Source organism: Acinetobacter sp. YH12046 (assembly GCF_013419905.1).
Lineage (GTDB): Bacteria > Pseudomonadota > Gammaproteobacteria > Pseudomonadales > Moraxellaceae > Acinetobacter.
Genome location: NZ_VOZF01000009.1, coordinates 57,672 through 102,885 on the forward strand (window position 1 = coordinate 57,672; position 45,214 = coordinate 102,885).

Annotated in this window: 39 protein-coding genes (1 of these 39 running past the window's edge); 15 read left to right on the top strand and 24 right to left on the bottom strand. The window is 41.5% G+C overall.

Annotation, left to right across the window (positions count from 1 at the left end):
- The 5 genes from FTU03_RS07525 to pilG all read right to left on the bottom strand — a co-directional run.
- Positions 1 to 3,192 carry the 5' portion of an Hpt domain-containing protein gene (locus FTU03_RS07525; protein WP_159123373.1) on the bottom strand. It extends 1,326 nt beyond the left edge of the window, so the window shows 3,192 of its 4,518 coding nt (coding positions 1-3,192); its start codon is at positions 3,190 to 3,192; its stop codon lies beyond the left edge, outside the window.
- A 168-nt stretch (positions 3,193 to 3,360) separates the two neighbouring features.
- Positions 3,361 to 5,430, bottom strand: a complete 2,070-nt coding sequence (locus FTU03_RS07530) for a methyl-accepting chemotaxis protein (protein ID WP_159123372.1) — start codon at positions 5,428 to 5,430, stop codon at positions 3,361 to 3,363.
- A gap of 46 nt (positions 5,431 to 5,476) precedes the next feature.
- Entirely contained in the window at positions 5,477 to 6,013 is a 537-nt protein-coding gene (locus FTU03_RS07535) for a chemotaxis protein CheW (RefSeq protein ID WP_159123371.1), read from the bottom strand.
- Positions 6,014 to 6,018: 5 nt separating this feature from the next.
- On the bottom strand, positions 6,019 to 6,387 hold the full coding sequence (locus tag FTU03_RS07540; protein WP_004784985.1) for a response regulator: 369 nt from the start codon (positions 6,385 to 6,387) through the stop codon (positions 6,019 to 6,021).
- Positions 6,388 to 6,412: 25 nt separating this feature from the next.
- Positions 6,413 to 6,796, bottom strand: a complete 384-nt coding sequence (gene pilG, locus FTU03_RS07545) for a twitching motility response regulator PilG (protein ID WP_004784987.1) — start codon at positions 6,794 to 6,796, stop codon at positions 6,413 to 6,415.
- A gap of 283 nt (positions 6,797 to 7,079) precedes the next feature.
- Between pilG and FTU03_RS07550 the strand changes: the two genes are divergently transcribed.
- From FTU03_RS07550 to FTU03_RS07565, 4 genes are all read left to right on the top strand, one after another.
- Positions 7,080 to 7,724 (top strand): hypothetical protein, encoded by a 645-nt coding sequence (locus FTU03_RS07550; protein WP_159123370.1) that lies wholly within the window; start codon positions 7,080 to 7,082, stop codon positions 7,722 to 7,724.
- Positions 7,725 to 7,775: 51 nt separating this feature from the next.
- Positions 7,776 to 8,903 carry an efflux RND transporter periplasmic adaptor subunit gene (locus tag FTU03_RS07555; protein ID WP_166139290.1) on the top strand — a complete coding sequence of 376 codons (1,128 nt, stop codon included), beginning with the start codon at positions 7,776 to 7,778 and terminating at the stop codon, positions 8,901 to 8,903.
- A gap of 18 nt (positions 8,904 to 8,921) precedes the next feature.
- Positions 8,922 to 12,029, top strand: coding sequence for an efflux RND transporter permease subunit (locus tag FTU03_RS07560; protein ID WP_159123368.1), 3,108 nt, complete (start codon positions 8,922 to 8,924; stop codon positions 12,027 to 12,029).
- 97 nt (positions 12,030 to 12,126) lie between these two features.
- Positions 12,127 to 13,845 carry a proline--tRNA ligase gene (locus FTU03_RS07565; protein WP_179992636.1) on the top strand — a complete coding sequence of 573 codons (1,719 nt, stop codon included), beginning with the start codon at positions 12,127 to 12,129 and terminating at the stop codon, positions 13,843 to 13,845.
- Positions 13,846 to 13,898: 53 nt separating this feature from the next.
- Here FTU03_RS07565 and FTU03_RS07570 read toward each other — a convergent pair whose 3' ends face one another.
- From FTU03_RS07570 to FTU03_RS07595, 6 genes are all read right to left on the bottom strand, one after another.
- Positions 13,899 to 15,194, bottom strand: coding sequence for a hypothetical protein (locus FTU03_RS07570; RefSeq protein ID WP_179992637.1), 1,296 nt, complete (start codon positions 15,192 to 15,194; stop codon positions 13,899 to 13,901).
- A 16-nt stretch (positions 15,195 to 15,210) separates the two neighbouring features.
- Positions 15,211 to 17,385, bottom strand: a complete 2,175-nt coding sequence (locus FTU03_RS07575) for a DUF6160 family protein (protein ID WP_179992638.1) — start codon at positions 17,383 to 17,385, stop codon at positions 15,211 to 15,213.
- A gap of 29 nt (positions 17,386 to 17,414) precedes the next feature.
- Positions 17,415 to 18,131, bottom strand: a complete 717-nt coding sequence (locus tag FTU03_RS07580) for a hypothetical protein (protein ID WP_179992639.1) — start codon at positions 18,129 to 18,131, stop codon at positions 17,415 to 17,417.
- A gap of 12 nt (positions 18,132 to 18,143) precedes the next feature.
- The gene (locus FTU03_RS07585; RefSeq protein WP_179992640.1) at positions 18,144 to 20,234 is read right to left on the bottom strand and encodes a hypothetical protein; all 2,091 of its coding nucleotides are present in this window, start codon (positions 20,232 to 20,234) and stop codon (positions 18,144 to 18,146) included.
- A 233-nt stretch (positions 20,235 to 20,467) separates the two neighbouring features.
- Complete coding sequence (dcd, locus tag FTU03_RS07590) at positions 20,468 to 21,037, bottom strand: dCTP deaminase (RefSeq protein ID WP_004785008.1); 570 nt, start codon at positions 21,035 to 21,037, stop codon at positions 20,468 to 20,470.
- Between the two features lie 121 nt (positions 21,038 to 21,158).
- The gene (locus tag FTU03_RS07595; protein WP_179992641.1) at positions 21,159 to 21,752 is read right to left on the bottom strand and encodes a LysE family translocator; all 594 of its coding nucleotides are present in this window, start codon (positions 21,750 to 21,752) and stop codon (positions 21,159 to 21,161) included.
- 649 nt (positions 21,753 to 22,401) lie between these two features.
- Here FTU03_RS07595 and FTU03_RS07600 point away from each other — a divergent pair.
- Genes FTU03_RS07600 through FTU03_RS07610 form a run of 3 tightly spaced genes read left to right on the top strand, consistent with a single transcriptional unit; the run spans position 22,402 to position 25,903 of the window.
- Entirely contained in the window at positions 22,402 to 23,406 is a 1,005-nt protein-coding gene (locus FTU03_RS07600) for a TAXI family TRAP transporter solute-binding subunit (RefSeq protein ID WP_159124389.1), read from the top strand.
- Positions 23,406 to 23,891 (top strand): DUF1850 domain-containing protein, encoded by a 486-nt coding sequence (locus tag FTU03_RS07605; protein WP_179992642.1) that lies wholly within the window; start codon positions 23,406 to 23,408, stop codon positions 23,889 to 23,891. Before FTU03_RS07600 ends, FTU03_RS07605 begins: the two co-directional genes overlap by 1 nt.
- On the top strand, positions 23,888 to 25,903 hold the full coding sequence (locus FTU03_RS07610; protein ID WP_166139308.1) for a TRAP transporter permease: 2,016 nt from the start codon (positions 23,888 to 23,890) through the stop codon (positions 25,901 to 25,903). Before FTU03_RS07605 ends, FTU03_RS07610 begins: the two co-directional genes overlap by 4 nt.
- 40 nt (positions 25,904 to 25,943) lie before the next feature.
- Here the strand turns inward: FTU03_RS07610 and apbC are convergent, their stop codons facing one another.
- Both apbC and FTU03_RS07620 read right to left on the bottom strand, forming a co-directional pair.
- Positions 25,944 to 27,203 carry an iron-sulfur cluster carrier protein ApbC gene (gene apbC / locus FTU03_RS07615; protein ID WP_179992643.1) on the bottom strand — a complete coding sequence of 420 codons (1,260 nt, stop codon included), beginning with the start codon at positions 27,201 to 27,203 and terminating at the stop codon, positions 25,944 to 25,946.
- Positions 27,204 to 27,492: 289 nt separating this feature from the next.
- Positions 27,493 to 28,296 carry a hypothetical protein gene (locus tag FTU03_RS07620; RefSeq protein ID WP_159124393.1) on the bottom strand — a complete coding sequence of 268 codons (804 nt, stop codon included), beginning with the start codon at positions 28,294 to 28,296 and terminating at the stop codon, positions 27,493 to 27,495.
- 314 nt (positions 28,297 to 28,610) lie between these two features.
- Between FTU03_RS07620 and metG the strand changes: the two genes are divergently transcribed.
- Both metG and FTU03_RS07630 read left to right on the top strand, forming a co-directional pair.
- Positions 28,611 to 30,671: a methionine--tRNA ligase gene (gene metG / locus FTU03_RS07625; protein WP_179992644.1), complete on the top strand. Its 2,061-nt coding sequence runs from the start codon at positions 28,611 to 28,613 to the stop codon at positions 30,669 to 30,671.
- A gap of 194 nt (positions 30,672 to 30,865) precedes the next feature.
- Positions 30,866 to 31,222 (top strand): hypothetical protein, encoded by a 357-nt coding sequence (locus tag FTU03_RS07630; RefSeq protein ID WP_034581100.1) that lies wholly within the window; start codon positions 30,866 to 30,868, stop codon positions 31,220 to 31,222.
- 65 nt (positions 31,223 to 31,287) lie between these two features.
- On the opposite strand, the gene FTU03_RS16350 is transcribed toward FTU03_RS07630, so the two are convergent.
- Complete coding sequence (locus FTU03_RS16350) at positions 31,288 to 31,404, bottom strand: hypothetical protein (RefSeq protein ID WP_373683639.1); 117 nt, start codon at positions 31,402 to 31,404, stop codon at positions 31,288 to 31,290.
- Between the two features lie 265 nt (positions 31,405 to 31,669).
- Between FTU03_RS16350 and FTU03_RS07635 the strand changes: the two genes are divergently transcribed.
- Both FTU03_RS07635 and FTU03_RS07640 read left to right on the top strand, forming a co-directional pair.
- Positions 31,670 to 32,650 (top strand): MBL fold metallo-hydrolase, encoded by a 981-nt coding sequence (locus tag FTU03_RS07635; RefSeq protein ID WP_179992645.1) that lies wholly within the window; start codon positions 31,670 to 31,672, stop codon positions 32,648 to 32,650.
- 450 nt (positions 32,651 to 33,100) lie between these two features.
- The gene (locus FTU03_RS07640; RefSeq protein ID WP_034702004.1) at positions 33,101 to 34,288 is read left to right on the top strand and encodes an ammonium transporter; all 1,188 of its coding nucleotides are present in this window, start codon (positions 33,101 to 33,103) and stop codon (positions 34,286 to 34,288) included.
- 63 nt (positions 34,289 to 34,351) lie between these two features.
- On the opposite strand, the gene FTU03_RS07645 is transcribed toward FTU03_RS07640, so the two are convergent.
- On the bottom strand, positions 34,352 to 34,975 hold the full coding sequence (locus FTU03_RS07645; protein WP_004785033.1) for a LysE family translocator: 624 nt from the start codon (positions 34,973 to 34,975) through the stop codon (positions 34,352 to 34,354).
- Positions 34,976 to 35,077: 102 nt separating this feature from the next.
- Positions 35,078 to 35,263: an NF038215 family lipoprotein gene (locus FTU03_RS07650; protein ID WP_034702009.1), complete on the bottom strand. Its 186-nt coding sequence runs from the start codon at positions 35,261 to 35,263 to the stop codon at positions 35,078 to 35,080.
- 178 nt (positions 35,264 to 35,441) lie between these two features.
- On the opposite strand from FTU03_RS07650, the gene FTU03_RS07655 reads away from it, so the two are divergent.
- Positions 35,442 to 36,302, top strand: coding sequence for a 1-aminocyclopropane-1-carboxylate deaminase/D-cysteine desulfhydrase (locus tag FTU03_RS07655; RefSeq protein ID WP_179992646.1), 861 nt, complete (start codon positions 35,442 to 35,444; stop codon positions 36,300 to 36,302).
- A 24-nt stretch (positions 36,303 to 36,326) separates the two neighbouring features.
- Here the strand turns inward: FTU03_RS07655 and FTU03_RS07660 are convergent, their stop codons facing one another.
- Entirely contained in the window at positions 36,327 to 36,650 is a 324-nt protein-coding gene (locus tag FTU03_RS07660) for a hypothetical protein (protein WP_179992647.1), read from the bottom strand.
- 188 nt (positions 36,651 to 36,838) lie between these two features.
- On the opposite strand from FTU03_RS07660, the gene FTU03_RS07665 reads away from it, so the two are divergent.
- On the top strand, positions 36,839 to 38,038 hold the full coding sequence (locus FTU03_RS07665) for an NAD(P)/FAD-dependent oxidoreductase (RefSeq protein WP_179992648.1): 1,200 nt from the start codon (positions 36,839 to 36,841) through the stop codon (positions 38,036 to 38,038).
- A gap of 34 nt (positions 38,039 to 38,072) precedes the next feature.
- Here the strand turns inward: FTU03_RS07665 and FTU03_RS07670 are convergent, their stop codons facing one another.
- The 4 genes from FTU03_RS07670 to FTU03_RS07685 form a co-directional block, all read right to left on the bottom strand.
- Positions 38,073 to 38,225: a hypothetical protein gene (locus tag FTU03_RS07670; RefSeq protein ID WP_179992649.1), complete on the bottom strand. Its 153-nt coding sequence runs from the start codon at positions 38,223 to 38,225 to the stop codon at positions 38,073 to 38,075.
- A gap of 129 nt (positions 38,226 to 38,354) precedes the next feature.
- Complete coding sequence (locus FTU03_RS07675) at positions 38,355 to 38,522, bottom strand: hypothetical protein (protein WP_179992650.1); 168 nt, start codon at positions 38,520 to 38,522, stop codon at positions 38,355 to 38,357.
- Between the two features lie 67 nt (positions 38,523 to 38,589).
- Entirely contained in the window at positions 38,590 to 40,425 is a 1,836-nt protein-coding gene (locus FTU03_RS07680; protein ID WP_159124398.1) for a mechanosensitive ion channel, read from the bottom strand.
- A gap of 198 nt (positions 40,426 to 40,623) precedes the next feature.
- Entirely contained in the window at positions 40,624 to 40,977 is a 354-nt protein-coding gene (locus FTU03_RS07685) for a hypothetical protein (RefSeq protein WP_034702043.1), read from the bottom strand.
- Between the two features lie 407 nt (positions 40,978 to 41,384).
- Here FTU03_RS07685 and FTU03_RS07690 point away from each other — a divergent pair, with 407 nt between their 5' ends.
- On the top strand, positions 41,385 to 41,807 hold the full coding sequence (locus FTU03_RS07690; RefSeq protein ID WP_005237048.1) for a hypothetical protein: 423 nt from the start codon (positions 41,385 to 41,387) through the stop codon (positions 41,805 to 41,807).
- 248 nt (positions 41,808 to 42,055) lie between these two features.
- Here FTU03_RS07690 and FTU03_RS07695 read toward each other — a convergent pair whose 3' ends face one another.
- The gene (locus tag FTU03_RS07695) at positions 42,056 to 42,817 is read right to left on the bottom strand and encodes a ferredoxin--NADP reductase (protein WP_159124399.1); all 762 of its coding nucleotides are present in this window, start codon (positions 42,815 to 42,817) and stop codon (positions 42,056 to 42,058) included.
- A gap of 85 nt (positions 42,818 to 42,902) precedes the next feature.
- Here FTU03_RS07695 and gigC point away from each other — a divergent pair, with 85 nt between their 5' ends.
- Positions 42,903 to 43,781, top strand: a complete 879-nt coding sequence (gene gigC / locus FTU03_RS07700) for a LysR family transcriptional regulator GigC (protein WP_159124400.1) — start codon at positions 42,903 to 42,905, stop codon at positions 43,779 to 43,781.
- Positions 43,782 to 43,827: 46 nt separating this feature from the next.
- On the opposite strand, the gene FTU03_RS07705 is transcribed toward gigC, so the two are convergent.
- Together FTU03_RS07705 and FTU03_RS07710 are read right to left on the bottom strand one after the other, a co-directional pair.
- The gene (locus tag FTU03_RS07705; RefSeq protein ID WP_159124401.1) at positions 43,828 to 44,409 is read right to left on the bottom strand and encodes a cold shock domain-containing protein; all 582 of its coding nucleotides are present in this window, start codon (positions 44,407 to 44,409) and stop codon (positions 43,828 to 43,830) included.
- Positions 44,410 to 44,543: 134 nt separating this feature from the next.
- Entirely contained in the window at positions 44,544 to 44,909 is a 366-nt protein-coding gene (locus FTU03_RS07710; protein ID WP_004785062.1) for a hypothetical protein, read from the bottom strand.
- Positions 44,910 to 45,214 lie beyond the last annotated feature (305 nt).

Consider the following 45,214-nt stretch of genomic DNA (forward strand, 5'->3'; position numbering starts at 1 on the left):
CTGAACAATCAATTCAGCTGGACGGTTCAAAGTCGTAGAAGTCTGACGTACGATACGTTGTAAACGTGGCAACATCCGGTCAAACGGTACCAGACGAGTACGCATCAGGCTTTCCTGAATCTCGGCCTGAATCCGTGATTGTTGCAATAACAAACCTTCAGTTTCACGAATCTTGTCAGATAGAGTGCTCTTGAAGTCAACCAAGTCCGAAGCAGATTCCGCAAGCGACTTGGACAACTGGTTCAGGGACGAATATTGGTCCATTTCCAGCGGGTCAAAGTCTGCATAACGCGAGTTTTCTGAACCATGTTTGGCAATAATTTGAGATTCTAGCTCGCCTTCCATTCGGCGCAACTGATCCGCCAGACGCTTGATCGCCAGTTCCATCTCGTTCAGAGTATTGCCGAGCTGACCCAAATCCATCTCGATACGCGAACGGTTAATTGCATTCTCGCCTGACAGGTCGATCATCTTCTCAACCAGATCAGCAGAGATACGGATCATCTCATGGCTGGTATCGGTATTACCGGTATCGACCCACTCACCCATCATACGTGGTGGCTCAGTACCATCACCTTCAACAAACTCGAAGCTATTTTCAGTGACCAACGTTTCTGTTTTAGCCAGACGTTCAGGCAGCTGCGCAGTAACATCCACATAAGCAATCTTTTTCAGGCTGCTTTGGATCTGTTCAAAATTGCTATAGTCATGCTGGAAGATCGCTTGTCTTAACCAAGCCAGTGTTTTTTGCAGCAGGCCATCATAAGCATTCGAGTTAAAGTGATATACCGCAAACTGTTCGAATGTGGTTTCCAGTTCATACGCAATGCTGGCCACCTTTTCGTTTTCAACCATGCGCGCACCACCCTTGATACTGTGGGCAGCACGTTGTAATTGAAGCAATAAGCTACGGTCACTACGCTGATCAAACCATTGGTTCAGCAGTTTTTCGGTATTGTCGAGAATCTCTTCTGATTCTTCCAGGAAGGTTTCTTCAACAATCGACTTCAGTTCATCTTCTTCAGAGCGTTCTTCTGCTACAACTTCAACTGCTTCAGTTAAGGTTTCTGTTTCAGTCAGCTCAACTTGTTCATCTTCTAAGTTTAGAGCTGGTTCTAGATCTGAACTTGTATCTTCTAATGCAATCTCTTCCGATGCATCATCTACTGTCTCTACAGATTCAGTAGTAGCTTCTGCATATTCAAATTCGACAACAGGAATTGATGCTTCTACTGGAGCTGCAACAGCTTGACCAGCCACCAATGCCTGAATATTTTGCAGAATCGAAATTGCTTCAACAGCCGGATAATCGATACCTTCATCACGGATCGACTGGATACGGTCAGAAACGTTATCTTGCACCAGACGAATGATTTGAATCAGCGCTGGAGTAACAGCGATCTGCTGACGGATGATTCGCTCATAAATACTTTCTAGTTCGTGCGAAATCGAACCGATATGAGAAGCGGTAATCATGTTTGCACCACCTTTTAAGGTGTGCAAGTGACGCATCAGGTTATTCAGTGAAGTCGTATCATCCTGCTTTTTACTCCAGGTATTCAGATCTTCATCAATACCTACCAGTAATTCATCCGCTTCTTCCAGGAAGATATTCAGTAGATCCTCATCGAAATCACGCTGAGTTTCTGCGCTGTCGATGTACTGGCGGTCAGAGGCAATACGCTGGCTTAAAGCAGAAAAGTCAATGCTGGCTGTGGTTGCAGCTTCAGGAATAGAAATTTCTTCTGATACTTGTTCAGCAGGGACATTGTCTTCGGCAAAGATTTCCAGGTCCTGCTGTACAAATGCAGCCAGTTCACTCAAGGTTTTTTGCGTATCATCATTCAGAATGACACGCTGGCCTGCTGCTAGGGTATCGAATAAATGAATGAATTCCTGATGTGCCTGGGCAAACAGCTCATAAGCATAATCACTATTCAGCAGTACCGGTTTTTCCAGCAAGGCATCATAAGCAGATTTTAAATCTGTCGTAAACTCATGAATACCCAGTGCGGCACGGTTATCTGTATGTGCAAGCAGCTCGGCAGCCTGCTCGCTTAAAGCCTGAATATATTCTGGATAATCGACTTTAGCGCGTTTATCGAATTCAAACTCGGCATCCAGTAACAGGTCAATCTCCAGTTCAACCAGCTTGGTCACCAGACCTTGGGTTTCAACTGTTTCCGTTTCAGTGGCTGCGAAGCCATAATCATTCCAGACACGCTCAAAAGTCGCATACACTGCTGCCAGTTTGCTGCTATCACCCTGACGTAACAAATGCAGATAGTCGCTGACAAATTCAGCATACTGAATTAATACAGCAGTTTCTTTTGAGGTGGATGCAATTTCATCCTGAAGCAGTGTTTTAAACAGATGTTCTACTTTAGAGCTGGCCTCGAAGATTTCTTCGATCTGTGCCATGGACGAACTGCCGCGCAAAGTATGAATAGCACGAATCAATGCATTATAATCCTGCACTTTTTCATTTTCGCTACGCAGGAACTTGGCAATCGTTTCGAGATGCTCTTCCGCTTCCTCGATAAAGATCGCCACGGTTTCTTCTACATCACTACGTGCAGCATCTTCACTATCAGCTTCTTCAAGCTCAAATTCTGTTGTGCTTATTTCTATTGCTGCAGTTGTATCTTGATCTTCAGCCGAATCACCTAGCTCAAGACCTGTGATCTGGCCTTCGGCAGTCAGACTGTCTGCCAGTTGCAAGAGTTCTTCTAAAGCCGGTTCAGGTGTCATTTGTTGTTGTAATTGCTGACCTAAAAGCACGACTGGGCGCAGGTCAACATCGAGTTCCTGCACCTGTTTGAATTTTGGATATAAAGTAAACTGGTAAATATTCAGTACAGCTTTGGCATACTGTTGAATCGTAGGCGTTAACTGGATCGAACCTGAAAGTACCCGGTTTAAGGTATCTTCCACTGCCCATGCAATTTCACCCGCAGATTTAGCCCCCACCATACGGCCTGAACCTTTCAGGGTATGAAAATGGCGGCGAATGGTTTTCAGGTTTTCCTGATGAGCCGGATCACTCAACCATTCTGGAAATAAAGCATTTAACTCAACGAAAATCTCTTCGATTTCCTCGACAAAAATTTCAAGAATTTCTGCATCTTGATCAAGATAACTGTCTTCAGGAAGCGTTGTCGTTTCAACTAAATTTTTTAATATTTCTTTCATAGCTAATGCTTCTTACGTTGTGCCGCCAAGAAGGGCGCTCAAACTTAATTGTGACCGTCACGCGAGACCTAACCTTATGTAGTCAAGTCCATCTTGTCGAGGCTTTATCTGTATTTCTGAATGTGCCTCAACCTAGGTTAAGGCACACTCCCCTCATACTTTCTGACTTTATTCTGGTAGTTTAAAGTCAGATACAGATTCACGTAATGCATCGGCCATGTTCGCCAATTCAGATACCGAACGTGCTGTATCGAAGGTTGCACTCGTAGTTTGTGAAGTAATTTCCTGTACGACATTCATCGTGGTCGCAATATGACCTGCAGATGCTGACTGAAGTTTCGCAGCATCGGAAATGTTTGCAATCAGTTTTGCCAGGTTATTCGATACGTTCTGAATCTCATCTAGTGCCACACCGGCATCTTTAGACAAGTTCGCACCACGTACAACTTCGGCTGTGGTTTGTTCCATTGAAATTACGGCTTCGTTGGTATCGGTCTGAATGGTTTTTACCAGGCCTTCAATCTGTTTAGTTGCAGATGCAGAACGTTCCGCAAGACGCTGGACCTCATCCGCTACCACGGCGAAACCACGACCAGCTTCACCCGCCATCGACGCTTGAATCGCTGCGTTCAAAGCCAGGATGTTCGTTTGGTCGGCAATATCGTTAATCAGGGCGACGATGTTACCAATTTCTTGTGAAGATTCACCCAGACGTTTAATACGTTTCGACGTTTCCTGAATCTGTTCACGAATCGTATCCATACCTTCAATTGAACGGTGTACAACGTCTGCACCATTTGCAGCAATTTGTACTGAACGTTCCGCAACGACTGCAGATTCTTCCGCGTTGGCAGATACCTGGTCAATGGACATCGCCATTTCGTTAATCGCAGCAGATGCACCGGCAATTTCTTGTGCCTGGTGTTCAGATGCTTCAGCTAACTGGTTGGTAATGCTTTGAGTTGTCGCTGTATATTGCGCAACTTCCTGAGAAGTTTCGGTAATACGAGATACCAGGTCACGTAACTGGTCGATCGCGAAGTTAATCGAGTCGGCAATCGCACCGGTAAAGTCTTCCGATACTGTTGCATATGAACGCAAGTCACCATCCGCAAGGTCGGCAATCTCGTCCAGTAAACGTAAAATCGCATTCTGGTTACGGTCATATTCTTCTTGAAGACGGGTTACACGCTGTTTATCCGATGCACCACGTAGGGTTAACAGGCGGAATACACACAGCAGGAAGCCGATCAATAACAGAATTAACAGAACTGCTGGAACGATTGTTTTCAGACCAGAGTTACCAGATAGTTTGTTCAGGTTATCGAGCAGGACATCCGATTGCGAGAAAATTGACGCAGATGCCTGACGTACTTTTACGATTTGCGCAGAGTTTTTCAGGATTGTCGCAGATGCTGATTCAAGTACATCATCATATTCTGCTTTAATGCCTTCAAGAGACTCGCGCAGGTTTGGATCAGTAATCCGTTGTACACCCAGTTCAGCAGAACCGTTTAACTGTGCATTTAAGTATGAACCGAAAGTTTCGGTATCGGCACTGAAGTCGTCCGCTGATTCACGTGAACCGTCGTTACCGGTCAATACCAAGCTGATCGAACGTAAAATACGTTCCGCAATGAATACCTGGTTTTTCGCAATGACCACCTGGTTTGACGGCATGTCTTGACGCGCCATCTGGTCGACCATCAAGTTATATTCGGCCTGAATCCCCGGGATGGCTTCACCAATTGCGATGTTGGTGTCATATAACTGGTTAATGATTTTTTGTTGCGATGCAATCAGGTCAATACTAGAAGACACTTCTGTCCATTGTTTATCTACTGCTTGTAGCGCTTCATTATTGGAGTGAATATTTTTTACAGTCTCAAGGTTTTCAGCAAAAGCTTTTTGAGAATCTGTCAGGTTTTTCATCGCCTCAGGTGTACCAGAAGCCGTTGCTTCAGTCGCCTGACGAGAAATGGTTTGTGAAAGCAGACGTAAATCACCCAGACTTTGTGTCAGCTGGTTGGCACGTGGCACACTGTAGAAAAGATACAATAAAGTGATGGTTGCTGCTAACAGACAGCCGGCTGCACCATAAATAAACGGTTTAGACTTTTCACTATCACCAAATACACGTGACAACTGATCTGTTTGTGATTGAATCTTGGATAAAAAAGTATTGCCACTTTTGCGGCTACCTTCACCTGTATTTTTCTTTTTAAGTTTAAAGCCCATGCAGCCTCTCCCCGATTTACGTCTTTATTACTTTCGTGCGCGACGTTTAATTTATAAATTTTATAGATGCGTTCATAAATTTTGGATTTTGCAACAGACGACTGAATAAGAACACATGCCATTGTTGGTTATGCTGGTGGAAAAATCCCTGACAGTATTCTTGTAAGTTATTATCCAATTCAGTTGTTTTAGAAAAAAAACTTTTCTTATTAAAATGTTGTATACCCAAAACTTGATCAACAACCAAACCGACATATTGGTCATTATGGTGAATACATAATACTTTTTGAGTCGGTGAAAACTGGCTACTCTGTCCTGATACATATTGAGTCAAATCAGAAACTGATAATAACCTTCCCCGAATATTGGCCAACCCTAGAACCCATGATTGAGTATTAGGAACTGGCGTATATTTTGGAGGATAGATCACTTCGGATACTTCCCCCAGCGGGGCAACAAAATATTGCCCCATCATCTCAAAAGCAATGCCTGACCATCGGTTGACTTCATTTTCATTAGAAACGTAGTTTTTATTTCCCCGTTTCGCAATGCGAAGCAATTCGATAAATCCATTTGCTGCCATAGAGCTTATCCTGCGTTGAGGTGGTGCTTAATCACTTCAATCAACTGTTTTTCATCTACCGGTTTTGTAAGATAATCTGCGGCGCCCTGACGTTTACCCCAAACGCGGTCAGTGGCCTGATCTTTGGTACTTACAATCACAATCGGAATATGCTTGGTGGTTGCACCACGTGCAATTTGACGTGTTGCCTGGAAGCCATTCACGCCTGGCATGACCACATCCATCAATACCAGATCTGGCAACTCAGCCTGAGCCATGGTTACCCCATCTGCACCATTGGATGCTTCAATCACCTCAAAGCCATGTTTAGAAAGAATCTCTCTAAAACGGAATGTTTCTGTCGGTGAGTCATCTACGATTAAGATACGCGCCATGCCAATTCCCCTAAAAAATCAATTATTAAGCACTAATATGGTTACGGATTGCGTTAAGCAATTCATCTTTACTGAAAGGTTTAGTCAAGTATTCGTCCGAACCAACAACACGACCTTTGGCCTGATCAAATAAGCCATCTTTACTCGAAAGCATAATCACAGGAATATTCTGATAATTTTGAGAATTTTTAATCAATGCACAAGTTTGATAACCATCTAGACGAGGCATCATGATGTCTACAAATACGATATCCGGATTGGCTTCTGCGATTTTTGACAAAGCTTCAAAACCATCTACCGCAGTCACGACTTCATATCCTTCGCGCTGTAGAAGAGTTTCTGCTGTACGACGAATGGTCTTTGAGTCATCAATGACCATAACTTTTAGATTTTGGAATTTATCGTCCATTTTGACCCTTCCCATTTTAGAAACGATGCGCCATAAGGCTCATAGGATTATTTTATTACGATCGATAAACATTTTTAACACAAATCCACTTGTATTATCAATGAACATTTTCTACACAAGTGTGCATAAATGGCGGATTTTCATTAACCATTTCACATTTTTATTTTGTCATTGCTTTTTTTTTGACTGATGGTAGTTTTTAATTCGTGAATTTGAGTCTAATATAGCATTATTATTACTTTAAAATAAGTAATTTAGTCAACTTTCAATTGGGGAGCCAATGATGAGTCAGTTTTCAGAAAAACTTGCTTTCATTGATAAAAATAAAATGACTGGCCGATTCATATTTGCAGTGACACTTTTTCTTCAGGTCACCATTTCTTATGCCTCAACTAACCAGCCACCAAAAGCCACCTGGTACCGCTATTATGATAATAAAGGTGTGGCCAATATCAGCACTAACGTTACCCCCAACCATATCCGCTATGGATATGAGGCACTTGACCAGAATATGCAGGTCATTAAACGTGCACGTCCTTATAATGTCGATAAAGATATTAAACAGGCGCCGCAACGTGCCCAGCAGGCTCAGCGCATCGCAGAAGACCAGAAACTGAAACGTGCCTATACCAATAGCCATGTTGCTCTACAAAAAAAGAATGAAAGTCTGAGCCAACTTAAAAAACAGATTGCCTTTCAGCAAGAGCAGATGAAACAGTTGCAGCAAGACCGGGTTATGTTTTTACGCCAAGAACGTGAATATTTACGTAAAGGCAATAATCCCCCGGCATCTTTGAAAGCCAACCTTGAAAACAACCAGAAAAACCTGATTTCTCAAAAAGAAAATATTCAATCTTTACAAACTCGCTATCGAAATATGGAAGCGGAATACGACAGAATTATTGCCCGTTTAAAAGCACTTGAATAAACACAAATAACTTGTTGTTGCTTTAAACGACCACAAGTGAAAAGGATTAATATGCCATTTGCACAGCATTTTCATATTTCAAAGACCCCTTCTTCGCGCTCTGTATTGATGGTGAGTGCACTTTGCTTAAGTCTTTTTCTAAGCGGCTGCAATAAAAATGAATCTACACCGCAAGCCGAAAGTCCCAAAACAATTGAACTAATTCTTCAGGATCTGGTAGCTGTAAAAACAGGTACTTCAATCCAGAAATCCGCATTTACCGGCACTATTCGCGCAGTCAACCAAAGCAGTATTCAAGCGCAGGTTTCGGCCACTGCCACCAGTGTTAATGCTCAGGTCGGTGACAATGTAGCTAAAGGTCAGGTACTGGTTCGCTTAAATAATCAGGACAATGCCGCACGTCTGGCTCAGGCCCGTGCCAATCTGGCATCTACCCAGGCACAGGCCAATCAGGCGCGTAACATGATGCAGCGCAAAAAGCGCCTGCTCGACCAAGGCTTTATTTCTAAAGTTGAATATGAGCAAAGTCAGGTTGACTATCAGGCCCAGGTTGAAAATGTCCGCGCACAGCAAGCCAATGTCGATATTGCCGTAAAAGCCGATCGTGATGGCATTATCACCAGCCCGATTAGTGGCGTGATCACCCAGCGTCAGGTTGAGCCCGGTCAAACCGTGGCGATCGGACAAACCCTGTTTGAAATCGTAAATCCAAATCAACTGGAAATTCAGGCCCGTGTCCCGAGTGAGATGCAGTCCAGTCTGCGTTTAGGTAGCAAAATTGAATACCAGATTCAGGGCAATCCAAACACATTTACCGCTGCTATTAGCCGTGTATCTCCAATTGCCGATCAAGCCAGCCGCCAGATTGAATTCTTCGCCAGACCGAATGAAAGTATTCCCTCTTTAAGTATTGGCTCTTTTGTTGAAGGCAATATTCTGAGTTCTCAACAAGTTTCTGGTCAGATCATTCCCCTCGATACCATTCAGGATATCCAGAATAAACCTTATGTCTGGGTTATTCGCCAGAACAAAATTATTAAAGTGAATGTTCAGGTTCTGGAACAGCGCTATAACCAGAATACCGCAGTGATCCAGGGTCTGGAAACAGGTGATCAGGTCAGTCGCATTCCATTTACCGAGGCAGATCTCAACAAACCAGTGACAGTGCGTTCCAACTAATCAGACAGGATCATTAATATGTGGTTTACCCGAATTAGTGTGAAGTATCCCGTCTTCACTATTATGATGATGTTCTGTTTGATGGTACTTGGACTGGCTTCCTGGCAGCGCATGGGTGTGGAAGAATTTCCGGATGTCGATTTCCCCTTTGTCGTAATTTATACGAATTATCCAGGTGCTTCTCCAGAAACTGTTGAATCGGAAATTACCAAAAAACTCGAAGACCAGATCAATACTATTTCCGGTTTAAAACAGGTGATTTCACAATCCAGTGAAGGCCTGTCGATGATTACGGCCGAATTCAATCTGGAAGTGCCTTCAACCACGGCAGCACAGGATGTCCGTGACAAAATTGCTTCAGTCACCGCTGAATTCCGTGATGAAATTCAGGAGCCAGTCGTCGAGCGTTATGATCCGACTGCCAATGCAATCATGTCGATCGTATTTGAGTCCGACAATATGGGTTTAAAGACACTAAGCTCCTATCTGGATCAGCGCATTGTTCCACAACTGAGAACTGTTCCGGGTGTAGGTACCGTCAACCTGCTCGGTGATGCACAGCGCCAGATTCGCATTCAGGTTGAACCACAGAAACTACAAGCTTTTGGCATTGGCGTGGATAGCGTCATCAATACTCTGAAATCTGAAAATATCGAAGTTCCGGGTGGTACATTAAAATCTGGCAACTCGGAACTGGTGATTGAGATCAATTCCAAAGTCCTGCATCCCCTCGCCTTTGGCGATCTGGTCATTGCCAATAAAAATGGTGCACCGATCTTTCTGAAACAGGTCGCAGAAATTGAAGATAGTCAGGCAGAACTTGAAACTGGTGCATTTCTGGATGGCAAGGCTGCAGTGGCTGTCGACATTCTGCGTAGCTCTGATTCTAATGTTATTGAAGTAGTAGACAGTACCTACAAAACTCTTGAAAGCATTAAAGCCCAATTGCCACAAGGAACCACCTTAAAAGTTGTGGTGGATTCTTCAAAAAGTATCCGCGGCACCATTGGGGATGTTGCGCGTACCATTATTGAGGGTGCGGTGCTTGCTGTGCTGATTGTTCTATTATTTTTAGGTTCTTTCCGCTCAACGGTCATTACTGGCCTCACTTTACCGATTGCATTGCTCGGAACTTTGACCTTTATCTGGGCTTTTGGTTTCAGCATCAATATGATGACCTTATTGGCCCTATCTTTAAGTATCGGTTTGCTGATTGATGATGCAATTGTAGTACGGGAAAATATCGTACGGCATACCGATATGGGTAAAGACCATGTCACTGCCGCGCTGGACGGCACCAAAGAAATTGGCCTTGCCGTTCTGGCAACAACCCTGACCATTGTCGCGGTATTCTTGCCTGTTGCCTTTATGGGCGGAATCATTGGCCGTTTCTTCTATCAGTTCGGTGTAACGGTGAGTACCGCCGTTCTGATTTCCATGTTTGTTAGCTTCACTCTAGATCCAATGCTATCTGCGCATTGGGCAGAAAAGAAAAAAGATCCCAATAAAAAGCCAGGGCGCATTAAACGTTTCTTTAACTGGATTTCAGGTAAATTAGACAATTTAAGCCATGTCTATGAAAAACTGCTGAAACTGGCTTTGCGCTTTAGATTCATTACTATTGTAATTGCAGTGGCGTCTTTGTTTGGCGCTCTAGCCCTGTCGAAACTGATTGGTACCGAGTTCGTACCTGTCCCGGATAAGGGTGAAATCCGGATCAAGTTTGAAACTCCAGTCGATGCTTCACTGGAATATTCACAAGCCAAACTGCAGCAGGTCGATAAAATTGTACGTCAGCATCCTGATGTACGTGCAACTTACGGCGTAATTAATGGTGTGACCGATCGCGGTAAAAACCATGTCAGCTTACGTGTCACTGTGACTCCGCGGACTGAACGCGAGAAAAGCTTGAATGATCTCAATAATGAATTCCGTCAACGTTTACAATCTGTGGGCGGCATTACCATTACCTCAGTCGCTTCCGCGGATGAAACCGTATCGGGTGGCCAAAAGCCGATTATGATTTCAATCAAAGGCCCTGATTTGAATGAACTACAGAAGATTTCCGATCGCTTTATGGTCGAGATGGCTAAAATTGATGGCATTGTCGATCTTGAATCCTCACTGAAAGAGCCAAAACCGACCTTAGGTGTACAGATCAATCGCGTTCTGGCCAGCGATCTTGGTTTATCAGTCAATCAAATTGCCAATGTGGTTCGCCCACTGATTGCCGGCGATGATGTCACCACCTGGCAGGATGAAAAAGGTGAAACTTATGATGTTAACTTACGCCTGACCGAAGACCGGCGCACCCTGCCGAGCGATCTGCAAAATATGTATATCACTTCATCTAAAATGGATGGCAATAATCAGCCGATTTTGATCCCGCTTTCTAGCGTCGCGAATTTTGAGGAAAAACTGGGAGCTTCTCAGATTAATCGTCGTGATCTGGCGCGTGAGGTGCTGGTTGAAGCAAATACCTCTGGACGCCCTGCAGGTGACATCGGTACTGACATTAGCAGACTTCAGGATAATTTCGACATGCCACCGGGTTATAGTTTTGATACCCAAGGTGCCAATGCAGATATGGCAGAATCCGCTGGTTATGCGTTGACTGCGATTACCCTGTCGATTGTATTTATTTATATTGTGCTGGGTTCACAGTTCAACAGCTTTATTCATCCTGCTGCCATTATGGCTTCATTACCTTTGTCATTAATTGGTGTATTCCTGGCGCTGTTCCTGTTTAATTCGACCATGAACCTGTTTTCGATTATCGGGATTATTATGCTGATGGGCCTGGTGACCAAAAATGCGATTCTGCTTATCGACTTCATCAAGAAAGCCATGGATCGGGGTGAAGCCCGTTATGATGCGATTCTGAATGCCGGCAAAACCCGTTTACGTCCAATTCTGATGACCACCAGTGCCATGGTCATGGGAATGGTGCCGCTCGCTCTGGGCTTAGGTGAAGGTGGTGAACAAAGTGCACCGATGGCACATGCCGTGATCGGCGGGGTAATTACCTCCACCCTGCTGACATTGGTCGTGGTTCCAGTGATTTTCACTTACCTAGATGACTTTAAGAATTTTATGCTGCGCCAAGCCCGTAAAATCATGGCATAATTTAAACCATCACAATGAGGTGACATTCACGAATGTTCACCTCATTTTTTATTGTATAATCTCTGCTTTAACGCTTAATTTTTTTAGGACAGTTTCCATGCGCGCGAGTCGCTTTTTATTTGCAACGTTGAGAGAAACCCCGAACGATGCTGAAGTTATTTCACATCAGCTGATGCTTCGTGCCGGTATGATTCGTAAGTTGGCTTCAGGTTTGTACACCTGGCTGCCGATGGGCGTTCGCGTATTAAATAAAGTTGCAGCGATCGTTCGCGAAGAGATGAATAACGCGGGTTCACTCGAAGTCTTGATGCCTGTGACCCAACCAGCTTCTCTTTGGGAAGAATCTGGTCGTTATGTGCAATACGGTCCTGAACTATTACGTTTTAAAGATCGTCATACCAATGACTTTGTGCTTGGCCCAACACATGAAGAAGTGATCACTGATCTGGCACGTAATGAGCTAAAAAGTTACAAACAACTGCCTGCAAACTTCTACCAGGTTCAAACCAAGTTCCGTGACGAAATTCGTCCTCGTTTTGGCGTAATGCGCTCACGTGAATTCATCATGAAAGATGCCTATTCTTTCCATGCGGATCAGGAATCTCTGCAAGAAACTTACGACAAAATGTACGAAGCGTACTGCAAGATCTTTACCCGTTTAGGTCTGGATTTCCGTCCAGTACAAGCGGATACCGGTTCAATCGGTGGTTCAGGTTCACACGAATTCCACGTCTTGGCTTCAAGTGGTGAAGATGATATCGCTTTCTCAACTGAATCTGATTATGCGGCTAACATCGAAATGGCTGAAGCGATTCTGGTGGGCGAACGTGCTGCTCCGACTCAAGAACTGAAAGTGGTTGATACCCCAAATCAAAAAACCATTGCTGATGTATCAAATTTCCTTGGTACTGATCCTGCGCATTCAGTAAAGGCATTACTGGTTCAAGGTGTTGCAACTGAAGAAGGTAAAGCAGCTCCTGTCGTTGCCCTGTTCCTTCGTGGTGACCATGAACTGAATGAAATTAAAGCCGAAAAGCATCCAAAAATTGCTGCACCTTTAGCTTTTGCTACTGAAGCTCAACTTGCCGAACTTGGCTTAACGGCTGGTTTTGTGGGTCCGCAAGGCTTAGTAGAAAAAGGCCTAACAGTGATTGTTGACCGTGCTGCTTCTGTACTTTCTGATTTTGTCGCAGGTGCAAACGAAGCAGATAAGCACGCAACTGGCGTGAACTGGGAACGTGATGCGCAGTTTAGCGAAGTTTATGACCTGCGTAATGTGGTTGAAGGCGATCCTTCTCCAGATGGTAAAGGTACACTTCAAATCAAACGTGGTATCGAAGTGGGTCATATCTTCCAGTTAGGCAAAAAATACTCTGAAGCTTTAGGTTGTAAGGTCTTAGGTGAAGATGGCAAACCATTCACTGTAACCATGGGTTGTTATGGTATTGGTGTAACACGTGTGGTTGCTTCAGCGATTGAACAAAACTACGATGAGAAAGGTATTATCTGGCCATCTGCGATTGCACCTTTTGAAGTGGCAATTGTTCCAATGAATGCACACAAATCACCTCGCACTTTAGAAGCAGCTGAAGCACTTTATGCTGAACTTCAAGCAGCTGGTTTCGATGTCTTGCTGGATGACCGTAACGAACGTCCAGGTGTGAAATTCTCGGATATCGAGTTAACAGGCATTCCACACCGCATTGTGATTGGTGAAAAAGGTTTAGATGCTGGTACTTTTGAATATAAAGGTCGTCGTGATGCTGAATCTGTAAACCTGTCTAAAGAAGAACTATTGTCAAAAATTGCTAAATAAGCTGCTTTAAAATAAAAAATCCCGCGAAATGCGGGATTTTTTATAGATACTTCTTAGCAGAACTTATGCCCACCAAAACAGTTGGATTTAAAATCTTGTCCTGCTAACCTTAAATTAGTAAGTGGAAAATCAATTAGGGTTGGGTTCTTAATTTCACCCACGTCCAGAGATCCACCTGCAATACACCCACTGATCAGGCCACCACAACTACGGATATTGTTTGTTAAATCATAATTAATCCCAGCAATAGTCTGTTTTAAAACAGCATCGGTGATATTCACTTTATCTGCTGGGGAAATACTACCTAAGTCAACTTCATCTTCCATTGCAAGCCACCACCCCTGATTAGCTGCAACAGCTGCACCTGGCCACAAAATGTTTTGTGATTGTAATGATAAGGATGCTGGGTTATTCAGATATAGCGCGTGAATCAAACCTAGACTTTGATTTACAGTAATATCTGTTTTTAAACCTGTTAGATTACCAGTAATTTGTTTATCTAGATTTAATAGACCACCTAAAAGTGATGCCTTTAATGGACCATTAAAGTCAATTTTACTCACTGTACCAGTACCTTTCAGCACGACATCTTTCATACGCGTCCCAGAGACAATAGTAGCAGGAATAGTAAAAGGAGCCGTGGTTTCACTTAGGGTAAATGTGTAATCATCAGAGGTGTAATGCAAATCTAGAGGTAATGTTAGACTTCCAATTTTACCCCGTACAGTTCCCTCAATTTCTTGGCCTGTCGCAGCAAAGTTCATGATACGAGATGCTGTTTTTGCTTCACCTGATGCTGCTTTAGTTTTCATATAACCGCTGAAACTGTTAATCCCATTCGGTGTATTACTATTTTCAGTACCTAAGGTTAGAAGACCTTGAATTTTTTCAGCACTCAGGCGAAAACCCAATACTTCACGTGTGGATGCCTGATTTGGGTTTTTGATTGCAAACTGTACAAATGGATTAGTGATTACTGCCGAACTTGCCGCACGATCATCAGATGAATAATCTGTACCTGACTGCCACCCACTCAGAGCAATATTATCAATATCAATATCACAACCAGATGCACCATTAATACCACCACAACCAAGTTGTAATTTCTTAATATTGGCATTAACTTCCATTTCAGCTTCTAAACCAAGTTTATAAAAAGACACATTAGATTGATCATAAGTATTATTAAGGTTGTCAACCTGTTTGTAGCCTTGTTGTACTTCCATGGAAAGTAAAGCTTGTCCTTCAATCTTGGACAACTCGGTATCATTTAATGCCGTCATTGCAAAACCATGTTGTATAAATGCACAGGTTGATACAATTAAACTATTCAATATTATTTTTTTCATGAAATCATCCCTTACTTCAGCGCGGTGTAATGCCTAGCGTACTGCGCATGGTTCCACCCGTGAGTGCAATTGTTGCTATATTCTGCATATTGCCATTTGTGGTCATGGCCATATTGGTTCTAAACGGCTCGATAATCTTCTGATCTTTATTAAAATTAATTTGATTATCTAAAGTAACAGTATCTTCACTCACCCCTATTTTGGTGATTAACCCTAAATTCCCTTCCATACGATTAAAGTTAATCGCAGAAATATGAACTGCACCTGTGCTATCTACATCTTCATTAATCAGACTAAAATAACTACCAAGATTATTAACATCACCTTTTTCTTCAGAAGTTAATGTTCGGAACTTAAAGTTTGCATCCAGCGATAAATAATTTTCGTCTGCTACATCCAGCCCCGGAATAATCATTAACTCACCACTACCATCAAGCATCATGGCAATTGTTGTTAATACATCATCGCGTTTAGAAAAATTGTCATCAGGAACAAACTGATCACATTTATTGCCTGATACACAGTTATATTTAGATCCCGGTAGTTGCCCAATTGCCACCTCAGCTTTCGCTGCGATCAGCAATTTATCAGCTTTTACATAGATGCCTTCATCCTCATAACCAATCACCCCTTTGGATTCAATAAAGGCATCAATATTTCGAAGGCCAGCATAATAGTTTCGCGCATGGCCATTCTCTACACCACCATCAATTAAAAGAATTGAGGTTGTACTTGGCGCTCCGGTTTTGGCATCCTTTCCATAACCTTCAGTTGATGCCATCACGTTATAGGCAATACCATTCTTGTCACCGTCATATTTTGTACCCGACAAGGCCACATTGGCATTCAGGTTGTAAATTGGAATACCAATTCCCCAAGAACCACTATTCCCGGAAATAACACCAGTATCATTAGAAATAAAATTTGCTTTGGCTGCAATCGACTGAAAATCCATACCCCGTATGGCAATTAGTGCAAAGTCCTGATTAGCAGACGTACTGCTTAAAGTTTGCTGCAAAATCGGATTACTTCGTCTAAGCGTTGACTTAATATTATCATTCACTAAAAACTCCAGGTTCTGTGCCTGAATTGTATTGATATAAATGTCGCCAAAATCGATATAAGCATTATTTTTTCCAGTTAATGAACGCAATTCATTAAACTGAACTGCATAGCTTCCTTTACCCGTATGACCAATTTCCAAAGTCGTTGGCTTTAAACCCTGTGCTGCTGCCACTTCCTGATTAGTAAAATCCGCAGATAAACCAAGATGCAAGCCACCTTCACCTGCGTTATAGCTTGAAACACTCTGATCTTGTCGCGTCAGCACACCACCAACTTTATTACTTATATCAAAAGAATTCAGTTTTGACTGATCGGCACCTAACGACAAACGTGCATTACTCACTGCACCCGAAATACCATAGCGCATGATATTTTTTAAATCGCCATCTCCATTCTGATAGCGTAAATCAAAGTTTAATCCAGCTGTTTGCGCACCAGTTGTTCCTACAGCCACTGGTTTTAAATTAATTAGATGGTCTTGTGTGCCACTTTTACTGGAGAGTACGATGCCTTGTGTCGGGTCTATATACATATAGCCCGTACCAGCGAAGTTAAAATTAAAGTTATCTAGAACTAAGCTATTTGTACCTAAAGTATGTTTGATCGTGGCATCTTGCAAATTGAAATCGATAGTAGCTGTTTCATTCTTATTGAATAAACCTGCTGTCGTATGAAGCACCATTTTAAATGGACTATCAATCGCAAGACCTAATTTGCCCAAATTTTGATTGTTTTCGACACAGCTTGTTCCAACACAATCCTTACTCACAAGTTTAAAATCTGCATTGGCACTAAAGGGAGCTACGCTTGCTTCTAGACGGATCCCTGCACCAGCATCGGTCGCACCGACATCAAACTTAAGCTGGCTTAAAATCGCATTTTGATCTTTGCCTAAGATTTCTACTTTATGCAATCCCAGTCCCATCTTGGTATTTACATCAGCATTCGGGTCATACCAATTGAGCTGTTCAACTTCTACTTTTGATACCTCGTGTGTAATCGTAATACCGTCTTGACCAGTGATATGACCCAATTCTTGTTCTTCAATCAGCTCTAGTGCATAACTATGCTGTGCCAAACAGACACATGCCGTTAATAATTTAATTTGTAATTTTATTTTTTTCATTCTTTCATCCCTATGCTGCATCCATGCAGTTAGCAACGGCTTTGTGCACTACCACCTGAACAGTTAAAGCTAAATATTTTTAAGTTTCCTGACATGTGCATGTTGCCGTGCATATTGAGGCCCATAAAGCCTTTCTCACGTCCCTGATCAAATTCTGGGACGTCTGCTAGGGCTGTGGTATACGTGCCATCCTCCTTATAAACACGATTAGTAAAGGTCGTGTACTTTTCTGAATTGGCATATCCTTCTTTATCACCCTCACCAGTTCCTGTCTCAATAGCTAAAGTATTAAAACCCAAGTTACGTATCTTTAGAGGGTTATCATCATAAAATTTAATTTTCATGGCAGTTTGTGGGTCACCTGCCGCATTAGTAATCGTAGTACCATCGATAGAAAACTTATCAATTTGCAGGGTACCTTGTATGCCTTTAAACACCAGCCATTTTTTATTGCCTTGGGCATCGACATGATTGTTCGGTGAAATCGCCAAGCGACAAAACAAGGTGTTAATTCCACAATCTGTTGTTGGCTTGTAATACACTTCTAACTTATTAGCGACCGTTTCAGAAATTTGAGATTTTGTTAAATCAGTAGCGTATTGATGGTTGAGTGACAAGGTCCAGCTTAAATCCGCTCCGCCTTGACCTGTTTCTGCTGTCATTTGCTGTGAATCAAGACTGACCAAGCCGGCTTGTGTCGTTAAAGAAATCCCAAGAACCGTAGCAAACATTAACTTTTTCAACATTGCTCTATTCCTTTATAGACCTGTAGTTTTTATTTTTAGATGTTGAATCAACACACCATCAATCACAGCTGAACCAAAGTTTTTCGCTAAACCATTAACATCTTTAAAGACAATACCTGTTGCTGTCGTTCCATCTTTTGCTTTTAGCATTCTGTCACTGCCGAACTGTTTATCAACTGTACCTATAGCAATACTACTATGTGTTGCATCACGTCCTTGATAGATTGCCACAGTATCTGCTGTTGCTGAAATTGGCGTACCACAACGATAGACATTACAGGTAGAACCTTTCATTGCATCGGTGCCCAAATATCCCGTAACTTCTCCATCTTCATTATAAACAGCATAATTTTGATAAATTTGATTATAAACTTCAGGTACATTTGGAATTCGGGTAATTTCGAGAATAATATTGTTCCCTTCAGAACCTAAAATAAATGGTTGATACATATTGCCCAAGACCAAGTTAATATTAGGGCTGTATAGATATAAACCCTCCGTTTCATTGAAAATTGGTGCATTTGAACGATCTATTGCTGGTGTAACAGCAGTACCATCTAAAGTATCTGATTTTGCTGCAGTGCTCAGACGAATCCCTTTATTATCCAAATTTTGATCATCAATACTTAAATTAGCTGGATTATCATTGGTATTTAAACGAACAATACTGGCTATACCCAAAGTTTCATTATAATTTTCATTCGTAGACTTTCCAGTTTGAAATAATCGGGTTTGAGATCCATTTAAACTCAGTCCATTGGCCACAAATTGTGCCCGCAAACGATAATCTTTGTCTAATCCAGAAGTTGGTGCACCTGTAACTGGATCTACTTCATTACTTGAATTTAATTCACGCGAAAAAATATCTGTCCAGAAGCCAAGTTTAATATTATTATCAGCTTCATTTGCAGCAACCGTTGCTAAAGGTGCCTCCAATGCCAAATAACCTATTGAGATATCAGTCTTACTAAATTGTTTTACTGTGTCAGAACCAGCACGGAATAACCAAGGGTTATCTGGTGTTCCCCAACTAAATCCTTGGTCACTATAACGTGTACTTAAAGAGCCATCACTTTTTGATAGGGCCAATCCATAAATAAATACATCTGCTTTAGTTCTAAGGTTAGTTACGCTTGCTCCTGTTCCTGCATCCTTGGCAGCTTGAGTTGCTAATGCTATAAGTTGGTCATAAAGCTCTTTTCTTTTCTTTTCTGCCTCTGGTGCTGCAAGTGCATCTGCCTCAGTTTTTGCCTGTAATTTTCCAGCATCTGTTTTCTGAGCAATCTGTGATGCTATATAAGCGTCTATCACAGGGTCAATGATATTTGTTCTTCCTGTTGTACTCAATTTTTCATCTTTAATAAATTTTGATTCAGGAAGTGTATTATTAATCTTGTTCCCATAAAGCAATTCAATCATTTCACGTGTATTTATCTCTGCATATTCTTTAGACCTATTAGGGAGATATGGAGTTAATTTATATGCAGTTGTCCCATCATTTTGGAGTGAGTAATTAATACCTGGTGAGGTATTACCTGCACCATTATAATAATCATCATAACGCTGTTCATAATACCGTTGCATTAACTCAGAGTCATAATAGGCTTGAACAAGTTGAGACCGAAGGGCAGGTTGTTTCGCTTCTTCCGTCGCTTTAATATCTTTGGTGTATTTTGTTTCTAATTCAGTATATTTAGGATTAAAAATAGGGTCATATGTGTCTTTATAAATTGTAGCATAGCCTGTTGAAGCTTGAGCTCCCAAATAAGCATTGGTATATGCTAAATCATAAGTTTTATTATAGGCACGCTCACCTAATTGAGCATAGTTCTCTCCAGTTGGAATAATACGAATAAAGCCAGTGTCTGCCTGACCTGGATTGGCAATACCTCGTGCATAGCTTGAACCACTGGAAGCATCATTTGGTGCCTGAAAAACCATTTTAAAGTCATCAAGTACCAAGGCAACACCTTCACCGGTAGTATCAGAAAGAGAAGAATCCGATAATTCCTGCATTGCATGTGCGGATGGCAATAATCCCAAACCGATCATCATTGCCAAATAGCTTTTACGAAATTGAAATTTAGCTTTTATTTGAGCCATCTCGACCTATCCTTCTTATCTGATGCTCCGCATCTTTATCCTTCAGCTTCCCAGCCTTCAATTTTTGATTTTTATGATGCTTGGCACATCTTTTTTATATATTCATTCTTCATTATGCTTATTTTTAGCAGGATTACCAAAGCCAAAAGACTAAAAACCCCGAATTTCCGATGAATGAAACAGCAAAAAAATAAGCGAGGCATTTGCCTCGCTTATTGAATGCTTTAAAACCATTAAGCTTTAGGCAAAGTAACGCCTGTCTGCCCTTGGTATTTACCACCACGATCTTTATATGAGGTTTCACAAACTTCATCTGATTCGAAGAACAGCATTTGAGCCACACCCTCACCCGCATAAATACGTGCAGGCAGGTTAGTCGTATTCGAAAACTCTAGTGTGACATGACCTTCCCACTCAGGTTCAAGTGGAGTCACATTCACGATAATGCCGCAACGTGCATAAGTCGATTTACCCAAGCAAACGGTTAGTACATTTCGTGGAATACGGAAGTATTCGACTGTACGCGCCAAAGCAAATGAGTTGGGTGGAATGATACAAACATCCGACTCAATATCGATAAAGCTTTTTTCGTCAAAGTTTTTCGGATCGACAATTGCAGAGTGAACATTGGTGAATACTTTAAACTCACGTGCACAGCGCACGTCATAGCCATAGCTTGAGACACCATAAGAAATCAGCTTTTGACCATTTTCGTCCAGACGAATCTGGTTTTCTGCATACGGTTCAATCATGCCGTGTTTTTCGCTCATTTCACGAATCCAACGATCAGACTTAATTGCCATTGATATAATCCAAAAATCTTAAAAATAAGTAATTGCGACGTACTTTAACTGAAATTGACACTAATGAAAATAAGCGAAATTCTGACAGCTAAATTTCAGGAATTTAGCTGCTTTTTCAGGTTTAAAGACTAAGGAGTGCTGAATAGGATAAAGGTACAGAAAAGCTCATTAAAATAATGGAAGCAGTCTTTTGTAAGTTCTTTTGATTCAACCAGCGATTGTTTTTTCTGGCCAATAAACTACCTAAAAAAGTCCAGAAAAATGCGATAGGAATAAGTAATGCCAAGAATGCCAGCATATAAGTCACATAATATTGACTGCTTTTCCACACAATGACTGGGAAAATGGCCGAAGCAAATAATAATGCCTTAGGATTCAACAAAGTCGCCAAAAATAGTTCCCGTGCCCGAATCGAAATACATTGAAAGTTTTCACCAAGTTCTGCAGTACGCCATAATTTTAAAGCTAAAAATAGAATATAAGCAGCACTACAGAGTTTGAGGATATGAGGTAATTCCGGTAAATAGACCGAGATTTTACCAATCAAAAAGCCCCAGAATGTAATTGCGATGAGATAGCCGAAAGCTTCTGCAGGAATAAGGTGAAAAGTTTTTCTAAATCCAACTTGAATACCTGACGATGCCAATAAAGTATTGGTTGGGCCCGGTGTTAATAGAATGGCTGCCACTAAACCAATAAATAACCATGAAATCATAGTTTGACCTCGCTCTTAGGTATTAAGCATAAAATAATCCGGTCAAATCTGCAAAAAAATAATTGTAAGAGAACATATTAAAAATTTTTATATTTTCTTATTTTTTAATTAATTTCATATAATTAGATAGAAATACAAGAAATTTTCTTTTCAGTCAATTTTGTCAATTTATAAAGCTATAAGCTCATCATAAAATTGCTATAAAAGTAGAAGTTTCAATAGAGTATTCGGACTTAAAATTCCTGAAATACTAGTCTCTATACCATGAAAGGAAAATCATCCAAAACCTTGAAATCATTATTTCTGGTAACCTTTGATTGAATTTTAGCCAACTAAAAATCCCTGCTCTTACGTATGAACTTTGCACACTTCTATAGAAAGATTTGATGATGGGAGCAACTTTTACCTAACTCCTAATGATTAAATTTCCACTCTCCATTTAAGATGTCTATCTTGCTCAATTTGTTCAACATATTGATAAAGCAAAATTTCGAAAAAAATGTTATTAAAGGTATTCAGACAAAATAATTGCTGTTAAATTGTACAAGGACAACAATTGATAATTCACATTTTTTAACATCCAGACGGTTTAGTATATTGTTGTTTTAATTATATTTTAAGAACTACAGAATAATATCAGGAGTCATATATGAATAAATGGATCAAACTTTCAGTCATGAGCTTAGCGTTATCAGGCGTAGTTGCCTGCTCGAATGATAATGCACAAAATAAATCAGATAATCAGGCTGCATCTGGCGAGAGCGTAGCTGCAGATAAACTGCAAACCCGATTTGTCAATATTGCGACAGGCGGTGCCTCAGGCCCTTATAATGTCATCGGAACAGGATTGGCTGAAATCTATAACAAGACCTACGGCGTAAGTTCCAAAACCCAGACCACAGGGGCTTCTGTCGAAAATCTAAATTTATTAAAACAGAACAAAGTTGAAATGGCCTTTGTCATGAGCGACAGCTTAACTGAAGCAATTAATGGTCAAGGCAGTTTTAGTTCTAAAATTGACAACGTGCAGCAGATCGCTGCGCTTTATCCAAACTATGTACAGATTGTCACTTCAAAACGTTCTGGTATCAAAAATATTGAAGATCTCAAAGGCAAACGTATTGCAGTGGGCGCCCAGAATTCAGGTGTAGAAGTGAATGCCCGTACTCTATTGAACGGTTTTGGTATCACTTATAAGGATGTCAAAGTAGATTATTTAGGTTATGCCGAAGCAGCTGATGCCTTGAAAGGCGGTAAACTGGATGCAGCCTTCCTGACCAGTGGTCTTCCAAACTCTTCACTGATGGAGCTGCAACAGGGCTTTGATCTACAACTGGTGAGTATTAATCCAGATAAAGTGAAAGCGATTGCCAAAGATCAGGCGTATTTCCTGCCAATGACCATTCCTAAAGGGACCTATGGCAATGCTGAAGATATTCCTACAGCTGCGATCATGAATGCGCTGGTGGTTCGTTCTGATCTCTCTACAGATGATGTATATAAGCTAACCAAGACGTTCTTCTCCAGCTTGGATCAACTCGCCAATTCACATCAGGCTGCTAAAGAAATCACTTTAGAAGGTGCACAAAAAGGTCTGGTTGCTCAACTGCATCCGGGCGCGCAAAAATTCTATGATGAGAATAAAGCGAACTGATGAAATGGATACAAGGTGCAGCGATTGCTGCACTTTTTAGTTTGGCTACTTTTTTTATTAGCTGTGTTTGGATGACATTTTCGTATATTTTTGTGGAAGTGAAAGAGCAAAATTTCCAGTGCAAAATTGACCAGAAATCTTTTCAGCTGAGCTGGATGCATTCGGTAGAAAGAACACAGTGGAAAGAACGTTATCTTCTAGACAAGGACCATTTCATTCTGACAGATACTCAGTTCATTTCATTTGGTGCGGGTACACCTGATCAAGGTACTATTACTCGACAGGATGATGGCAACATCCATATGCAAATCAACCGAGAGATGAAAGAACTCAACTGGGTCATTTCACGCAGAATGCAGGGACAAATTGAGAGTGCTGATCGGATCTGGAATATTTATCAGGATTTTCCCGACTACAGCACGGTACAACTTTCTATAAGAAAAGACAGCCTATGGAAAAAAAGAGGTTTAAATGATTGCCTATGAATCCACAAGAAACAAGAAATGTGACCGAAGCACTGGATGATCAACAGCAACAAGAATTATTAGAAAAATTTGACCGTGAATCTGTCACTCGCAATCCGATCAACAAATCGGTTCGCTGGTTTATTGCTGCCTTGGCAATATCCTATTCGTTATTTCATCTTTATATTACTTTTAATCCCTTGCCAGAACTGATTCAACGTGCAGCCCATGTATCCATTGGTCTGGCGCTGATTTTCTTGTTGTATCCAGCACGTCAGGCCAGTAGCCGGCAAAAGGTAGCATGGACGGACTGGATTTGGGTGATCGCCTCTTTTGCTTCTTTCTTTTATTTATTTAAAGAGTATCAAGCGATTATGACCACTCGGGGAGGCATTCCCAATACGCTGGACATTGTCTTCTCGATTATGACAGTAGTATTGGTGGTTGAGGCTGCTCGAAGGGTAATGGGCTGGATGTTGCCGATCTTGGGACTGATTTTCTTGAGTTATCCATTTGTCAGTCATTTTGAATGGATGCCGGATCGCTTGCTCACTCGCCCCTATACATTCAGTGATATTTTCGGACAAATGTATCTGAAGACTGAAGGTTTATATTCTTCAGCCATTGGTGCTTCAGTCACCTTTATTTTCCTGTTTATCCTGTTTGGTGCCTTTCTGGCGAAATCAGGAATGGGAAAATTATTTAATGATCTCGCCATGGCACTTGCGGGACATAAGCAAGGTGGACCAGCCAAGGTCGCTGTGATTTCCAGCGGTTTTATGGGCAGTATCAACGGGACGGCGGTTGCCAATGTCGTAGGAACAGGTTCATTTACCATTCCTTTAATGAAAAAAATTGGCTATCACAAAAACTTTGCCGGTGCAGTGGAAGCCAGTGCTTCTGTCGGCGGGCAGATCTTACCGCCAGTAATGGGTGCCAGTGCCTTCATCATGGCAGAAACCACGGGTGTCAGTTATGGCACGATTGCCTTAGCTGCGGTATTACCTGCCCTGCTGTATTATCTCGGTGTGATGGCACAAGTCCATTTCAGAGCTGGTCGGGATCACCTGAAAGGCGTTCCCAAAGCTGACCTACCACGAGTCAAAGAAGTCCTGAAAGAACGAGGACATTTATTATTTCCAATCGTTGCTTTGGTATTCTTTTTATTCCAGTCGATTCCAGTGAGTTATGCCGCTGTTTATACAATTTTGTTGACCATTGTGGTGGCAGCATTCAGAAAATCCACCCGTATGGGACCTAAGGAAATTCTGGAGGCTTTAGCTGATGGCGCCAAGCAGTCACTTTCAGTGATGGCTGCCTGTGCGGTCGTGGGTATCATTATTGGTGTGGTGAGTTTGACTAGCTTTGGTTCTGTCATGACTTCTTCAATCATGAGTATTGGTGCTGGCAGTCTGTTCCTCACCCTGTTCTTCACCATGATTGCATCGATGATTCTGGGCATGGGTCTACCATCGATTCCTGCCTATATCATTACCGCGACGATGGCTGCTCCGGCTTTGGCCAACTTTGATATTCCAATCCTAGTCGCGCATATGTTTGTGTTTTATTTTGGCCTGTTTGCCAATATTACCCCACCAGTTGCCTTAGCCGCCTTTGCTGGTGCCGGGATTGCAGGTGGTGACCCAATGCGGACTGGATTCCTGGCCTTGCGCCTATCCCTAGCCGGATTTATTGTGCCCTTCCTGTTTGTCTATAACCCGGCGATGCTGATGATTGATACAACAGATATTGCCGTGAATGCCAAAGAATTTGCCTTACCGGCATGGAATGTCATTTTAAGCATTACCGTAACATCCATTGTCGGCATTCTGGCACTTGGCGCTGCAGTAGAAGGCTACTTTAAAACCGCGATGAATTGGTTCTGGCGCATCTTCCTAGGGGTTGGCGCTCTCATGATGATTGTGCCTGAGACCATGACCGATATTATCGGCACCATCATGGTGATTATTGCAATTGGCTTTAATATCATTCAGGCAAGAAAAGAAAATACAGCTACGACTAAAACCTCATAAAAAAAAGAGAGCTTAAGCTCTCTTTTTTTATTATAGAATCTTAGAAAATACGAGTTTTATCTTTTTCTGCTTTTGGCAATTTTGCTGCAATTTTCTGAGCAATGGCCATATAACTTTCAGCAGCATCATCTCCAGCAATCACTGAAGGCTTACCGGCATCGGCATTTTCACGAATCACTGCATTCAAAGGCAAGCGGCCGAGCAATGGAATATTGTATTGCTCTGACAGTTTATCACCGCCGCCTGTACCAAAGATCTGTTCTTCATGACCGCAGTTCGAGCAGATATGGGTCGACATATTTTCGACTACCCCCATCACTGTAATCTGCACACGGTTAAACAGTTCAATGCCTTTAGTTGCATCCAGCAATGCCACATTTTGCGGTGTGGTGACGATCACAGCACCTGTGACTGGAATACGCTGAGCAAGCGTTAACTGGATATCACCTGTACCTGGCGGCATGTCAATCATCAATACATCCAGATCTGGCCATAGGGTTTGATTGAATAGCTGCATCAAGGCACCTGTTGCTTTCGGACCGCGCCAAGCAACCAGCGTATTATTATCACCTGTTAAGTGACCAATCGACAGCACTGCCATACCATAGGCATCGAGTGGGACAAACTGTTCGGCTTCGATCATCGGGGTTTTGCCGGCATTGCCGAGCATCGTTGGAATACTTGGACCATAAATATCCGCATCCAGTACACCCACTTTCAAACCTAATTTTTGCAAAGCCAAAGCCAGATTCACAGTTGTGGTTGATTTACCTACACCGCCCTTACCTGAAGAGACCAGAATGACATTCTGAATGCGTGGATGCTTCGGCACATCACGTTGCTGTGGAGCAGCTTTCTGGATCGGTGGATTATTTGGATCAGCTTCTGCTTGAGCTACGCTGCCTGAAGCATCAACTACAGGTGGCAGATTCGATTTTGAAGCAGCAGTTTGCGGCTGGCTGGAACAGCTCTCGCCTTCTGCATGATGATGTCCACAACCGCCTTCTTTTTTATGACCCGTCTTTTGCTGAATCACATGCAGGTTTAGTTCTTTAATACCGCATTTCTCTAGCGCATCCGCCAGTTCATCATGAATCTGCTGTAACTGCTCTTTTTCTTCCGGATAGGTATTAATGGTGATTTGCAGAATCTCGCCTTGCACATTGACCTGAGTAATCCGGTCTTTCAGCGCATTGCTAGAATTTGGCAAGATATAGTTTTGCAGTACGTTCTGCACAGCTTCTTCGTTCACCTCCTTGGAAGGCGAAAAAACCGATTTAAGCGAAGAAAGCCAGGACATAGGTTACTCCAAAAATATAGATAGACATCTGAATAGCTTAGTTTAACGAGGTTTTAGTCTCAGGTTAAGCAATCTGTATTCAGAAGCCTGAAAGACAAATATAATTTCCAACTATTTTACTGGGTTTTAAAGAGTTACAGGGAAGAAAATTTATAAAGTCAGCATTACATCTTATTTATTGTTTTATATTATTGATATTTTAAAATTTTAAATAAAATTAATTAGATAGTATCCATTAAAAAGCCACTTCATTCAAAAACTGAATGAAGTAGCTTTCAACATGAAATGATTATTTATGATTTTTATCTTGGTCGGTCTTGTTTTGCCCAGATTGATCAGCCTTATCCTGATCCTTTTTAGCATCATTTTTGTTATTGGTCTGATCTGAATTTTGGTCCTTATCCTTAGCCTCTTTAGATGAAGAATCCTGATCCTGCTTTTTCGAATCATCTGACTGAGACTGGTCATCGCCTTTCATTTTAGTCATGGTTTCAGCCGCCATCTGTTTCAACTCATTCAGTTTCGTAGCAGCTTCATTCACCAACTCACTAATTTTGACCTTAGTATCTTCAAATTTGTGTAGCGCTTCATCTTTTAAATTTGCCATACGATCCTGGTCAGCCTGATTTGCCGATTTATCTCCAGAACTTTGATCCTGTGCCTTTTTCGAATCATCTGAACCTTGCTCGCCATTTTTCTGGCTGTCTGATTTGCCATTTTTTAGCTCATTCAGAATCTTTTCGCCTTTTTGCAATAGCTCTTCACCGATCGCGATGGCTTTCGCTTTTAAGTCATCCATTTTGGTACTTTCAGCTTTTTTATCGGATTGATCACCATGATTAGATTGGTCATTTTTAGACGCATCTTTTTGCTCTGATTGCTGATGACCAGATGCTTTAGAGTCTTGCTGATGATCAGAATTTTCATCAGCACCATTTTTTTGGGCTTCTAGGACTTCTTCATGCTTCTGCTTATGCTGTTTATCAATCTCATTCTGCTTTTGCTCTTGTTCAATCTTGTCATGCAGTTCTCGTGCATGTTGTTCTTTATCTTGATTCTGTTTTGAAGTACTTGTCTGGTTATTCTGAGTCATGAGTACCCTCCTAAGGCGTCATAATAAAAATGATCAGCCAAATTTTTAGCACAAAGCATGCAATGACGTGGGTGAATTAAGCAAACTGCAACAAAGCCTGTACATGTTGTTGCTATTGATTGCAGGAAGTAGCATCAACTTATCTCAATCGAATTTTTAAGGGTCAATTACCTGCCTATAGCCTGTTTTTGTATTCTGAATATTCGGCCTGATTTATTCCTTGTGCTTCTGTAAAAGCATTTCTTTGTAATCCCTTCTGCATCATGTAAAATTATGGCCCATTGCATAATGAATACGAATGAGAGAGTGAATCCGTGCGTAAAATCCTAGTCACCAATGCCCTTCCTTACGCCAATGGCCCGATTCATATGGGTCACTTACTCGGCTATATCCAGGCTGATATATGGGTACGTGCGATGCGCGCGATGGGTCATGACGTGACGTATGTCTGTGCGGATGATGCTCATGGTACAGCGATCATGCTGCGTGCTGAGGCAAATGGCATTTCACCTGAAGCACAGATTGCCAATGTGCAAAAAGAACATATTCGTGACTTTGACGGTTTCGGTGTGCATTTCGATCATTATGATTCAACGCATAGCGACACCAACCGCGCACGTGCCAGCGAAATTTATGTCAAAAACCGTGATGCAGGCAATATTGCTGTTCGTCCCGTCACGCAATTATTTGACCCTGAAAAAGGCATGTTCCTGTCAGACCGTTTCATTAAGGGTACATGCCCAAAATGTAAGGCGGAAGATCAATACGGCGATTCATGTGAAGTTTGCGGTACAACTTACAACGCGACTGAATTATTAAATCCAAAATCGACTTTAAGCGGCGCGACTCCTGTTGAGAAATCTTCGGACCATTACTTCTTTAAACTGCCAAATTTTGGTGAATACCTGCAAAAATGGACCCGTGACGAAGGCCGTCTACCCGTATCTATCGCCAACAAACTGGATGAATGGTTTGACAATGGCTTGAACGACTGGGACATCTCACGTGATGCACCGTATTTCGGCTTTGAAATTCCTGATGCGCCAAACAAATATTTCTATGTGTGGGTGGATGCGCCAATCGGCTATATGTCGAGCTTCGAGAATTACATCAAAACTAAACGTCCTGATTTAAGCTTCGATGATTTCTGGAAAAAAGATTCTAAAAATGAAGTCTATCACTTCATTGGTAAAGACATCGTTTACTTCCATGCCCTGTTCTGGCCTGCAATGCTGGAAGGTGCAGACTACCGTACACCAACCGGTTTATTCGTGAATGGCTTCCTGACTGTAAATGGTCAGAAGATGTCTAAATCTCGCGGTACCTTCATTAAAGCTGAAACTTATTTACAGCATTTGAACCCTGAATACCTGCGTTATTACTTTGCTTCTAAACTTTCTGACAAGGTTGAAGATTCTGACCTGAATCTGGATGACTTCGTTCAGAAAGTGAATTCGGACCTAGTGGGTAAAGTAGTGAATATCGCCAGCCGTTGTGCAAAATTCATCAATACCAAGTTTGACAACAAGCTAAGTGCAACTTGTGCCGAGCCTGAACTGGTTCAAAGCTTTATTGATGCTGGCGATTCAATTGCCAAAGCTTATGAAACCCGTGAATTCTCGGCAGCGATCCGTGAAATCATGGCACTTGCAGATAAAGCCAACCAGTACATCGATGAGAAAAAACCTTGGGCTTTAGCGAAAATTGAAGGCGAAGAACAACAGGTTCACGGTGTGTGTTCTGTAGGTATCAACCTGTTCCGTCAATTGGCTGTGTATTTAGCTCCAGTACTTCCAACTTTGGCTGCTCAGGTTCAGGACTTCCTAAAACTGGCTTCTTTCGACTTTGCTTCTCGCACTGAAATTTTGACTGGTCATGAAATTGCATTGTTCCAGCCACTGATGCAACGTGTTGATCCGAAAGCTGTGGCTGCGATGGTCGATGCATCTAAAGATTCTTTAGCTGCACCTGCTGCTGAACCAGCAAAAGCTGAGAAGAAAAAAGAGAAAGCCAAAGAGAAGAAAGCTGAACCTAAAGTTGGTGAAGCTGAGATCATCACGATTGATGACTTCATTAAAGTTGATTTACGTGTGGCTGAAGTTCTGGACGCTGCAACGGTTGAAGGTTCTGACAAACTACTGCAATTGACTTTAAATGTTGGAGAAGCTGAACCACGTAATGTGTTCAGTGGTATCCGTGAGTTCTATAAACCGGAAGACCTGAAAGGCAAACTGGTGGTGATGGTCGCTAACCTTGCTCCACGTAAGATGCGTTTTGGTATTTCGAACGGTATGGTACTTGCCGCTGGTAATGGCGACGGTGTTTGGGTGATTTCGCCTGAATCTGGTGCTAAACCAGGTGATAAAGTGTCTTAAGATTTAGGTCTTAGATAGAGGAAAAGCCTCTACATTGTAGGGGCTTTTTACTTAGTCTACTAAAATAATACTCAGCCAATAAAAGTTCTTCATCTTTAGTTTTTTACCATTTATACAATTTATTTTCTTGTTTTTTAAAAATATATCTATAGAATCTAAACGCTTTTTTATTTTTAGAATTATTCGGGGTAAACATGAAAAAATTACTAGTTTCAGCTTTAGCAGCATCAACAATTGTATTCACAGGATGTTCAGTTCGTATGGCTGATATGACTGTAGCTTCAACTAAAAACTTTAACCTAAACTCAACTCAGTTCGTTAAAGGCGAACGCGTTAAAGGCGAAGATAAAGTTCCAGTAATTTTATTCCCTTTAGGTATTCCAAATTTCAAAACAGCAGTAGATCGTGCCATTGAAAAAGATCGTTGTGCAGTAGCACTTTCTGATGTAGTCATCACTCAACTAAATCAAGCATTTCTTGTAGGCCAAATTGGCTATCGCGTAGAAGGCACTCAAATTATTGACCGTTCTCAGCCTGAATGCAGTAAATAATTGCTTATTAAAAAAGCCTCTATCTTTAGAGGCTTTTTTAGATCGATCAATAAATCAGATAGCACTTATTTATCAAGGAAAAATTCCCAGATGACATAGCCAATGCCGAAGCCCAGCAATGAATATAAGGTAATAATGAAAAATACAAATGCTGCATTATTTTTCTTTTTCCAAAAACTCATAGTGATACCCAAGGCTGTTTGCAATGCCCCATGTTAACGGGCTTTTTTATAAAAGTGAAATTTATCTAAGTATTTTATTTATAAAAATATTTTTAGAAAAAAACTTATATTTTCTTAAAAAATCAATATACAGATTCAAACTGAATGCCTAGTACAGATATTCAATTCCTCTTCTCTCTTTTAAAAAAGGTAAATATTTTTATATTCTATTTTCATGCTTTACATGCTAATACATAGCATAAACTTCACAACCATAAGAATTGCCATGAATATTTTAAAGACCTCCCTCCTCACCTCTCTACTTTCATTTTCTGTTTTGGGTGTAAGTGTGAGTCAGGCTGCTGAACCTGCACCGATTACTTCACAAAAACAAGTCGCTGGCTACTATCATCACCAAATTGGTAATACTCAGATTACCGCCCTTCTCGATGGTACAAACTACTTAAATCCATCAATGTTTAAAGGCTTAACTGATGCAGAAAAAGCTGAGATTTTAAAGAAATATCATGCTGATCAAGCCAAAGGTATACAGACTTCAGTCAATGCTTTCCTGATTAATACAGGCAATCAACTACTCATGGTGGATAGCGGTGCTGCAAGCTGCTTTGGTGCACACTTAGGGTCAATTTATAACAACCTCAAGGCATCAGGTTATCAACCTGCGCAAGTGAGTAGTATTTTCCTGACTCATCTCCATCCTGACCATGTTTGTGGTATTTCAAATAACGGTGCAGCAAATTATCCAAATGCCACCTTACATATTTCCAAAACCGAATATGACTACTGGCTAAGTCCAAATACCGTCAAAAAACTACCGAAAGACCAGCAGGAGGGTTTCTTAGGCACCGTAGAGAAAATTAAAGCAGCCCTTGCACCCTATGAAAAAGCTAAAAAAGTGAAAGTCTTTTCTGATAAATCTTTAGCCTTTGGTGGGATCGAGTTTAAGCCATCCTTTGGTCATACCCCAGGGCATTACAGCTTTAAACTCAAAGCAGATGGTCAAGAAGTCGTATTTGTCGGTGACATCGTCCATTCACATACCTTGCAATTCGACAAACCTGAAACAGCCATAGAATTCGATGTTGATCCTAAAACTGCGGTGCAAACCCGTTTAAAGCATTTTGCTGAATATGCCAAGCAAGGCCAGACCATTGCAGCACCACATTTACCATTCCCAGGGATCGGTCATATTTACTCAAAAGATGGAAAGAGCTATCAATGGATTCCTGTGCATTTTAAAGATTAATTGAATACTTCAGAGATTTTAGCTCCGGATGAAACCCTAATTTTTTAGGGTTTTATTTATTGGAGATATAGCTAAGTTATAGTCTTCATGACTTCTAAAATTTAAAACCATGATGTACTTTTGCAATTCAAAAGAATCTATCACTTAATTTTTTTAAATTTTTTCTTAAAAATCCTTTTACTTTTCATGTGCACCTTTAGCACACATTTTTAACACACCATTTTCTGTGATAAAGCTAAATATCTAAAAAACAAAATATAAATTTAAATTTTATCTTTTCTTATGATGTCTTAGTTTGGTGCATAAAATTCTATTGTGCTTTATATCGAGTCTTGTCAGTTTCAAGAAATTCTTTATCAAAATTTCCCTTGTTAGTAACTCTTTTCGAATCAGTTTGCCTCTATATACTGGATTTTTTTTGTGATTCTATGCACTAAATTGGAACGCACAATGCAAAATATAGACTTATTATTTCTCCTTCTCGGTGCAGTTCTAGTGCTTGCCATGCATGCAGGATTTGCATTTTTAGAACTAGGGACAGTTCGCCATAAGAATCAGGTCAATGCCTTAAGTAAAATCCTAACTGACTTTTCCCTATCCGCCATCGCTTACTTTCTGGTGGGCTACTATATTGCCTATGGTCAGCATTTTTTCCACGATGCCTCTACTTTAGCAGCCGATCATGGTTATAACCTGATGCGCTGTTTCTTCCTGCTGACCTTTGCCGCAGCTATTCCTGCGATTATCTCGGGAGGTATTGCTGAACGGGCTAAAATGCGTTCGCAGGCTTTAGCGACTTTATTTTTAGTTGCTCTGATTTATCCATTTTTTGAAGGGATGATCTGGAATGGCAACTTTGGTTTTCAAGACTGGTTGGCAAATACCTTCGGTGCCAACTTCCACGACTTTGCCGGCTCTGTGGTCGTGCATGGCATGGGAGGCTGGATTGCTCTGGCTGCAGTCGTTTTACTTGGTGCACGTAATGGTCGATATAAGAATGATGGCCGGATTACTGCACATCCACCATCATCTATCCCTTTCCTTGCTCTAGGCTCATGGATTCTGATTGTTGGCTGGTTTGGCTTTAATGTAATGAGTGCACAACGCCTGGATGCTATTTCCGGACTGGTTGCGATTAACTCTCTAATGGCGATGGTCGGTGGAACTATTGCAGCAAAAGTAGCGGGTAAAGATGACCCGGGCTTCTTGCATAATGGTCCATTAGCCGGACTGGTTGCCATCTGTGCAGGTTCTGATGTGGTACATCCACTGGGTGCATTATTTATCGGAATCAGCGCAGGCGTGATTTTTGTAAAACTATTCACCTATACCCAAAATAAACTTAAAGTGGATGATGTATTAGGGGTTTGGCCTTTGCATGGTGTATGTGGTGCTTTCGGTGGAATTGCTGTCGGTGTATTCGGTCAGCAATGGCTCGGAGGCATGGGCGGTGTTTCTATTATTTCACAGCTATTCGGCACCGTACTGGCGATTGTAGTAGCTCTGGTGGGTGGATTTCTGGTTTATGGTCTGCTGAAAGTGTTGATCGGTATTCGTCTGAGTCAGGAAGAAGAATTTACCGGTGCGGATTTATCTATTCACCGGATCTCGGCAAATTCGGAAGAAAATATTTTTTAAGAACCAAATTAAAAAAGCCCCGAATCATTGGGGCTTTTTTTATGGTCTGCGATAATTGGAAAATTACTTCATCCCAAAGATCAGCTTTAATCCCAGCACGGTCATGACCGCCCCTGCTGCACGGTCAAAACCGGCTTTAAACTTCAAATATACTCGACGTGGCTTTTCAGCAGAAAGTGCAACGGCCACCAGCGAGCACCAGCCTGCATCAATAAAGAAACATAAAACCGGTAATACAAAATAAAAGTAAGTTGGAATTTCTTTTGGCAAAAGCGCAGTAAAAATACTGGCCAATACAATGGCAATTTTTGGGTTAGATAATTGAGTAATCAAACCTGTCATATAAGCACGACGTAAGGACATTTGAGTTTGACTGTCATCGCCTGCATCGATCGGTTCTTTGGCATGCTTGATAATTTTAAAAGCCAACCAGAGCAGATATAAACCACCACAAATTTTAAGCGCCAGATAAGCAGATGGCACAGCCAGCAAAAATGCCTGCAAACCCAGAACTGCCAGCAGACCAAAAATAGCCGCCCCAGTACCAGTACCTAAAGCTGTAAATAGGCCATGTTTACGTGAGATCGCAATTGAATTTTTCGCTACATAAATAGAAGTTGGTCCTGGGCTCATTGCACCTAACATGAGGGCAAAGGCAATTGAACCTAAAATCCAAAATGATTCCACGTGACCATCCAAACTTAAAATGAATGGCTTATTTTAAGTAAAAATAATTTATTTTGCTTTAATATTTCTACACAAATGATGCAATATTTGTGCGAAATCCGGCTATTTCTTCAATTGGTCTTGAGCGGTGAGGGATGAATCAAGCATCTTATAATCATGGTCATGCACCGGCACTCCGCCAATGATCATGCTTCGTGTATCAGTTTTAGGCTTATTCAAAGGATCATCGCAGCCAGATAAGCCTACTAAGAGCAATACACTTAAAATCGTACAGGATAGTATTTTCATTATTCTATCCTCCTCTAAGTTCCCTATAAGATTCAGATTAGCAAATTTGTTTAAATTTTCAGCATATGAATTGTGACAATCTACAAAATTTTATTCTTAGTTTAAGGAGCTCATGATTCTGCCATCCTGCTGATTCTATTTCGCTATAATTTGCTCATTCTTAGCTTATGAAAATACCATGTTTGAAAAAATCGCCCAGCATATTCCAGACCAGCGCATCTGGCTGAAAGACAGGTTTGTAACCATACGCCGTCTGGATCTGGTGCATCCGCAAATATCAGGCAACAAGTTTTTTAAACTGAAATACAACTTTCTGGAAGCACAGCAACTTGGCTTTAAAAAGCTGCTTACTTTTGGTGGCGCTTATTCCAATCATATTGCCGCAACGGCGTTTGCAACACGGCATTTTGGCTTTGAGAGTGTCGGCATTATTCGGGGTGAGGAACTGGCCCATCAGCCTTTAAATCCTACTTTAGCGTTGGCACAACAATTTGGCATGCAGTTACATTTTGTGAGTCGTGAAGAATATCGACGTAAACAGGACGCTAATTATCTAGAAGCGTTAGCACAAAAGTTTCCTGCACATTACATCATTCCTGAAGGCGGTACTAATGCATTGGCGATTCGGGGATGTCAGGAGATTCTAAAGGACGGCGATGCACAATTTGACGTGATCTGCTGTGCTGTAGGCACTGGTGGCACGATTACAGGTTTGATTGAAGCCAGCCAGCCTCATCAACAGGTAGTAGGATTTTCTGCCTTAAAAGGCGATTTCCTGAATAAGGAGGTGGCTAAACTGACCAAGAAAAGAAACTGGTCCATTCTCGATGATTATTGTTGCAGTGGTTATGCCAAAACCACTCCTGAACTGATCCAGTTTATACAGCACTTTGAAGCTGAATATGATATTCCCTTAGAGCAAATTTATACTGGAAAAATGCTGTTGGGAATTTCAAATCTGATTGAAAAAGGCTGCTTTCCACCAGAAACAAAACTGCTGATCCTGCATACTGGTGGACTACAAGGTCGAAATATTTAACTCGCTTAGAGTTCTGATCGAAACTTAAATGCCTATCGGATTATTTCCGTTTAAGGCAATCAGCCCTTTTACCAGTCGATAGACGTGCCAGACAAAGACAAGAAAAATAATCACAAAACCGATTAGAATCACGGTGAGCAGCCCACCTAGAATATAACCCAGCAAGCTGAACCAGAAGGTTTTAATCTGCCAGTCCACATGACTTTCCAGCCAGGTGCCTCGCATTTCATCACGTTTGATATAATTCATGATAATGGCGATTAATGGGGTTATTCCCAGGAAAAAACCCAGTAGATGAAGAATATAGCTGATCAGATTATATTGTTTGTATGCTGCCGTATCCGTCATAAATTATTCCTTTCATTGTGATTATTTTTTAGGCATGACAAAACTATGCATGAATCCGCCAGCTGCTTCAAATTATTTATGATAAATATTCGCTAACACGTTGTAATTCGGGCAGCCCCTTTCAAGAATAGCCAAAGCTGAAATAAAATTGTCTATAATGCTCCCCTTTCTTCTCCCTTGAGTGTGTCATGTCTGTTCAGCAATACGATGTTTTGGTCATAGGTGCAGGTGCATCAGGTTTAATGACGGCCTATATGGCAGCACAACGTGGTCGTAAAGTCGTAGTCGTTGAAAAAGCCAATAAGGTGGGTAAGAAAATCCTGATGTCCGGTGGTGGCAAATGTAATTTCACCAACCTCTATGTCGAACCTGAAAATTTCATCTCGCACAATCCGCATTTCGTGATTTCAGCACTGACCCGCTATACCAATTGGGATTTTATTGGCATGGTCTGCGAATATGGCATCGAATATGAAGAACGTAAACATGGACAGTTATTCACCTTAAATGGTGCTAAAGAAATTCTGGCGATGTTGCTGTCCGAATGTGACAAAACCGGTCTGGTCGAGATCAAAACCAACTGCGAAGTGAAAGCTATCAACACTGTAGACGATCAAGGATTTCAAGTAGCCACTTCTTTAGGATATTTTGAAGTAGAATCGGTTGTGGTTGCTTCAGGTGGCCTGTCTATTCCAACCTTAGGTGGTTCAGGCATCGGCTATGAGATTGCCAAACAGTTTGGACATCATGTCTATCCAACCCGTGCCGGTCTGGTGCCCTTTACTTTCTCGGATAGTTTCAAGGAAATCACCACCCGTCTAAGCGGTAATGCAGTCGAAGCCACGCTGTCCAATGATTTAAACAGTTTTACTGAAGCTTTACTGTTTACCCATCGTGGCCTAAGTGGCCCTAGCTCCCTACAGCTGTCAAATTACTGGGATGTTGGCCAAAGCTTTAAGGTCGATTTCTTACCAAGTGTCGACCTGTTTGATTTCTTTAAATCTAAAAAACAGAGTCAGCCTAAAGTTCTGCTACGCACTCTATTGACCGAATATTTACCGAAAAGTGTAGTACTAGAATTACAGAATCTGATCTGGACTGAAGTAGCTGAAACACCCATTGGCAATATTAGTGATGACAAGCTGGAACAGATTGCCAAACGTTTAAGTGGCTTTGAACTGAAGCCTTCTGGAACTGAAGGTTACCGGACAGCTGAAGTGACTTTGGGCGGCGTAGATACAACCGAAGTTTCATCTAAAACAATGGAAAGCAAAAAGCAGAAAGGCTTGTATTTTGTGGGCGAAATACTGGATGTGACTGGTCATTTGGGAGGTTTTAACTTCCAATGGGCATGGTCATCAGCACATGCCGCATCGGAATATGTTTAATACAAAGATGATCTGGGAAGAGAAAATACTTCGCTTATTCCAGATAATCCGTTTTAAACAGGCTGAGATTGGCCGTATTTTCTAAACGGTCAATCGTCAGTTGCATTTTCTGAGCCGCTTCCTGCAGATGTAAGGGTACTTGATCTGCCATAGGTGCCATGAATTTATGCTGAAATGTTTTCCACATCTTATTGATCTCCTTTTTCTTTATATTTTTAATGCAAGAAAAATACCAAAATCATTTTAGTATTCACTTAAATATTCTATATTTTTTAAAAAAGAAATTCTATGTATAGTGACTAGGCAGTATTTCGACTTAGTTAAATTCGTCTGGATCAGGTATTTTCTTATCCAGCTCTTTTTCAGCCTGCTCATCCTGTTTGCTTTTCACAAAGACAAATCGATAAGCAGCCGTGAAAAAGCCAATGGTTATGCCTGCTATCACTAAGGGTGCTAACAGATTATTCGGTTTCTTGGCATTCATTCAGATTTCCTCAGGATTAAAAAAATCGACCACTCAAGCGTGGCCGATTATGTTTAAATAGAACAGGTTAATTCGGGTCATCTTTTTTTGGATGACTATCGACATCCGGTTCTTCTTCACCTGTAGAACCAAATGGATTATTCGCTGGTGGATGAGTTGGATCAACTTGAAGCGAATCCGGTACAGCCTGATCGACATCTGGTGTCACCTGATCTACACCTGAAGCTTCATCATCCTGCGGTGCAGTGGTCAAGGTCGCTGGCGTACTATTGGATAAATTGGTACGCATCGGCGCATTGTCATCTTGTGATTGATCTTGATTCGGCACAATATTTTCTCCTGTAGTTGAACTGCCTGCACCTGTAGTACCACTGACATCAGCACCTAAGCCTGAAGTCATGATATTAGTTTCATTTTTCAAAGGATTCGGCTCTTTAGCTTCTCGTTTAGCTTTATCGATCAAATCAGTCAGTACACGTTCTGCTGGTTGACGGCCACCGAGACCAAAGGCCAAGGCAAATGCCACAGCAACAGCACCCAGAGTTAAACCGAAGGCCAGATTCACGATCGAGTCAGCAATGCCCATGGCACGTAGACCCATCGCAATGACCAGACCCATGATCAGTACACGAACTAGGTTCGCTAACCAGCGTGAACTGTTGTATTCACCACGTTGCACAATATTGGCAACTACATTGGCCAGCCAGAAGCCAATCACCAGGATCACAGCACCTAGCAGGATGTTTGCACCGAAGTAGATGAACATCGCGATCAGGCCACTCACCTGTTCAAAGCCTAAACGGTCCGCAGCTTCGGAAACTGCAAATAGCATGGTGAACAGTACAATCAGATAACCCACCAGACTTGATAGTTTGGTTTTGCCTAGGAAGCGTTGCAGATCCAGTTTAGCTGGAACCTCATCTACGCCTGTTCCGGCAACGACTTCAGTCACCAGACGTGCTACCAGTCTAGACACCACATAAGCCAGAATCAGAATCAGTGCGGCTGCAATGATATTTGGAATGGCATTCATGATCTCATACAGCATTGCAGTTGCTGGTTGAGAAATTGCTTCGATACCCAGTGCTTCAAATGCAATGATTAATGACGTAATAATTACAACTGCGAAGATGAATGAACCAATCAGTTGAGCGACATTCGAGTTTTTGAAAATGCCGACTTTTTCAGCTTGATGTTGAATATTCAGGCTGTTGAGCAAACCTTCAACTATACCGCGAACGATTTTTGCCAGAATGTATCCGACAAATACAATAACTGCAGCAATGAAGATATTAGGCAGATAACTTACAACATCAGTCAGCATGTTCTGCACTGGCAGTAATAAACCATGTAGACCTAGAATCGACAAGACGATTGGCAAGAACAGCAGTAAAATCAGCCAGTAAACAATTTCACTGATATTTTGGCTAATCGGGCTGACACCGACTTCGGCACTCAGCTTTTCATCCAGCTGGGTGCGATCAAGCATTTTTTGCAAGCCGACTTTGACCAGATTCGCCACAATCCACCCGACAAAGGCCACAGCAATAGCCGCCAGCAATTGTGGAATAAAGAGCAGGAACTGCTGGATCATATTACTGAACGGTCCACTCACTGCGGTCAGATTCAGTACGTTAAGTGCACCGATGACCGCAATAATCAGAATAATCCAGAACACAACACGAGCGATAATACTCTCGACATTAGAGCGATGTCCTGTCGCTGCATTTAAGTGTGTATTGGTCCCTAGTTTTTGCAAGATTTTTTTAACACCTGCCGAGACGAGTAATGCAATAATCCAACCTAGGACTAATATGGCAATTGCACTAAGAATTGGATGAAACTGATCCCAGTAGTACATGGCATCATAGCCACCACGTGGGCCTCTCATATAATCATTCATGTTTTCTGCCCTCTTTGTTATTACGCTATTTGTCTGAATTCACGAGCTTATTTTTGAAATCTTCAGCTCTTTCCGATTGCTTATAAAGCTTGAACTTCCTGTGCTTAGCTTGCCTGGAGATACAGAACTTTGAAAAACATCACCACCTATTGCAAAAAAGCCCTAGTCATGAACCAGAGCTTTTTTTAATAATTCCAATTATTGGGTGGCCTGTTGAGCATCAGTTGCAGTAGCTTCTGCTGTATCTTGTGACATTTCGCCTACAGTGGCTGTTGCTTCTGTCATCGCATCATCTGCAGTAGCCATTGCTTCATTGCTTTCACCGCCTGGAGTAGCCGCCGGACTACCATTATTGGCAGGGGCTTCAGTCGCTGGTACTGGTGTATTAGGCTGGGTCGCAGGCGCATCTGGCTTCACATCTGCAAACATATAGAACAGGACTGCCAGTAAAAAGATACCGACCAAAATCAGGATATAGACAGGAATGCGCTTCTTCTGCGTAATTGCTGCCTGATCATGCAAAGGTGGTTTTTTATTAAAATCATCAACCATGACCATTCTCACTCTTTCTTATTCATAAGTAGATTTTTATCATAACAAGCAGTTATCACAGCTTCTGTGACAAAAGATGGTGAGATAGTGAATGGATGTAAGTTATATGTATGAGTCTGATGAACTTGGTATTAGTTTCAAAAAAAGGCATTTTCTAGCCTGAACATACTATGGTCTTATGGTTAGAAACTCTCTTCCCAGACAGTTGATACTGCCGGTTTTTAGCTGATTTATCAGGAGTTGAATTGTCTATAAAACAAACAATATACCACTATGATTTTATTAAATTTTAAACACATTCTAAGTGGGCTAAAACATGCTGTAAAAATACCATTTTTCAATATACCTGCTACTTTGCGCAAAATACGTTATAATTATCCACCTTATTTTTCATGCACCCGAGTTTTATGGCGTATCGTCAACAGAGTGTATCGCTTGATCTTGACACTGACGTCACACATCAATGTGCTTTGCACTACACTCGTGATCAGCATCTGATTGGAATCATTGAATTTAGCAAACCAAGTTTTATGCTACGCTGGCAGGATCTGGAATATTTCCGCCGCCGTACTGAAGAAATGTCGGTAATGCCTTTTCCGGACTGCATTAATGCCATGGTCATTGATGTACGGAATGTTGCGGCCTGGCTAGATAATGACGTTCCGATTATTCCATGGCGCCTACTGGAAGAAGATTGTCCGGTACGTCTAGTTGTGCCTGCGGATCGAATTGAACATTATGCTGGTTTCTTTGAGCCGACCTGGTTAACGACCGATACAGATACTGCCATTCAGGAAATCCGTGACTTTATGGATATGTTTGTACATTAATTCCTGAATAGTAAAAAAACCTCCATATGGAGGTTTTTTTGTGCCTAAAACTCCTCCCTTTATTAAAGGGAGGTTGGGAGGGATTAAATTCGGTTTATTTAATTCTTTGTTTTTAAATTCACTCCCCCCTCCTCCTTTAATAAAGAGAAAAGGTTTTATTCCCTCTCCTCTTGGGAGAGGGTTAGGGAGAGGTAAATTATTTAAGAACCCTCACCCCATCCCTCTCCCAACGAGAGGGTGATAAAGGATTACCAATAATTCTCTACCGCAATATTTCCTTCACCACGACGGTTCATAGTCAGGCCACGTGCTTTTAGCGCTTCTTTGGTATCTTCCACCATTTCCGGATTACCACAGAGCATCACGTGACTGGTTTCAGGATTAAGCTGAAGTCCTGCTGCCCGTTCAAGTTCCCCATTCTCAATCAAAATAGGTAAACGATGATGAAGCACTGCTTCAGGATCGCGGGTAATGATTGGAATAAATTTAAAACCTGTATGGCCTTCGCCAAAGCTCTCAGCAATTTCCTGAATACGGTCGACATAAGCCAGTTCGTCTTGCGTACGGACGCTATAAACCAGGTTAATATGTTTATATTTATTCCAGGTTTCAAAGTCTTGCAGCATGGATAAAAATGGTGCCAGACCTGTACCTGTGCCAAGCAGCCATAAATCTTGTGGTAATGGCAATTGATAACGCGCCAAAGTCAGATAGCCATAGGGAATTTTCTCTAAGTAGAGTTCATCGCCTACTTTAAGATGTTGTAAATTCGAAGTAAATTTCCCTTCCGGAACCACAATCGAAAAAAATTCCAGCGTTTCATCAAAAGGCGATGACACGACTGAATATGCCCGAACGACCAGTTCATCCCCCACTTTCAAGCCAATACGCGCAAACTGTCCTGCCGTAAACTTGAAATGCGCAGGTCTGGTCATGGTGAAACTAAACAGCGTATTGGTCCAACGGTGTACAGATAAAACCTTTTCTAAGCTAAATTTTTCAATAGACATGATTCAAACGTGGCATCAAAGACTATGCTCATGGTAGCATGACAGCATAATTTATTAATATTTTTTAAATGTTAAGGCTCTATTCATGCGCATGACTTTACGCCAGTTGGCTGTTTTTGTAGCAGTTGCTCAAGAAGGCACCGTCACCAAAGCCAGTGATGCAGTCAAACTCACCCAAAGTGCGGCGAGTATGGCTTTAGCAGATTTAGAAGATGGTCTTGGCGCGCCTTTATTCGACCGTCTTGGTAAGCGTTTACAGCTCAATGACTTAGGTCGTTTTCTTCTCCCGCAAGCTCTTGAAATCCTTGGCCGCTGTGAAGCTTTCGAGCAGGCAGCCAAAGGTGAACTGCAAAGCATTGACCTTCGTCTCGGTGCGACGCTGACCATTTCCGACTATCTGATGCCAGATCTGATGGCGGATTTCCTGAAAATCCAGCCACAGGCTCACTTGCAACTGCAGGTCGGCAATACCCGTCAAATGATCGAAGCCGTAAATCAGTTCCAGCTAGATTTGGCCCTGATTGAAGGTTCTTGCCATTTACCACAACTGCAATGTATTCATTGGCGCGATGATGAACTGGCAGTATGCTGTGCGCCGGATCATCCTCTAGCTCAGCTAAACCGTCCGCTCACTGCTGAAGATTTTAAATCGGTTGAATGGATTTTACGTGAAGAAGGTTCAGGAACTCGTGAAGTCTTTGATAATGCCATTTTAAAAGATGTACCTGATGCCAATATTCGTCTGACTCTAGGTCATAATGAAGCGATTCTGAAGATTGTGGCAGGTGGTTTAGGGATGTCCTGTATTTCCAAGCTGGCGATTGAACCTTTGCAGGAAAAAGGTCAACTGGTCATTCTGAATACTCCATTCTGGTCACTCACCCGTCCTTTATTTATGCTGGTACACCGCCAAAAATATCAAGGACCAGGTCTTAAAGCCTTTATGAAATTCTGTGAAGCATAAATTTCACTTTCAATAAAAAAAAGCGCCTTTTGGCGCTTTTTTTTATTTACCGATGTCCAAATTGGCTTTCACATGGGATCCCATCGCCATCACCATCCATTTTAGTATTTGGACAATTTCTTAAAAAGTATAAAGCTTCTTCATATGAACTCATTTGACTACAATGCTGTCGTCCATCACAGCTAAAATTCTGCTGTACTTGTGGTTCTTCAACTATACGTTGCACTTCTACTGGCTGTATTCTGCTGCTTTGCCAATCCTGATATTTGTTATAAACCGCATAGGCTAAGCCAATCATAATCAGAAATCCAATGTAAGTGCTAAAGCTACTTTTCTTCTCTTGAGATTGTTTTCGTTGAGTAATACGAGGCTTATTTTCTAATGCTCGTGACTGAGGCGTATGTCGAGGGGTTTCCGTTTTGAGATCCAAACGCACAATATTGTCTGCTTTAAACTTGCCTGCATCCTGTACTTTGAGAAACTTTAACCTTTCCCCAACTTTTGGTGGCACATTCTTATTTGGAAAGTCTTTAATATGGAAGAATAAATCTTTTGACTCACCCGCTATCTCAATAAAACCAAAACCTCGTTCTTCGTTATAGGTCTTGATCTTCCCCTCTAAAAACATAATTCACTCTATTGTTTGATATTTTTAACTATTGTATTCAAAAAGCGTTTTTAATTCTAAAAATAAAAAAGCACCGTAAGATGCTTTTTTTATTTGAAGGATGAGACAAATATCTTAATAAATGAGAACCTAACTTAAATTTCTCCAAAAATTATAAATCCAATCGCTGTTACCAGAATCAACCAGAGTGTGGGACTAAAGAAAATAGTATTGCGTGCCGGATTGACTATTGCAGAAGTAGAAGCTAGAGATGGTAATACAACTACTTCAGAAACGAACTCTTCCTGATGCTTGATATCCAGACGTACCATATTCTCCAGCTGAATCGTATTTTGCTCTTCAATTATTCTAAATTTAAGTCGTTCTCCGACTTGAGGCGCGATTTCAGGTGAAGGTAGTTGATCTAACTGAAAATTAAGCTCCTGTGCATTATTTTTTAGTTCAATACTCCCAGTCCCACGTACAGCATCATAGGTTTTAATTCTTCCATCTGTAAACATGATATGTGTCCCTAGATCATTCAACAGATGCGTAGTTTATATGGAAGGGATTAAAGGATATTGTTGAGCTTTGGTGGGTATTTTATTGTTTTCGCAACATTTTATAAGGTTCTGATTACACAAGATTCCTACAACTTACGTAAACTCATAACTTAAATAAAAAAAAGAGGCCCTAAGGCCATTGCTGTCCCACAATTTTTCACAAGAGGAAGCTCAAATGAGCTTCCTCTTGTTTTATGGGTATTTTATCGGGTGAAAATAAAGCTTTTAAAGTTCTTCTTTCAAACAAATTCACTTGAATTATT

Excerpts from the sequence above, each read along its gene's own strand:
- FTU03_RS07530 (WP_159123372.1), bottom strand. The coding sequence starts at position 5,430 with ATGGGCTTTAAACTTAAAAAGAAAAATACAGGTGAAGGTAGCCGCAAA.
- FTU03_RS07535 (WP_159123371.1), bottom strand. The coding sequence starts at position 6,013 with ATGGCAGCAAATGGATTTATCGAATTGCTTCGCATTGCGAAACGGGGA.
- FTU03_RS07540 (WP_004784985.1), bottom strand. The coding sequence starts at position 6,387 with ATGGCGCGTATCTTAATCGTAGATGACTCACCGACAGAAACATTCCGT.
- pilG (WP_004784987.1), bottom strand. The coding sequence starts at position 6,796 with ATGGACGATAAATTCCAAAATCTAAAAGTTATGGTCATTGATGACTCA.
- FTU03_RS07550 (WP_159123370.1), top strand. The coding sequence starts at position 7,080 with ATGAGTCAGTTTTCAGAAAAACTTGCTTTCATTGATAAAAATAAAATG.
- FTU03_RS07555 (WP_166139290.1), top strand. The coding sequence starts at position 7,776 with ATGCCATTTGCACAGCATTTTCATATTTCAAAGACCCCTTCTTCGCGC.
- FTU03_RS07560 (WP_159123368.1), top strand. The coding sequence starts at position 8,922 with ATGTGGTTTACCCGAATTAGTGTGAAGTATCCCGTCTTCACTATTATG.
- FTU03_RS07565 (WP_179992636.1), top strand. The coding sequence starts at position 12,127 with ATGCGCGCGAGTCGCTTTTTATTTGCAACGTTGAGAGAAACCCCGAAC.
- FTU03_RS07570 (WP_179992637.1), bottom strand. The coding sequence starts at position 15,194 with ATGAAAAAAATAATATTGAATAGTTTAATTGTATCAACCTGTGCATTT.
- FTU03_RS07575 (WP_179992638.1), bottom strand. The coding sequence starts at position 17,385 with ATGAAAAAAATAAAATTACAAATTAAATTATTAACGGCATGTGTCTGT.
- FTU03_RS07580 (WP_179992639.1), bottom strand. The coding sequence starts at position 18,131 with ATGTTGAAAAAGTTAATGTTTGCTACGGTTCTTGGGATTTCTTTAACG.
- FTU03_RS07585 (WP_179992640.1), bottom strand. The coding sequence starts at position 20,234 with ATGGCTCAAATAAAAGCTAAATTTCAATTTCGTAAAAGCTATTTGGCA.
- dcd (WP_004785008.1), bottom strand. The coding sequence starts at position 21,037 with ATGGCAATTAAGTCTGATCGTTGGATTCGTGAAATGAGCGAAAAACAC.
- FTU03_RS07595 (WP_179992641.1), bottom strand. The coding sequence starts at position 21,752 with ATGATTTCATGGTTATTTATTGGTTTAGTGGCAGCCATTCTATTAACA.
- FTU03_RS07600 (WP_159124389.1), top strand. The coding sequence starts at position 22,402 with ATGAATAAATGGATCAAACTTTCAGTCATGAGCTTAGCGTTATCAGGC.
- FTU03_RS07605 (WP_179992642.1), top strand. The coding sequence starts at position 23,406 with ATGAAATGGATACAAGGTGCAGCGATTGCTGCACTTTTTAGTTTGGCT.
- FTU03_RS07610 (WP_166139308.1), top strand. The coding sequence starts at position 23,888 with ATGAATCCACAAGAAACAAGAAATGTGACCGAAGCACTGGATGATCAA.
- apbC (WP_179992643.1), bottom strand. The coding sequence starts at position 27,203 with ATGTCCTGGCTTTCTTCGCTTAAATCGGTTTTTTCGCCTTCCAAGGAG.
- FTU03_RS07620 (WP_159124393.1), bottom strand. The coding sequence starts at position 28,296 with ATGACTCAGAATAACCAGACAAGTACTTCAAAACAGAATCAAGATAAA.
- FTU03_RS07630 (WP_034581100.1), top strand. The coding sequence starts at position 30,866 with ATGAAAAAATTACTAGTTTCAGCTTTAGCAGCATCAACAATTGTATTC.
- FTU03_RS16350 (WP_373683639.1), bottom strand. The coding sequence starts at position 31,404 with ATGAGTTTTTGGAAAAAGAAAAATAATGCAGCATTTGTATTTTTCATT.
- FTU03_RS07635 (WP_179992645.1), top strand. The coding sequence starts at position 31,670 with ATGAATATTTTAAAGACCTCCCTCCTCACCTCTCTACTTTCATTTTCT.
- FTU03_RS07640 (WP_034702004.1), top strand. The coding sequence starts at position 33,101 with ATGCAAAATATAGACTTATTATTTCTCCTTCTCGGTGCAGTTCTAGTG.
- FTU03_RS07650 (WP_034702009.1), bottom strand. The coding sequence starts at position 35,263 with ATGAAAATACTATCCTGTACGATTTTAAGTGTATTGCTCTTAGTAGGC.
- FTU03_RS07655 (WP_179992646.1), top strand. The coding sequence starts at position 35,442 with ATGTTTGAAAAAATCGCCCAGCATATTCCAGACCAGCGCATCTGGCTG.
- FTU03_RS07660 (WP_179992647.1), bottom strand. The coding sequence starts at position 36,650 with ATGACGGATACGGCAGCATACAAACAATATAATCTGATCAGCTATATT.
- FTU03_RS07665 (WP_179992648.1), top strand. The coding sequence starts at position 36,839 with ATGTCTGTTCAGCAATACGATGTTTTGGTCATAGGTGCAGGTGCATCA.
- FTU03_RS07670 (WP_179992649.1), bottom strand. The coding sequence starts at position 38,225 with ATGTGGAAAACATTTCAGCATAAATTCATGGCACCTATGGCAGATCAA.
- FTU03_RS07675 (WP_179992650.1), bottom strand. The coding sequence starts at position 38,522 with ATGAATGCCAAGAAACCGAATAATCTGTTAGCACCCTTAGTGATAGCA.
- FTU03_RS07680 (WP_159124398.1), bottom strand. The coding sequence starts at position 40,425 with ATGAATGATTATATGAGAGGCCCACGTGGTGGCTATGATGCCATGTAC.
- FTU03_RS07685 (WP_034702043.1), bottom strand. The coding sequence starts at position 40,977 with ATGGTTGATGATTTTAATAAAAAACCACCTTTGCATGATCAGGCAGCA.
- FTU03_RS07690 (WP_005237048.1), top strand. The coding sequence starts at position 41,385 with ATGGCGTATCGTCAACAGAGTGTATCGCTTGATCTTGACACTGACGTC.
- FTU03_RS07695 (WP_159124399.1), bottom strand. The coding sequence starts at position 42,817 with ATGTCTATTGAAAAATTTAGCTTAGAAAAGGTTTTATCTGTACACCGT.
- gigC (WP_159124400.1), top strand. The coding sequence starts at position 42,903 with ATGCGCATGACTTTACGCCAGTTGGCTGTTTTTGTAGCAGTTGCTCAA.
- FTU03_RS07705 (WP_159124401.1), bottom strand. The coding sequence starts at position 44,409 with ATGTTTTTAGAGGGGAAGATCAAGACCTATAACGAAGAACGAGGTTTT.
- FTU03_RS07710 (WP_004785062.1), bottom strand. The coding sequence starts at position 44,909 with ATGTTTACAGATGGAAGAATTAAAACCTATGATGCTGTACGTGGGACT.